Consider the following 57,671-nt stretch of genomic DNA (forward strand, 5'->3'; position numbering starts at 1 on the left):
TTACCCTGGCGATGCAGCAAATCACCTCCGGCGCCGCACACCGCAAGCTCGAACAATTAATCCAATACAGCCAACATGTCTGACATCCTCGATCGTATCCTCGCAACCAAACAACGTGAAGTCGCTGCCGCGCAAAGCCAGATATCGTTAGACGAAATCAAGGCACGTGCACTCGCGATGCCAGCCCCGCGCGATTTTGTCGGCGCCATTCGCCAGCGCGTAGAACAACAGCGCCCTGCCGTCATTGCTGAAATCAAACGCGCCAGCCCCTCCAAAGGCCTGCTCCGCGCCGATTTTCAGCCGGCTGAAATTGCCAGAACCTACGCCCAGCATGGTGCAGCGTGTCTGTCAGTGCTCACCGACCGCGACTATTTCCAAGGCAGCGCAGAGTTTCTAATTGCCGCCCGTTCCGCCTGCGAGCTGCCGGTATTGCGCAAGGATTTCATGGTCGACCCGTATCAGGTATATGAAGCCAGAGCCATGGGAGCCGACTGCATCCTGCTCATCGTCGCCGCGCTCAGCCTGACGCAAATGCAGGAACTGGAAGCCATTGCCACCGAACTGGGCATGGCCGTCCTCGTCGAATCACACAGCAGCACCGAACTCGACATCGCCCTGCACCTCAACACCCCGCTGCAAGGCATCAACAACCGCAACCTGCGCACCTTCGAAACCAGCCTCGACACCACGCTGCAACTGCTGAACAAAGTCGATGACAGCCGCATCGTCATCACCGAAAGCGGCATCCACAGCCGTGCCGACGTCGAACTGATGCAGGCGCATCATGTGCATGGGTTTCTGGTGGGCGAGGCGTTTATGCGCGCGGATGATCCGGGGATGGAGCTGGCACGGTTGTTTGGGTGAGATGGGCTGGATATTCTGATAGACTTGTTGCCGGTTGACGTGTTGGTAGCGGGTGTAGTTGTTTTTCTTGAAATCGGTGTGATTGAAGGCATCAACAACATACTTTATATTACATATCAACAATATATAGGATAAATACACTTATGTTATACATCGATTTGTTACATGAAATAGGCACCGATTTCGGTGCCTATTAAACGTTAGCCATCAACGGAGACTCTATGCCGCCGACTCCAACACCGCTGTACCTCGACTGGCAGTTCTGGGCTGCGGTGGTTGCGGGCCTCGCGCTTGTTCTATCGCAACTACCGCCCGTAGTTCTTTGGTTCCGCCCCCGTCGCCTTGAAGTCGAAGTCCATAGTCGAATTCAAGTAACCCACAAAGTCGGTAACCCAAATGTCGGCATGTTCGTGAGCGTTCGCAATACTGGTGGTAGAGAACTGCGCATTCGCTCTCTTAGAATTGTTCTCGCTCGTGACAACAGCCCATTAGCCAATCTTCCCGCACAGAACTACTTTGAGAGCCCATCCTCGCAATCCTCTGTTCTCTTTGTCCCATTCACACTGAAACCTGGCGACACTTGGGCACACGGAACGAATTTCCTCAATTTTTTCGACCGCGCGACAGAGAAGCTTTATCGAGAGTCCGAATCCAAGCTCGGTGCAGACATTCGTCGAAAGCTCGACGCGAGAGCCGAAGATGACAAAAGTGCAGTTGTTGCTGAACCTGATCTGGTTGCACCGTTTATGAAACTGTTTGACCAGCTATTCATATGGCAACCGGGAGAGTACGTCGCCGAATTGATTGTTGAAGCAGAACCCGGATCGGCATCGTTTAGCAGAAAGTACCGATTCACGCTCTACGAATCAGACTCTGCCGAACTCCGAGCACACATCGAAGACTACAAGTTCGGGGGCGGTGTTTCCTACAACGTCGATAAACATGCTGGCGTATTTGTTCCTCTCTCTCAGCATAATGGCTAACCACTCATTCCACCGGACCTGCGCGAAAAGCCGCAGAAGCATAGGGTCAGGCCTAATCAGTATTCGCCAATTACTTTGTCTACTGCAGGTTTTATTTTGGCACGATCAATTCTACTCAGGACGGCACAAGGGGCCTTGAGTCTTGCGGTATCAATCGCGAAAATTTCGTCGGTGGATAATACAAACTGCCCTTGTCCAGCAACTTCAATCAGCGGAGCCAAGATCTCGACAGGCTGAGCATTAGCGCGTAACGGAATGACGACAGTTGCACCAGTTTTACTCGTGATATGGTCGTTCTGAACAGAGACGAGATATGGTATCTCTAGCTTCATGGCGCCCGGATTGGGATAGATGTCAAATTGCGCCAAGGCTTAGATCCGGTCAAACTCGGCACCTGCCAACCCGGTACTGGATATATCCATTCCATGTGCAGCCAACGCTACCGCGTTGCGTTCTACCCAAGCGCGGTTCTCCAGTTCCTCGAGTATTCCGGCAAGCAATTGCTCAGCGTGCGCTGAAAAATTAACTTGCTGCTTGTAAGGTTCGAGGCGATCCAGCAGATCCTGATTGATCGACAATGACAGGCGGCCTTTTTTAGCGGTCGAGTCGTAATAGGTTTGCATAGTGCATCAACTCTGATAACAAGATGCGTATAATCATACGCATCTTTGCAACCATGTCAAACCAGTTCACAGAACCGGGTAGGGAACTACGTAGCCGGGCTTACATTAACCCATCTCCAACCAACCTGAGGATTGACGCAGGTTAGGTAGAGCTTGACGATGCCCCCTCAAATCCCGGTAAACAGCAAATCCAGTGCGGCAATAATTTCATCGCGTTGATTCTGCAGCGAAGTAACTTTATCCCCCAGCGAACGCTTCGCTACACCCGCCAGTTCGACTGTGGACATCACGACTAACGTGCCATTGACGGTAAATTGGGGATTAAGCACCTTTGCTGCCATGCTCATTTCTTCCGCACCCCGTGTCGCCAGCCTGTACAGCAACTCGGCCTGCACGTCGAGCTGTTAAGGAATCACCTTGCAGGTATCCTGATTCGAATTACGGTAGATATGCGCCATCAGAACCGCCGCATACTGTCGCTGAAGGTGCCATACGTTTCAATACGCCGGTTATAATCCTCCAGCGCATTCTGATTTTCTGCCAGCCACCGGCTGTGCTGCGCTTGCCGCACGATTTCGGCCAGATGCAACTCCAGGGTTTGCGAGAGGTTGATATTCAGTTGCTTGGCATGCTGCAATAAATCAGCATTGATGCTGAGATTGGCTAATTTCTTGGGCGCAGCCGGATTATAAAGTGTATTGCCCATGACTATATCCTTAGCATAGTTTATGCACATAAATTACGCGCATAAACTCTGATGTCAAGTATAAAAATCATGGAGGAAAACACCGGATACTAAATAGCATATTGTTCGTTAATTGCACCTATTCTTGATATGCTGCCGCAAATCGGGTCTCGTAAAGCGCTTGTGCTCAAATAAGTTTTTAAATTAGATATGGATTAAAAATGACTCAAGGATTTGTATTAACCCTGCTGGCGCTGTTGCTCTATGGTGCGTGGGGATTTTCCTACAAGCTACTGTCCATCAAAGGCATCCAGGGGGAATGGGTAGTCACACTGGTAATGCTGCTTGGCGCAATCATCTCTGCATCAATTGCCATGGTCCGCTCAGAACCGTTTCCTGTAGATAAAGTCAGTGCAAATATTCCCTGGCTGGTTCTCGCCGCCTTAAGTGGCGCCATAGGCAACATCTTATTGGTAAAAGCCATGACATTCCCGGGTCTTAGCTCCGGGCTGGTACTGGCCATAACCGGGGCCTATCCACTGGTAGCCGCCCTGCTTGCCTACTTGTTTCTGAATGAGCAACTTACCGGCATTCAAGCCATGGGCACCGCCACGATCGTCTTCGGTGTCGGGTTGCTCATGTTCAAGTGAACTGCGACTGCAAATAGCTACCGGAGCATATTCAACTCATTGAGCCCTCGGTCTTGCATTCATGTAGTTCAGGAACTTGAATCTAGGAGCATAACGATACTTATCAAATCCCCGCACTCCAGGAAACTGATACACCCCAAACACCATGATTCAGTGATGCTAACCTGAGCCGCTCGTCTTCCCAACCCAACCATTAACCTCTTAACAGGCCACGAACAACAACATCTTCGTACTGCCCACATTTTTTCACATGCTGCCGCAGCATCCCTTCCATTTGCATACCAAGCTTCTCCATGACACGACCTGAAGCTTGATTCCTGCTGAAGTGGGTGGCATGTATGCGGTTCATCCCAAGCTCGGTAAACGCATATTCGATTACTGCCTCTCCAGCCTCGGTGCAGTAGCCTTGTCCCCAATAGGGACAACCTATCCAGTAACCCAACTCAGCATTATCAAAATCACGCTTAATCCGCAGTCCTATACAGCCGACAAGCTCACCTGACGCTTGCAGCACAATAGCGAACGTAACCGAATTCCCTGTTGCAAATTGCAATGCATGGCCGGAAATCCAGCATTCTGCAGCGCCGTCTTCGTAGGGATGAGGCACATTTTGAGTCATATCAGCAATCCTGCAATCACCGGCTAGGCGTTGCACATCACCTGCATCACTCAACATGAATGGGCGCAACAGCAAGCGCTGCGTATTCAACTCAGGACAGGAATTCATGGCCACATTCATTCGACATAAATATCCGAATGTTAAAACTGTAACATGACAAAGCAGTGACGGAAAACCACAAAAAATATTAAAATATCAATACAAAACAATACGTTACTTTTAACAAAAATTCACGCCAAGGCAATCCGATGGCAATAATTATCTACTAATATTCTAATTTTTAACCTTACAAGTTACTTACCATGCGCCGCTGGCAAGATACCCCTCGCAACAAGGCCCGTATCGAAATCATACCGATGATAGACGTCATGATGTTCCTGCTGGTGTTCTTTGTGCTGATCAGCCTGAACGTCATTCCGGCACAAGGTTTGAAGATGCAACTACCACAGTCGGGTCATACCGAACCAATACAGTCAGTACGTAATGTGGTGATTACACTGGTGGGCGACAACACGCTGCAGCTTGAAGGCAAACCGGTCACGCTTGAAACCCTACCCGCTGCACTGAATGCGCTGGGTAACACGCACACCAAGCTCAATATCATTATTAATGGCGATAAAGCCGCCAGCCTGCAAGCGCTGGTCAACGTGATGGACGCGCTCAAAACACACGGCTTCGAATCGCTGTCCATCGCTGCGAAGCAACGCTGATGCTACTCGACCCAATTTACCAATTACGTTCCTGGCTGGCCAGCGCGCCCAGCCTAATTATCATTGCACTGGCAGTGTTCTGGAGCAGCCAGGTTGCACCATTGAAATCGCTGCCTAAACCAAAGCCTCCCATGCAACTGCGCATGATTGAACTCACACCGACCGTACCAGTGGTAGTACCGCCGCAACCACGGCCCGCAACACTGCCGCAACGCGAGCCGGCTAAACCGGCAATACACAAAGCGGTATCCGTTCCATCGCCAGCCCCAGCAGTTACAGCGCCCGTCGCGGTAGCGGTAGCAGCACCAGCAGCGACGTCAACCGCTCCCGCCGTCAGCAATGCCGCCACAGCACCACAACTCGCGCCCCCACAACCAGCCAAGCGCGTTGCAGAAACACCGCCGCCACCACCAGTTCCAATCAGCGCCGATCTGGAAGCGGGTTATATAGCCAAATTGCGCGCCTATATCGACAGCAGCAAACGCTACCCTACCGGCCGCGAGGCCAGCCTGATGCGCCCGGCCGGCATGGTGCGAATCTGGCTGGAACTGGATCGCAACGGGCATCTGCTGGACTCCGGTATAGAACAGAGCTCGCACTCCATGCTGCTTGACCACGCCGCACTCTCTACCGTACGCCGTGGCGAATACCCGAATTTTCCGGCTGATGTCTGGCCGGGTGGAAACAGCCACCGATTTACTGTTGATATTAATTACACGCCAGCAAATTAATTTACTTTCATCAATCAGGGAGAAATAAATGTTCAAGCGCAAGATCATTCCGGTTCTCATCACCGGCCTGCTCGGTTCCGGTGTCATCTGGACGAGCACTACTCATGCTGATGAAAACACCAGCAATGTTGGTCAAATCGACGTACAAGGAGATACCAGCTACGGCTCCGGATTGATCGTGCCGGAAGAATCAAGTAAAGCACGCAGCGAAGTGAGCAAAAGCTACCTGGAGAAACAACTGCCAACTGCCAGCCCTTATCAGAACATCAGCATGCTGCCCGGTGTGAACGCGTCTTCGCAAGATGCTACCGGCCTGTTTGGCGGCAACCTGACGATCCGTGGATTTAACAGCAGTCAGATCGGTTTTACCATTGATGGCGCACCGGTAAACGACTCGGGCAACTTTGCAGTCTATCCGCAGGAATATGTGGATACGGAAAACCTGGACCAAATATTCGTCACTCAGGGTTCAACTGATACCGATGCGCCACACATCGGAGCATCAGGCGGAAATATAGGTATCGTATCGACCAACCCGACTGATTTTGCTCGCGTGATGGCCGAACAAACCGCTGGCGATCTGCGCATGTACAAGAGTTTTGTCCGCCTTGACACAGGCATGTTCGCCAATGGCGCGACCAAGGCATTCCTGTCGTTCTCTCAGGCCGGCGCGGATAAATGGCGCGGTGGCGGCAATGCCGATCGCGCGCATATCGATGCTAAAGTGGTCACCAAAATCGGTGACGCGAGCCAGGTATCTTTCGGGCTGATGTACAACAATGCGGTCAATAATTTCTTCAAGAGAGAAACCCTTACCGACTATCAAACCCAGAATTATTTCTACGATTATGCCACTACCTTTCCGGGACGCCTAACCGCAGTAAACGGCACTGCGCAAAATGAATCAACCTCAGTCAATGGCGTATCGCGTGCCGACTACTACAAACTGCAAGTCAATCCATTCAAGAACACGCTGTTGACGGCCAAAGGGAATTTCCAGTTAAATGATGCATGGCGTCTGGATGTCGAACCCTACTTCTGGCACGGTTACGGCAATGGCAGCTTTGGCACCACCTTGCAAGAAGCTTCTGGTACCGGCGTGACCAAAGTGCAGGATCTTAACGGCGACGGCGATACACTGGACAAAATCCTGATGTACCGCTCATCCATCACCAAAACCAATCGCCCTGGCGCCACAGCCAAGCTCAACTGGCAGAATGACATGCACAAGTTGGCTTTCGGTATTTGGTTCGAACGTGCTGAACATATCCAGACCCAACCATTCTCCAAAGTCGATGCCAACGGTAATCCGCTGGATATCTGGGGCGAAAGCTACCTGGCGCTGGACGGCAACGGCAACATCTATCAGGGTCGTAACCAGAAGACCATCACCACAGTAACGCAACCGTTTGTCACTGACACACTCTCGCTGATGAGCGATAAACTAAAACTGACGCTGGGACTACGCATGCCGCACACTGTGCGTGACGGCACCAACTACGCCAGTGCGGGTTACGGCCTGACCACGTATTTCACAGCATCGCGAACCTATGACGCCACGCTGCCGAGCGTAGGCGCAACTTACCAGTTATCACCCAAACAATTGGTTTTTGCCAATATCACCAAAAACTTCCGGGCACCGGCCAATTACACTTTATATGAATCCGGTAATGCACAAAATCTCGAACCGGAAACTGCTGTCAACTTTGACGTAGGTTATCGCTTTCAGGGCGACATGCTGACGTCATCCGCCACCATGTTCTACACCGACTTCAAGAATCGCCAGGCCTCTTCCAAAGACGCTACCGGCTCATCCATCACCTACAACGTCGGCAATGTGCGCGATTTTGGTGTTGAACTGGAGACAGGTACGCGACCGGTCAACGGTTTCAGCGTGTATGGCTCATTGACCTACACCAGCTCAATCATGACCTCGGATTTTGCCACTTATGACGCGGCACACAATCCGGTGATATTGCCGACATCCGGCAAGACATTTGTCGACACACCCACCTGGCTGGCCGGACTGGGTCTGAGCTACACCAAAGGCAGATTTTTCTCGGATTTCAAAACCCGCTACACCGGTATGCGCTACTCCAGCCTGATTAATGATGAACAAATACCGGGCTTTATCACAGCTGACCTGTCCATGGGCTATCACTTCAAGGATGTCAGCTTCCTGAAAAATCCGCTGTTGCGTTTTAACATCGCCAACTTGTTCAATAAACACTATCTGAATTCGATCGAGAGCACCACGACCAATGCGCAAACCTACAGCACAGTGACGGGAACTGCGCCGACATATATGCCAGGCGCGCCCCGTTTTGCCAGCATAACTTTATCGGCTGACTTCAAATAACCACTTACAGGAGACCGGGGGATTTCCCCCGGCACATACTATGCATTTTGATATCCAACTGTTGCACAGCTTCATTTTCTATTTACTGTATGGCCTGGCGGCATTGGTGACATTCATCGCCATCGAACGGTTTATCTTTTACATCTATACCATGCGCCATGCGCTACGCCTGCATCATGCACCGTCCGAGAACGGCGGAAGCAATGTCGCAGCCGAAATCGTGCGCCAGGTTCGCGATGGCCAAAAAACACCGCGGGAAGAAATGGAAGACCTGACCGAGTCCATCTACATCAAGGCGCGCACCCATCTGGTACGCCATCTGTGGGCACTGGACACTATCGTCACTGCCGCGCCATTACTTGGGCTGATAGGTACTATCTTCGGCATTATCGATACCTTTGGTGCGCTGGCACATTCCGGCATTTCCGATCCATCCGCTGTCAGTGCCGGCATCGGTACTGCCTTGTATGCTACTGCGCTGGGCATAGGCATAGGCGTAGCCTTGTACGGACTGTTTTTCTACAATCTGTTTCAGGAGCGCGTTGAACGTATCGCCGATCAGTTCAAGCTGCTCATACTCCACCATAGCCGGGAAACCAATTATGCGTAATCTTACTATCGGGCTGGCATTTCTCACCCTGCCGCTAACATTGCCCAATGCTGCTGCCGCAGCACAACTACAGGCCGGCCCCATGGTAGGCAGCGTCAGCATGCGCAGCGCGATGGTCTGGGTACAAGCGGACGCGGCCACTCAGGCCTGGCTGGAATACCGCACGCCCGATGGCAAATTGCACCAGACTGCAAAAACCTCGCTCACAGCGGCGCACCATTTCACCGGGCACCTCGCCGTCACGGGTCTGGAGCCGGGGCAGCACTATGAATATCGCATGATGTTCGACAACAAGGCCGTGGCCGATAAACTCAGCTTTAATACCCAGCCACTCTGGCAATGGCGCGCAGATCCGCCCGCATTTACAGCCTTGACCGGCTCATGCCTGTACATCAACGAGGCGCAATATGATCGCCCCGGCACTCCCTACGGCGGCCACTATGAAATTCTCAAAAACATGGCGGCAGTCAAACCGGATCTGACTGTCTGGCTGGGCGACAACCTGTATTTCCGTGAAGCGGATTACGGCAGCCCGCTGGACATGCCGCTACGCTACCAGCATGATCGCGCATTGCCCGAATTGCAGAAACTCCTGCAGACCGGCCAGCACTACGCCATCTGGGATGACCACGATTACGGCCCCAATGACAGCGACAAAAGCTTCATCTTCAAGCAGGAAAGTCTGGAACTGTTCAAGGACTACTGGGCAAACCCCAGCTACGGCTTGCCTGGCACGCCCGGCGTATTCACCAAAGTCAGCTATTACGATGTCGATTTTTTCCTGCTCGACGACCGTTATTACCGCGACAACCAGAATATGCCCGATACTGCTGACAAAGCCATGTTCGGCAAAGTGCAAATGGACTGGCTGAAAAACGCGCTGCTGTCGTCCACCGCCAGCTTCAAGATCATTGCTGCGGGCGGGCAAATGATCAACGACGAAAACAAGTATGAAGGCTGGCAATCCTATACCACCGAACGCAAGGACTTCCTCGACTGGCTGACGCAAACGCACGTCAACGGTGTGATGTTCCTGTCCGGTGACCGCCATCAGTCCGAACTAATGCGCATGCCGCGTGCCGACGCCTATCCGCTGTACGAGCTGACCTGCTCGCCGTTTACCTCGGGTACGCACAACGTTGACAGCGAGCGCAGCAATCCGGAACTGGTAGACGATACCCTGGTAGGCGAACGCAACTACTGCACGCTGAGCTTCTCCGGTCCGCTCAAAGCACGCGTCATGGATGTCAAAAGCTTTGATGTCAATGGCAAGCAAATTTGGGCAAAACAGCTGACATTGCAAGAACTCACAGCAAAACCGGTGCGATAAGGAATACCACCGCAGCAACTCGCTTCGCTGCGGTGACACGCTTCGCATCCCTGAACCGTCTCTCAGCAATCCGTCAGCATTCTGCCGCACTCCCGTCATTCGCGTTAGGTAAGCTAACGCCACCATCAATTCACGTAATGACCAAGTTCATCATGAATACACCTGCTCTAAAACAAATCTGTTTAGCGCTGGCTGCCAGCCTGCTATTATCCTCATTACCCGCCCAGGCCACCCCCGCCAAAGCGCCGACCAATTCCCGTCACGTGATTATTTTCGTGTGGGATGGCCTGCGCCCGGATTCGGTGACTAAAGTTGACACGCCCAACCTGTACCGCATGCGTACAGCGGGAGTGAACTTCACTGCTAACCACGCGACTTATCCGACCTTTACCATGATGAATGCGGCCAGCTTTGCGACTGGCAGTTTCCCCGAACATACCGGGTTCTATGGCAACACCGTGTGGCACGCCAGTGCTGCAGGCAAGGATGCACACGGCAAGCCGGTGGATTTCCAGCAACCGCAATTTACTGAGGATTACGGCATCCTCGATGCGCTCAATGCTTCCTATAACGATCATCTGCTGATGGTCGGCACCCTGTTCCAGGCAGCACAGGCACGCGGCATCACTACTGCTGCCATTGGCAAATCCGGTCCGGCCTATATGCAGGATTTCAAGCGCGGCGGGTTATTGCTGGACGAGCGCACGGTGCTACCACTGAGTCTGGCGCAGGAATTACAGGCCGCTGGCATAGCGCTACCCAAAACCACACCACTGACGGACAGCAATGCCGCGCTGGTACTGAAAGACGACAACGGTGATCCGACTGCTGCCGACAAAGTCAGCAAACTGGATGACAAAGTCACCACCGACCCTACCAATGCCAGCGGTTCGCCGTACAGCAAGGCGAACGCCTACATGATGCACGCTTATCTCGGCTATATCCTGCCAGCCCACCAGCCCGGACTGAGCGTGGTGTGGATGCGCAACCCGGATTCCACCCAGCATAATTACGGCCCCGGCACCGCCAATGCGCTGGATGCATTACACGCGCAGGATCAGCTGCTGGGCGAACTGCAAGCCAGACTCAAAGCGTTGAAAATGGCAGCCAATACCGATATCGTCGTTGTCTCCGATCACGGTCACAGTAGCGTTGCCGGGGATGCGGACTGGTTCCCGCTGCGCGTTATCGCCGACGGCAAGCCTGGTCAAACCAGCGAGCTGGCCTATTCGGTATCGGGCGATGTGCGCACGGCGGATCTGCTTACCCGCGCCGGTTTTACTGCGTTTGATGGTAATGGCTGCGTGCTGGATCCGGTGATGTCCGGCATCCGTGCCGACAACACCCCGGTTTATGTCACCCAGACGGATAATGACGGCAGCATCTGCGGTAAAGCCGGACAAAAATACACCACTGCCAGCTTCAAGGTTCCCGCTACACTGCCGCTGGATAAGCACCCTATCGTGATTGCCGCGAATGGCGGCAGTGATTATCTGTACCTGCCTGACCACGATGCAGACACCGTCGCCAAAGTCGTACGCTATGTGCAATCGCGCCCGGAATACGGCGCGGTGTTTATCGACAGCCGCTACGGCAAACTGCCCGGCACACTGCCGCTGCAACTGGTGCATCTGGAAAATACCGAGGGACGCAATCCTGACATGGTGGTGAGCTTCAACTTCAACGATAAGGCTGTCGTCCAAGGCATGCCAGGCACGGAATACGAAAGCGCCGGCAATAATCGCGGTATGCACGGCAGTTTCAGCCCTATCGATGTGCATAACACACTGATCGCTTACGGCCCGGATTTCCGCCGCAGCTATCGCGACGTAGCACCTAGTGGCAACGTCGATGTGGCACCGACCATCGCGCATATCATGGGCTTGAAACTGGCCGGAGAAGGGCATGACGGACGAGTGCTGGTGGAAGCCTTGCGCAGCACCAAGGCCAGCTATAAGCCAAAAGTGACACAGCATGTGCTGACATCATCCCGTGCTGACGATCTGAAAGTCGTGTATCCGACTGATCCGGACGGCAAGGACATCAACCACACGCAGCAGCACTACCAGATCGAGTTAAATACCCACACGCTGTATCAGCGCGGCAAGCCTTATACCTACTTTGATAGTGCAAAGGCTATTCGCAACTGAACGCAACGAGTCATTCCGGTAAGGTTGATCGTGCTCGCAACACTGACAGCCACGCCGGAATGATCAATCAGCCTGGGCGTCACGCAGCAGTACAAGGGAATACAACGACATGATCAGCCTCGATGCGGATACCGATCATCTCTCCATAGGCATGATTGTGATGACTGGATACCAGAGATAATACCTTCTGCCCTCCTGCAAGCATAAGCGTGTAGAGTATGTCTGCGCCGCGAAACGCTTTGTGCACCACTTCGGCTTGCATGGCACTTGCATCATCGTGCACAACATCATCCGGACGCAACAGCACTTCCACTTTGCATGCATTACCGCATTGCGGCGGTATTTCCCCTGCCAGAGTACCCAAAACGGTTTCTACCTGATTACCATTGCGTACAGTACCGGGTATCAGCACCCCTTCACCGATAAAATCAGCGACGAAACGGCTGGCTGGCTGGTGATAAAGATTATAAGCAGTATCCCATTGTTGCAGCACTCCATGATGCATAACGCCGATCTCGTCGGCGATAGCAAACGCCTCATTCTGATCATGCGTGACTATCAGCGCCGTGGTGTTCTGCTGCTTGAGAATGTCGCGCACTTCCTGGCCAAGCCGCTCGCGCAGCGCGACATCCAGACTGGAGAAGGGCTCATCCAGCAGCAATAGCGCCGGGCACGGCGCCAAGGCTCTGGCCAGGGCAACACGCTGCTGTTGTCCACCCGATAATTCATGGGGAAATTTACGGCCGCTGTCCGGCAGGCCTACGACCTCGAGCAGCTCTGCCACACGCTGGGCACGTTCCCGCCTGCCCACACCGTGCAGACCGAAGCCGATGTTGTCAGCCACGTTGAGATGGGGGAACAAGGCATAATCCTGAAACACCATGCCTACTCGTCTTTGTTCGGGTGGCAGCACAAAACCAGACCGGCTCACGCTGGCACCGTTAATCATGATTTCCCCGCCACTAACCGGCTCGAAGCCAGCCACGCCACGCAGCACGGTGGTTTTGCCGCAACCGGAAGGACCGAGCAGGCAGCCGATAGTGCCTTGAGCAAGCTTGAAGGAAAGGCCTTTCACCACTGCCTGGTCACCATATCCCTGGTGTATAGCCTGCACCTCCAGCTGATAAACGCCTGGCACAGGGACGGGGCACTGTATAGAACTAGTCATCTGGATTTTTCCGAGTGTTTTACCAGCAAGGCAATGGGCAGCAATCCGGCAAGTACCAGTGCCACAGCGGGCAATGCCGCACGCTCCCATTCACCTTCCGAAGTCATTTCAAATATGCGCACTGCCAGCGTATCCCAGCCGAATGGACGCGTCATCAAGGTAATCGGCATTTCCTTCATTACATCGACAAATACCAGAGCGGCAGCCGACAGCAAACCACCGCGCAACATGGGCAGATGCACGCGGCGCAACATGGCCAGCCCGGAAAAACCCAAACTGCGCGACGCCTCTTCCAGGTTACGGGTAATGCGCTGCATGGCACTGTCCATCGGATTATAGCCAACCGCTAGAAATCTGGTCAGATAGGCGGGCAGCATAACCAATAGTGTGCCCTGCAAAATCAGACCAGTGTCGATACCAAACCAGCTTTTAGCAGTACCGATCAACTGTTGATCGAGCCATGCCAGAGGAATGACGATACCCACGGCCAGCACAGCACCGGGTACTGCATACCCCAGTGTTGCGATGCGTACCATGGCAACTGTCCAGCTATCGTTATGCTGGCGCTGGGCATAAGTCAGTAACAATGCGGTCACAACAACCAGCACCGCGGACAATCCACCCAGTAACAGTGAGTGCCAGAGAAATTCGACATAACGCGCATCAAAATCCTGCACAAAAACTTTTGCCGACCAGGACAACAATTGCATTACCGGGATGATAAATGCCACCAGCAAAATCAGAGCAGCAAAACCGCTGGCCAGCCATGCGTTATACCCGCGCAGAACAATTCTATCCATGCGCGTATGTCGCCCAGCCTGCGTAAAGCGCAAACCGCGGCGCGACATTTGCTCTGCCACAATTAAGGCGAACACCAGCACTATCAGCACGGATGCCAGCTGAGATGCGCCTTGCAGCGAAAACATGCCGAACCATGTTTTGTAGATAGCCGTAGTGAATGTGTCGTAATTGAATACGGCAACCGTACCGAAATCCGCCAGCGTTTCCATCAAGGCCAGCATCAGACCTGAAATAATCCAGGGGCGTGCCAGTGGTAATGCCACCTTAAAAAATCCGGATTTCCGGCTGTAGCCAAGCGACTGCGCCACTTCCAGCGCTTGTCTCCCCTGGGTAAGGAACGCATTGCGTGCCAGCAGATAAACATAAGGGTACAGAGCCAGAACCATTACCAGGATCACGCCCCCGGCTGAACGAATGGGCGGAAACACGACCGGACCACCGGCAAATTCACGCAGCCAGGTTTGCACTGGCCCGGTGAAATCAAGCAGAGCAACGTAAACAAAAGCAGTGACATAGGCTGGCACGGCCAGTGGCAGCAACAACGCCCAGGAAAAAAAGCGCCGTCCGGGAAATTCGCATACGGCAGTCAGCCAGGCCAGGCTGACACCAAGCAGCGTAACACCAATTGCCACCCCCACCACCAGCTTCACGGTATTGCCAAGCAGACCGGGCAGCACGTATTCCAGCAGGTGCTGCCAGATTTCCCGTTCCGGATTAAACAGTGAAGCCAGTACGATTACGAGCGGGATAATAACCAGAACTGCGATCAAGGTCGCAGTCAGTCGCCAGCCATTGCCTCTCATCTATAACCGGCGCGATCCATTAATTTAACCGCCTCAGCCTGCAATTCACCTGCTTTTGCAAGGTTTACCGGGTTTTGCTTGAAGCTGCCCCAGGCGGCCACCACAGGATCAGCCTTGACGGCTGGATTGACCGGATATTCCATATTGACATCGGCAAACAGATTCTGCGCCTTGGGTGATGACAACCACTCCAGCAGTGCTACCGCTTCTTTTTCATGTTTGGCATATTTCACTATACCAGCACCGGAAACATTCACATGCACGCCGCCAGCTTTCTGGTTAGGCCAGAATACAGACAGCGGCAAGCCCGCTTTTTTCTCCATCAAGCGCCCATAATAATAGGTGTTGGCTATACCTACATCACACTGACCGGCGGCAATCGCTTCCAGCATTTTGGTATCATCCGGGAACGGATCTGTAGCGAGATTTGCAACCCAGGATTTGACGATCTGTTCTGTTTTAGCTGCGCCATGTTCTGCAATCATCATGGCTACCAGCGACTGGTTGTATACTTTTTTGGAAGTGCGCAGGCACAGACGACCCTTCCACTTAGCGTTACCCAAATCTTCGTACGTTGACAGATCGCCAGGCTTTACCTTCTGGTTGTTATAAAAAATAGTGCGGGCGCGTACCGACAACCCGAACCATTGATCACCCGGGTCACGCAAATAAGCTGGCACATTTGCATTTAATGTTTTCGACTGCACTGGCTTGAGCAGCCCCTCCTTCGCAGCCTCCCAGAGATTACCGGCATCCACGGTAATCAGCATGTCGGCAGGCGTATTCTGACCTTCCGCCTTGAGACGCTGGAGCAAAGCACCTTCTTTATCAGTAATAAACTTCACCTCCACACCCGTATCCTTGGTGTAAGCATCGAACAAAGGTTTAATGAGCTGTTCATTTCTGGCAGAGTACACGACTACTTCAGCCGCACTCACTGAAGTTGCCGCCAAACTGAGCATGGTGCTGACAAGCAAGGTTTTAAGCATATTCATCACAATTTCCTTAAAATTAAAATAACGATGAATGAATTTTACATTAAATGAGAATCACTATCAATAGTATTTATTATTTTTCAAAGCAAACCACATTGGCCTACATAAATATAACGCGACTTACATCAAGCTCCTTCAACATGCCAATCCCTGATTAATATTGGCAATGCAATTCACCTCAGCATCCCAGTAACCGGGTAAGGTATCCCACGGATTAGTCCCCGTATCGTTGGTCAGATACACCAATCCGGCATTACGACTTACCGCAAGGTTAAGATAGGTACTGAGCTGACTGCTGCTAGTCATGCTGTACACCAGATTGCCAAAATATTGACGATTGTAACCAGCAACCCACGCACTGGGTACGAAGCTGTTATATGCCCTTGCCTTACCCTCAAACACCACCAGCGCATCAGCCGTAGGCAGCGTGAGATAGGACTGCTGGGTATTGGTGCCGGGATTACCGATTACCCGATAGTTATAGTTAATGGTTTTGATCTGATCATAAATCGACTGATAATACGTGTAATGGCTAGTGTTGGCATCGTTGCTCATTTCGTCGAGGAAGATGCCGTCTACCGGATACCACGCGATATACAGATTGATATCATTGATCACGTCAGCCATGGGGCGCGTGCCATAGCCGGTGGCCACATAACCCAGCACATGGCCGCCGGCCAGGCGCACATTCTGCACTGCGCTGACATAACTGGCGTCCTGCGCGGCACCCGGCCCGGAGGCGGGATTCATGATGACAGACAGCGGAATTTTCTGAGCAGCAGTCGCCAAACTGCTCCAGCCTGCCGGGTTGACCGGCGGATCAAAATAGGCAGGAACCAGCGCTTCCAGCAACGGCTGCGCACTGACGACCTGACTTGCCAGCATGCCAGCCGCGAACATAGCTGCCACCGAACCTGTTATTGCTGTTTTCATATCCCCTCCGGTTGTATCCGTTATTGTTATAAAGGGTGAAAAAAAACTACCCCGGTTTACGTGCCACCACATCAATTAGCGCTGACATGCCATGGTGATGAGCGCCTTCACTGATGTGCTCGTCATGTTCGTGCAAATGCAGAATTTCCCAACCGGCAAGAAGCTCTCTGAGCATAGGCTCGGTATACATATTTTCAGCTGCCGATGGACCGCCAGTTTTAAATTCCAGCTGGCGTGGCGTATAGCCTTGCAGCAATAATAAGCCACCGGGCTTGAGCGCAGCTTTCATGCCCTCAAACAGGATTTTGCGACCAGCAGGATCGGCGAATTGGATAAAGATAGCAACCACGGCATCAAACCGTGCTTCACCCCACTGCCACCGCAGTAAATCGGCACACTCAAAATCCAGATTCACGCCACGCTCCTGCGCCAGCTTCTGTGCTTTCGCCAACGCTACGCTGGAGCCTTCAACAGACAACACCGACAAGCCCTGTTGCGCCATCCACACACCATTGCGGCCTTCGCCATCGGCCACCGCCAGCACGCGCTGCCCGGGAGTCAGGCGGAACGCCTGTTGCGTCAGGAATACATTTGGCTCGGTACCAAAAATAAATTCCGGTACGTTATAACGTTCGTCCCACATCGTTTATTCCTTGATTATTTAGATGCATCCAGCAATTTTTCCAGCTTGTCTGCCGGCACCATGCCCGGAACACGCTGGCCGTTGGAGAATATCAGGGTCGGAGTGCCGGAGATACGCAGCTTGTTACCATAAGCGACATTGGCATCCACCGGATTTTTGCACTTGCCATCATTCTTCGGCAACACGCCTTTCAATAACGCATCCTGCCAGGCTGCATTACGATCCGGTGCACACCAGATTGCCTTGGATGCAGCCGTCGCCTGCGGATGCAAACCGGCTATCGGGTACGGGAAAATGTAAATAGTGACGTTATCGACCTTGGTCAGCTCCTGCTCGAGCTTTTTGCAGAACGGGCACTCAGGATCAGAAAAAATAGCCAGCTTGCGACTACCATCGCCTTTTACATATTTGATTGCATTCTCGAACGGCAGGTTATCAAACTTCACTTCATTGAGCTTGGCCATACGCTCATTGGTGATATTTTTCTTGGCCTTGGTGTCCACCACGCTGCCTAAAAACACATAAGCAGCAGTTTCATCCGTGTAAATAATTTGCCCGTCAATCAGCACTTCATACAAGCCGGCATAAGGTGTTTTTGTGATGCTGCTAATTTCTGCGCCGGGGAATTGCGCTGCCAGCGTTTTTTTGATTGCAGTCTGATCAGCATTGGCGCTGCACGCCAACAAACTGCTAACCAACATTAATGACAGCACACTACGTTTAAACATATCTGATCCTTAAAAAATAAAATTGAATTAACCCAGAGCCTGGCGCATCAGCCAGGTTTTGACCGGGTTAAGATGATTGGTAAAATCCATACCGGCATTACGCAGCTTCATCAGCAGCGGGTTCTGGCTGCGGAACACATGATGCAGGCTGTCTGTTACAGTTTGCATCGCTGCGATATCACCTTTACGAGCACGTTCATAACGCCGCAGCAATGCCAGTTCACCGCAAGACGCACCACCACGCTGCTGCAATACCTGCGCCAGTTCGCGTGCATCGCGCAATCCCAGATTCACACCCTGCCCTGCCAGGGGATGTACGCCGTGAGCCGCATCGCCGATCAGTGCCAGGCCGGGCTGTACCAGCGTCGATACGCGATTGATACTCAACGGGAAAGCCGCAGTACGCCCCACTTGGGATAACCTGCCCAGTTCATGCCCGCCTGCAGCCGCCACTTCCGCGGCCAGCTGTTCCGGCGTTGCCGCCAGCAATGCCTGAGTATGCGCTGCATCGGTAGACCACACCATGGAGATATGGTTCTCCGGCAACGGCAGCCAGGCCAGCACGCCATCGGCACGGAACCACTGCCGGGCGATACCGCGGTGCGGGCGTTCCACACTGAAATTTGCCACCACACCTGACTGTAAATAATCTTCGCGCTGCGAGGTAATTCCGGCCTGTTGACGCACCCAGGACTGCCCACCATCCGCGGCAACAATCAACTTGCTGTGCAACACCGTGCCATCAGCCAGTGCCAGCCGCGCACCCGCTGCCGACCAGGCCAATTCGGCACAGCCAGCACCGGCGAACAACGTAAGATTAGACTGATCCTGCAGCACCTCCCACAAACCATACTGGATGCGACCACTCTCCATGATTGCCGCCAGTTGCGGCACGCCAGCACTATAGGCATCGAATTTCAGTGCAGCGCCACTGTCGCCGCGGATATGCATGCCATACACCGGACCGATACGGCCTTGATCCAGGGTTTGCCACACGCCCAAGGTTTGCAAAAAATCGGCACTGCCCGGGCTGATTGCATAAATACGTGTATCCCAGTCAGCAGTGGGTGGCGCTGGCGGGTGCGGCTCGATCAGCGCCAGTTTCAATCCGCTGTCACGCATGGCCGCAGCAAAAGCCGCGCCGACGATGCCGGCACCGACGATAACCACATCATAAGTTTGCGCTGTCATCCGCGAGCTCCGAATATCATGCGCCGCGCCACCATATGCTTGGCGGGCGGCACTAACTGCAGCGCCATCAATCCCAGACTGCGGCTGTGCTGCAACAGCGGATTGGCATTGGAAAAAAGCCTTACCAGCAGATCGGTAAAGAAAATACTGGCCGAGGTATCGACGCGCCGGCTGGCCTGATAGCGTTTCAGCATATCCAGACTGCCCAAGGCTTCGCGGTCGCAGTCGCGCACCATTTCCGCCAGCTCCCACGCGTCGCGCAGACCCAGATTAAAACCCTGCCCGGCAACCGGATGTAGCGTCTGCGCAGCATTACCTATCATCACCTGATGCGGCGCCACAGTATCCTGAGCATAACGCAACACCAGCGGGAAACTGGCGCGGGCGTGAACACTCAGAAAGCGTCCAACGCGATCGCCAAAATGCGCATGCAGCGCCAGTAAAAATTCGTCATCTGGCATGGCCAGCAGCTCGGTCACCCGTTGCGGGGTTGCCGTCCATACCAGCGCAAAGCCATCACCTTGCGGCAATAATGCCACCGGACCATCTGCGGTAAAGCGTTCATACGCGCAGCCCTGATGCGGCAGTTCTGTCGTTACCGAAGCCAGCAACGCGTGCTGGTCATACTCTCGCGTCACACGCTCGGCGCCACCTGCACCACCATCGGCGACCACTGCCAGCCGCGTGGTAATGTAATGCGTCGCGCCACCTTGCTCAACCTGCACTCGCGCATAGCCGGTGTTGTGCGCAATCGTTGTGACCCGTGCACCCACCACCACATCCACAGCACTGGCGCGCAATGCATCATGCAGCACACTGTCCAGCTCAGCATAATCCACCACATAACCCAGTGCCGGCAGACCTTCTTCCGTCGCGCGCAACCGGCTCATGCCCAGGCTGCCGCGTTGCGACACATGAATATCCTTGATCTCGGTCACATCATCCAGTCGCGACCATACACCCAGCCGCTCCAGGATCAGACGGCTGCCGTAGGACAAGGCCAGCGTGCGTTTATGCGCCGCCCGGCTCAGATCGGCGCGTGCCTCCAGTACCTGTACGCGCCAGTCGCTATCGGCCAGAGCCAATGCCAGAGTGGCACCCACCGGCCCGCCGCCTGCAATTACAATATCGCTATGTTCACGCATACAGCCTCCTAAAGCGCTCCCGGCCATTCGGCAACCTGCCGCTGCTGCATCCAGCTTTCAATCTCCACTACCGACTTCGGCGCATCCACGGTCAATACCTCGGCACCACCGGCAGTCACCAGCACATCATCCTCGATGCGGATACCGATATTCCAATAAGCTTCCGGCACATTATCCGCCGGACGTATATAACAACCCGGCTCTACGGTAACCACCATGCCGGGCTGCAGCTTGCGCCATTCGCCATCCTGTTTGTAATCGCCGACGTCATGCACGTCCAGCCCCAGCCAGTGCCCGGTGCGATGCATATAGAAGCGGCGATAATCGCCCGACTCGATCACGCCGTCCACACTGCCGTGGCACAGCCCAAAATCGATCATGCCCTGTACCAGCACACGTACCGCTGCTTCATGTGCGCTATTAAAATGTGACTGCGGATTGACTGCAAAAATTGCGGCAGCCTGCGCCGCCAGCACCAGTTCGTACATATCACGCTGTGCACCGCTGAATTGGCCATTGACCGGGAAGGTGCGGGTAATATCCGACGCATAACCATCCAGTTCACAACCGGCATCGATCAGCAGCAAATCACCCGCATGCAGGCTGGCGTTATTGTCTACATAATGCAATACACAGGCATTGGCGCCACCCGCCACAATAGAGGTATAAGCCGGGGATTGCGCACCATAGCGGCGGAACTCATGCAGTATCTCCGCTTCGACCTGATACTCATAGCCACCCGGCTGCGTTGCCAGCATGGCACGACGATGCGCGCCACAGGCAATCGTTGCCGAACGCCGCATCAGGTCGATTTCAAAATCGTCCTTGAGCAAACGCATCGCATCAACCAAAACACGCACATCGCGCAGCTCGGCAGGCGCAGAGACACCGCTGCGAGCCTGATCACGGACGTTATTGAGCCAGCCCAACACGCGCTGATCCCAACTGCTATCGGCGCCCAGCGCATAATGCAGCGCCGGCTGATTCGCCATCAGTTTCGGCAGGCGCTCGTCCAGCTCGCGGATGGAATAGGCTTCATCAAAACCGAATGTCTCCGCCGCCGCAGTCGGCCCATAACGGAAACCGTCCCAGATTTCACGTTCCATATCCTTGTCGCGGCAAAACAGAATTGCTTTATTGCTATCTGCCTGCAATACCACAACGGCTTCCGGCTCGGTAAATCCGGTCAGATAATAAAAGTGGCTATCAAAGCGATAAGGGAAATGCGAATCACGGTTACGCACCCGCTCCGGTGCAGTAGCCAGTACGGCAATTCCGCTGCCAAGATGCTGCATCAGGCGTTCGCGCCGCTGAATAAATGGGATGCAATCAATCATCTAATTCGTCCTCATCCTCATCATATTGCGAGTCCAGTAATCCGGCCCATTGATTTTCCAGATCAGGCAAGCGATCCAGCAGACATTGGTGCAAGGCAATCACACCTGCTGCGAACGCGGCGTAATCCGTACCACCATCCACATCCTGGGCGGCGCGCTCAAACTGCAGCAAAGCATCTTTCAGGCTGTACGCCGAGCCCAGCGCATTTTTAACCTGTTCACGCGGATGTGGGATCCATGCCCGATCAGCGACCAGCGACCGTAATTTCTCACCAACTTCCAGCAGACGTTTACGCATGCGTGACGTAGCGCCCATGCGCGTCGATTTGACTTCACCCCACACCGCCAATTCCATCAATACCAGCCAGTGCTGGCGCAACGCGTTTACCAGATCAGTATCTATTGTGACGGCGAGCTTTACTGCGTTTGCATCCATTAATGTCCGTTCCGCATATCATCAAACAACATCGCATCCAGCTCTTGCAACCGCGCCGGCGTACCAATGTCGTACCACAGCCCCGCATAACACTCGCCGCTGACCCGGCCCTGCTGCATGGCACTGCGCAACAACGGTGCCAACTTGGCCGGCTGCTCGGGGTCTAACCCGGCAAACAGCGCCGGGTGGTAACAGCCGATACCGCTAAACGTCAGGCGCGGGGTACCCTCGCTCTGCACCAGCCCATCCTTCAACGCGAAGTCGCCCTTCAGGTTGTGATGCGGGTTAGCCACCAGCACCAGATGCGCCAGTCGCTCCGCCGCCAGATCACTGCTGCATATAGGCGCAAAATCATAATCCGTCCAGACATCGCCATTCACCACCAGGAACGGCTCATCGCCCAGCATGGGCAAAGCATGAGCAATACCTCCCGCTGTTTCCAGCGCAGTCTCCTCAGGCGAATACTCGATTTCTATGCCAAAATCTGCGCCGTTACCCAGATACGCTTCAATTTGCGCCCCCAGATAGGCGTGATTGATCACCACGCGGCGGAACCCGGCGGCAACCAGACGTTGCAGATGCCAGACGATCAACGGTTTGCCACCTGCCACTAGCAAAGGTTTAGGCGTACGGTCGGTGAGTGGACGCATGCGTTCACCGCGTCCGGCCGCGAGTATCATGGCTGTATGTAGATTCAAAATGTGTACCCTGTGTCAACTTGCGTTCCATGCAGCTCGTCCAGCAGCTTCAGCAATGGCCCGAATTCACGATAACGGTCAGCTGTGCGGCGCACGTAATGCATGACCAGCGGCATATCCTTGAGGTAACTGTCTTTACCATCACGGTGATACAAGCGGGCAAAAATGCCCAGCACCTTGAGATGGCGCTGCAAACCCATCAACTCGAAATCGCGGTAAAACGCGCCGAAATCGGCAGGCACCGGCAAATTCACCAACCGCGCTTTTTCCCAGTAGCGGATCAGCCAGTCTATGACCACTTCCTCATCCCAGGCGATATAAGCATCTTTAAACAATGACGCCAGATCGTAAGTAATCGGCCCGAACACCGCATCCTGAAAATCCAGCACACCGGGATTAGGCTCCGTCACCATCAGATTACGGCTATGATAATCACGGTGCACGAATACTTGCGCTTGCGCCAGATTGTTATCCAGCAGTTTGGTAAATGCCGTTTGCAGCACTCTGGACTGCTCATCACTTAGCGTAGCACCCAGATGTTTTGCCACATACCAGTCCGGAAACAGCTGCAATTCACGCGATAACAGGGCAGCGTCATATTCGGGCAGCACGCCCGGTTGGCTGGCAGATTGAATTTGGATTAACGCATCAATCGCATCCATATATAATGGGTGTGCATTTGTGGTATTTAGCGCAGCAAGGTAGGTTGTATCACCCAGATCGGTGAGCAGCAAAAAGCCTTGTCCCAGGTCTTGCTGCAGCACTCGTGGTACATTAACCCCGGCGGCGGCAAATAATTCCGCCACATGAATAAAAGGTTGGCAATCTTCATACTGCGGTGGCGCGTCCATCACTATATAATGGTCACCGTTGGACAACGTAGCGCGAAAATAGCGCCGGAAGCTGGCATCCGCCGAGGCTGATGTCAGCACGGGTGCTAAATCGGGAAATAGTGTTTCTAACCAAGATTGGATAAGCTGTTGACGCTGCATGATATTCCTAATAAACGACTAAATTTAATTAACCCATTTTAGCATCATTCGTTTACCGCCTACACAATGCCTAGACACCGATTTAGCCGCCACCTTGCCGCACCTCTGTTGCTACTCAGCGGTGTCGCCGTGGGCGATGATGCGATACTGCTGCAAAGCAGTCCCGATCTCGCGCCTTTAACCAAATCGGCGGAAGATTCGTCACTGTTCATACGCGCAGACGAAATGCACGGCGTGCAGGGCCAGCAAATTAACGCCAGCGGTGATGTAGAACTGCGGCGCAACACCGGCATCGTTACTGCGGACAAATTGCACTATACCGAAACTACCGACGTAGTCGAGGCCAGCGGCAATGTCTGCTTAAAGCAACAAGGCCTGACCCTGACCGGCCCAAAACTCGATTTCCAGATGAATTCGCAGGTCGGCGCCATGGAGCAGCCAGTGTTCAGCCTGATCAGCACCGAACCCAGCACCCCGACGAATCGCGTCATCGCCAATCGCCGCGGCGATGCATCGGTACTTAATTTCGAAGGCGAAGAGCAGTACCGCTTAAAAGATGCCAGCTACACCACCTGCCCAGTCGGTAATGACGACTGGTATTTGCGCGTCAAGGAATTGCAAATAGACAACACGCGCCATGTGGGTACCGCGCATAGCGCCTACATAGAATTCAAAGGCACACCGATTTTATATACACCGTGGATAGACTTTCCTCTGGATAACCGACGTCGCAGCGGATTACTTGCACCTACTTTCGGCACGACCGGCAATAGCGGTACCGAAATTTCCATGCCGTGGTACTGGAATATCGCCCCCAACTACGATGCCACCATTACCCCACGCTTCATGACCAAGCGTGGCTTACAAATAGGCGGCGAATTCCGCTACTTGGCCGATACCTATCGCGGCATCTTCAATGGCGAATTTTTGCCGGACAGCACGACCAAAACCAACCGCTGGAGCATCTTTGCCCAGCATGACCAGAGTTTCGCGCCTGGCTGGACTGGCCATGTCGTGTATCAAAGCGTGTCGGATAACAATTACTTCCGTGAACTGTCCAACCAGATCAGCGCTACCTCGCTGACCAACCTGAATCAGGAAGCTTCGCTGACATATCAGGCCAGCTGGTGGCGCGCAGTCGCACGAGTACAACAATTCCAGACCCTGCAGGATCCCAATGCGCCAGTTATCCCGCCGTACAGCCGCCTGCCGCAACTTAGCCTGCAAGCGGCACGCAGCAACGACTATGGCCTGGATCTCAGCTTTAATGGCGAGCTGACCCGTTTCGCGCACCCGACCCTGATTAACGGCTCTCGCCTGGTCGCTTACCCCAGCGTGAGCATGCCGCTGCTGAATGAATTCGGCTATATCACCCCCAAGATTGGGGTACATGCCACAGAATACATGCTGGATTCAACAGCGACGACGCCCGCTACCAATGCTTCACGTGCGCTGCCGATCATGAGCCTGGATAGCGGCATGTATTTTGATCGCAACATCAACGTCTTCGGCCGCAATTATCAGCAAAGCCTGGAGCCACGCCTGTATTACGTTTACATCCCTTACCAGAACCAAAGCACACTGCCGAATTTTGACAGTGCCGAGATGGATCTGAACTACGCACAACTGTTTACCGAAAACCGCTTTGTCGGCAACGACCGTATCAACGATGCCAACCAGCTCACTATGGCCATGACGTCACGGCTGCTGGACACCGAAAACGGACTGGAGCGTCTGCGCGTCGCAGTCGGGCAGCGCCTGTATTTCTCGCCGCAACAAGTCACGCTGCCTGGTGGCTCAGTGACCAATAACACCGCCAGTGACATCCTGGCCTCTATCGGCGGACAAATCAATCAGGCATGGCGTGCAGAAGCGGCGATTCAATACAACACCCAACTGAATCAAACCGTACGCAACAGCTTCACGGCCAGCTATCGTCCAGAGCCGGGCAAAGTCATGAATTTCAGTTACCGCACCATCAGCGGACAAATCAATCAGATTAACCTGTCCGCGCAATGGCCTATCGCTCCACGCTGGTATGGCATGATGCGTTATAACTACTCGATTTTTGACAAGAAAATTGTGGAAGGCTTGGCCGGACTTGAATATAACGGCGGTTGCTGGGCCGCCCGCGGCGTATTCCAGACCATCGCGACCGCCGCCAGCACCACCAGCACATCATTCTTTATCCAACTGGAATTGAACGGTCTTGGGCGTTTAGGCTCTAATCCGCTCGATGTTCTTAAACTTAGCGTACCTGGATACACCAACACCAATGAACTCAATAACCCTTAAATCTTATCTGGTTTTATTTGCGCTGTTACCCAACCTGCTGTTTGCTGCTGAAAACCAGCCGCTACAGAAGAGCACTGACCTGTCCAGCAGCACGGCAGCGAAAATCCAGCCCATCGACCATATTGTTGCCGTGGTAAATGAAGATGTCATTACCCGCCATGATCTGGATAAACGTTATGCCCGCGCTGTGCAGCAACTGGAAAGCCGCAAGACACCATTACCGCCGCATGACGTGCTGGAAAAACAGATACTTGAACGCATGATCAATGATCGCATTCAGCTGCAATTCGCCGCACAAACCGGTATCCGGGTTGATAGTGCCATGCTGGATCGCGCTATCGAGCGCATCGCTTCCCAGAACCAGATGTCGATAGAACAGTTTCGCGCGGCATTAACTAAAGAAGGCATTGCCTTTGACAAATTCCGTGACGACATCCGCGACGAAATTATCCTCAGCCGCCTGCGTGAACGCGAGGTCGACAACAAGATCAACGTCACTGAAGCCGAGGTAGATGCCTACCTCGATGCACAAGCCAAACAGGGTGTCGACGACGAATACAATACCGCGCACATCATGATCCGCATCCCGGAAAACGCAACGACTGAACAAATCCAGGCTGCGCGCGCCAAGGCCCAGAAGGCACTGGATGCAATCCGCGGCGGAGCCGATTTTGCCCAGGTTTCCGCCAGCTACTCCGATTCGCCCAATGCACTGGAAGGTGGTGCCATGGGCTGGCGTCGCGGCTCACAGATACCTACCCTGTTTAGCCAGGCTGTCACCACCATGAAACCGGGTGAAACCAGCGATATCCTGCGCAGTAATAATGGTTTCCACCTGATCAAACTGATAGATAAACGTACGCAAAACAAGGCCACGATTATCAGCCAAACCCATGCCCGCCATATCCTCATCAAAACCAATGAAATCGTATCGGAAACCGATGCAAAAAACCGACTTGCCCAGATTCGTGAGCGTATCGAAAACGGCAGCGCGAAATTCGAAGACATGGCACGCCAGTATTCCGACGACGGCAGCGCTACCAAAGGTGGCGACCTGGGCTGGCTCTCTCCCGGTGAAACCGTGCCTGAGTTTGAACATGCCATGGACACACTCAAACCGGGTGAAATCAGCCAACCGATACATTCCCCGTTCGGCTACCACCTGATTCAGGTGCTGGAGCGTCGTTCTCAGGATGTCACTAAAGAGCGTCAGCGTCTGCTCGCCCGCCAGACCCTGCGTGAACGTAAAATCGATGAAGCTCAGGAAGACTGGTTGCGCCAGCTCCGCGATAGCGCCTACGTCGAATATCACAACGCAGACTAAGGCCAGCAGCCCGGCATGACATCCACACTAGCTCTCACTGCCGGCGAACCTGCCGGCATAGGTCCCGACTTATGCGTCATGCTGGCACAGACACAACGCCAGCAGCGTATCGTAGCAATCGCTGACCGTGACCTGCTTAGCGCCCGCGCACAACAACTGGGTTTACCGTTACGCATCGCTGAGTATGACCACGACCTGCCCGCTACCGAGGCCGGCGTATTGAGTGTATTGCACGTGCCACTAGCCCAACCAGCTCAGGCAGGAGTACTCAACCCAGCCAATGGTGCCTACGTGCTGGCAACCCTCAGCCGCGCAATTAGCGGCTGTGTCGCCGGCGAATTTGCGGCGATGGTTACCGCTCCGGTGCATAAAGCAGTCATCAACCAGGCCGGCATAGCTTTCACCGGCCATACTGAATTTCTGGCCGATGCCACTCACACTGCCCGCGTGGTGATGATGCTGGTCGGTGGCGACATGCGCGTCGCGCTGGCGACGACACACCTGTCATTACGCACGGTCGCCGATGCAATTACTGCCGAATCGCTGACCACCACATTGCGCATTCTGCATCAGGATCTGGTGCAGCATTTTCACATTGCCAAACCGCATATACTGGTTGCCGGACTCAACCCGCATGCTGGCGAATCCGGCCATCTCGGTGATGAAGAAATCCGCATTATCGAACCGGTACTGGCAGCCCTGCGTGCAGAAGGCATGTATCTCACCGGCCCGCTGGCAGCCGACACCCTGTTTAACCCGGCGCGCCTGGCCGAAGCGGACTGTGTGCTCGCCATGTACCACGACCAGGGTCTGCCGGTACTCAAATACGCCAGCTTCGGTGAAGGCGTCAACGTCACCCTGGGCCTGCCCATTATCCGCACCTCCGTTGACCACGGCACCGCACTTGACCTTGCTGGTACCGGCAAGGCGCATGCCGGTAGCCTGGCTGCCGCGATTGCTCTTGCTGAACAAATGGCACTAAACCCACATGTCTAAACATATACCCCGCAAGCGTTTTGGCCAGCATTTTCTCTGTGACCATGACATTATTAACGCGATTATCAACGCCATACATCCCCAGCCTGGCGACAATTTGGTGGAAATCGGCCCCGGTCTTGGCGCACTGACGATCCCATTACTGACGCATATCCCCCACTTTCATGTGGTAGAGCTTGATCGCGATATCATTGCCCGACTGCAACGCACCTACCCTGCGGAACGGCTCACTATCCATGCCGGCGATGCATTGAAATTCGACTTTGCCAGTCTGGGTAAGGGATTACGCATTATCGGCAATCTGCCGTACAATATTTCTACCCCGCTGTTGTTCCACCTCGCCGAATTTTCACCCAACATCATCGACATGCATTTCATGCTGCAAAAGGAAGTGGTAGAGCGCATGACTGCCAGTCCCGATACCCATGATTACGGGCGTTTAACAGTGATGCTGCAATACCGGTTTGAGATGGAATCACTGTTCGACGTGCCACCCACCGCATTTGATCCACCACCCAAAGTCGACTCCGCCATCGTACGCATGATGCCGCGGGCAGCTGAAGACATGCATGCCAACAGCGTCGATACACTTGCCCACGTGGTCTCCAGCGCATTTGCGCAACGCCGCAAAACATTACGCAACACCCTCGCCGGCCTGTTAAAGGCCGAAGATTTCGTACAATTGGACATTGATCCGCAACGTCGCGCTGAAACCATCAGCGTGGCCGACTTTGTGCGCATCGCCAACTACATACAACCTAAGGAAAAAAAATGAATTTAATCGACATCGCCCAAGCCTGTCTGGATGACATGCACCTGCCTGCCACACGCGTGCCTAATTTACCGGTTATCAATCTGCCTATCGAAAACGAAGACGGCAAATTGAATATGTTCATCCACAGCCATGAAGAAGCGCACCGCGTCTTTGTCTATACCCGCCCGCAGGACTTGCTGGTGCCCATCGAACGCATAGGCGCTCTGGCAGACTTTTTGACCCGTGCCAATTACGGCCTGCCGCTGGGCAATTTCGAAATCGACATGAACGATGGCGAAATGAATTTCAAAAACAGCCTGGACATCAGTGATGGTGTACTCACCACCAAGATGGTACAGACCCTGATCGTGTTCTCGCTGGAATGCATGAATCGCTATCTGCCTGGTATCCGAGCAGTTATCGCCGGCGCTGAGCCTAAAACCGCAATCGAAACCATAGACGGCCCGACTAAAGTCGTCATCAAGTAAAGACTCACAGACCTAGCCTCAAGGTGAAGCCGATGCAAGACCACTACGACCCGCTCGCAGCTTATCAAACTACCAGCCCCGTCGAATCAGCTTATGCCTGGCTAGGCAAACCGCAAGTGCGACTCAGCATCATGCTGATACTGGCGCTGTGCGGTGCCGTTGCGCTGCTGTATAGCCGTGGCTTGCATTACCCGTTTGTGTTTGACGACCGGCCGTTCTTCACCGAGACCAACCTGCGCCATTATGGCGAATCGCTGTTCCACTTCGATCTGCGCTGGTTTGCCTATGCCAGCCTGGGCTGGACTTATCAACTGTTCGGCATGGACATCCCGGCCCTGCGCTGGGGCAATATTATTTTGCACGGCATCACTGCCAGCCTGCTATTTCTCTTCTTTACCCGCCTGCTGCAGCTGACCAATATCGCCAGCGACCACAAATCTGCCAGTTATACGGCATTTCTGCTATCGCTGGCATTTGCCGTCCACCCGGTCGCTGTGTATGGCGTCGCCTATCTGGTGGAACGCAGCATCATCATGACCACCCTGTTCAGCGTGGCATCATTGCTATGTTACCTGCACGGTATCAGCCGTGAACGTGGCAAAGCGTGGCTGGGAGCGGCTGTCGTTTTCTATTTTCTGGCAGTATTTTCCAAAGAGCACAGCGTGATGCTGCCGGCTGTCGCCGTCTTGCTGTCGCTGCTGCTGCGCACGTCATTACGCGACATTGCGCGCAAGACCTGGGGCACCTATCTGGGCTTCGCCGCGGTTGCCATCTTCATCACCCTGCGCAGCAAGGGCGTGCTGGGCGCGCCGTATGAAATCTTTGCGCAGAGCATGCTGGCGCAAATGTCGGAAAACAACAGCGGCATCATGCCCGAGCATGTGTATCTGTACAGCGTTATCTCGCAAAGCTACCTGTATTTCAAATACCTGCTGCTATGGTTACTGCCTAACCCGGGCTGGATGGCAATCGACCTGCGCCAGCATTTCCCCGACCATATCCTGAGCTGGCCTGAGTTTGCCGGATTCATCGCTTTTATCATCTATCCTGTTGCCAGCCTGTGGCTGCTGCGCCAGGGTGGACGTCGCGGCCTGATCGGCTTCGCCCTGCTCGCGCCATGGCTGCTGTTCTTTACCGAGCTGGTGACAGTACGTCTGCAGGAGCCGTTTGTGCTGTACCGCAGTTATCTGTGGATGAGCATGCTGCCGTTGCTGATTGCCGGATTATTCGGCAGCCTCGACAATTATCGCAAGCAGCTGCCGATACTAGCGCTGTGCGCAGTCCTTGCGTTTATCAGCTGGGGGCGCATCGGAACATTTGCCGATCCGGTGACACTATGGACTGACGCCGTTAACAAGAATACTGATACCAGCCTGATCTGGGCAGAGCGACCACTCACCAACCGTGGCTATGCCTTGATGCAGACCGGTAAACTGGCGGCTGCAAAACAAGACCTGCTGGCCGCCCTGGCGATCAACCCGAACCAGCATGACGCCAACTTCAACATGGCCGTACTCGACATGAACGAAGGTAATGCCGAAGCAGCCATGGCGCTGTACGCCAAGACTATCGCGCTTAAACCCGATTATGCCGATGCCTGGCTCAATCGCGGCTACCTGCTGTTCAAACTGGGCCGCGTGCAGGAAAGTATCGCCGATTACAATCACGTCATCGAACTCCAGCCGGAATATGCCGATGCCTGGCTTAACCGCGGCCTGAGCTATGCCGCACTCGGCCAATTCGATAACGCGCTGAGCGACACCAATCATGCCCTCAGCCTTACCCCCAACAACCCTCAGGCCTGGCTCAACCGCGGCATTGTCTATGCGCAGCAGCATCAGCCACAGTTAGCGCTGGCTGACATGAATATGGCCATCAGCATCGCCCCTGACTTCGCTCCGGCCTATTACAACCGCGGCTATCTGGCGCTGATCGGCGGACAACGCAGTGACGCCGCACACGACCTGCAAACAGCACTGAACTACAATCCCAACTATGTGGAAGCACTGGTGCAACTGGCCACACTCAACATCATCGAAACCCGCTACGACACCGCATTAAGCCTGCTGGATCGAGCCATTGCGCAACAACCGCAAGCCGCGCAGCTCTATGTTAGCCGTGGCGCCGTGCAAGTGGCATTGACCCACAACGAGGCTGCGCTGCAGGACTATGAGCACGCGATTCAGCTGGCGCCAGACAATATACGGGCACAACTCAGTAAAGGCATGCTGCTGCTCGGCCTCAATCGCCGCAACGAAGCCATGCCGGCATTGCAAAAGGTATGCCGTCTGGATCAGGGTGCTGCGTGCGCCAAGGCGCAACAGTTAATGGCCAATGGCAGCCGCTGACTTTAACCAGACTGCGCTTGATCCCGACCTGTCTGTTGTCGTCGAGGCCTGCGCCGGCAGTGGCAAAACCTGGCTGCTGGTAGCACGCATCGTTCGTCTGTTATTGGCGGGAGTGCAGCCGGCCGAGATACTGGCCATTACCTTTACGCGTAAAGCCGCCCGCGAAATGCGGGCACGGCTGGATGAATGGCTGCGCTTTTGCGCCAGCGCCGATGATGACGCCGTGCGCCAGTTCCTGCGCGAACGTGCCGTCGCTGAATCTGAGCTCGACGCCAAACTGCCGCTGGCACGCGGCCTGTTTGAAAGCGTACTCACTGCCCAGCCAGGTATCACCATCAGCACCTTCCACGCCTGGTTTCTGGAAGTTATCCAGCGCGCACCGCTGGAAACCGGCCTGGTCGGCCGCGGCCTGGCAGAGCAGACGCTGGCCCTGCACCAGAACGCATGGGCGCAGCTTACCCAACAACTGGCGGCACATCCTGACACTCCGCAAGCCCATGCCATGCAAAATTTGCTGGCAGAGCTGGGCTTATCCAGCACCCGCAAACTGCTGCAGAATTTCATGCACAGGCGCACCGAATGGTGGGCCTATACCGAATCGCAAGCTGACCCGCTCGGTTATGCGCTCACCACCCTCAGCCAGCAAATTGGGGTCGCGATTGATGCCGATATTGCTGGTGAGCTGATGGCAGACCGTGCATTTAGCGCCGAACTGCATGAATATGCGCGCCTGCTGGGTATGAATACGGCCACCACGCAGAAACGTGCTGACGACATCATCACCACACTCAGCGCCGAGCTGGCCAATGAACAACGTTTTGAAGCACTGTGTCAGACCATACTCTCCGGCAAAGGCGAGCTGTACAGCCTCAAAGCCAGCGCGGCGCAGGAAAAACGCCTGGGCACAGCGGCACAGGAGACCATGATCAACCTGCATCACCAGGTTGGCGAACGCCTGCTCCAGGCCCGCCGGCAACGACTGGCGCAGGCCAGCTATCATTTCAATGCGCATGCATTAACCCTGGGTACGGCATTACTCGCACACTATCAGGCCGCCAAAGCCGAGGCGCGGGTACTTGATTTCAGCGACGTGGAATGGCAGGTTGCACAGTTACTCTCCAATTCCGAACACGCGGAATACATCCAGCTTAAACTGGATGCCCGCTACAAGCATATCCTGCTCGATGAGTTCCAGGACACCAATCCGGTACAGTGGCGGGTATTGCAGGCCTGGTTTGAAGCTGCGCATCAGGCCGGGCAGATGCCAAAAATCTTTCTGGTCGGCGATCCGAAACAGTCGATTTATCGCTTTCGCGGCGCAGAGGCCGGGCTGTTTGATCTCGCCAAAACCTATCTGAGCGCACGTGGTGCCGCCTGCCTTAGCCAGAACCACACCCGGCGCAGCACCGCGCACATTATCCAGGTACTCAATGCGACCTTTGCCGGCATTGCTGACGATTACAGCCTGTTTCAGCCGCATCAGGTGTATGACACCAGCCGCCCCGGCAGGGTCGAAGTGCTGGCGCTGGCCACAGCCCCGACTACCGAGGAAGTTGCGCCTGTCAGTTACCGCAATCCACTGACCGAACCCCGGCCTGACGATGCTGAGAACAACGCTCGTGAGCTTGAAGCCGAGCAGCTCGCCACGAAAATTAATGAAATCGTCAGCCACTGGGTGATTGATGACGCCAATGGCGGCACCCGTCCGGCGCAATTCAGCGACATCATGATACTGGTGCGCAGCCGCACCCATCTGGCCAACTATGAACGCGCGCTGAAACATGCGCAAATCCCATACAGCAGCACGCGCCGTGGCGGTCTGCTGGACAGTATGGAAATCGGTGATCTGCTGGCTTTGCTGCAATTTCTGGTTACCCCCAATGCCGATCTGGCGCTGGCACGTGCGCTACGCTCGCCGATTTTCGCCTGCACTGATGCCGAATTACTGACACTGCGTGCCGCCCAACTGCAGAATGAAGCGACCCACTGGTGGCCGGTATTACAATCGCTAACACTGCCTGGCGCGGGTTTGCAGCGCGCTTCCACGCTGTTGCAGCACTGGATCACCCTGGCAGGAACATTGCCGGTACATGATCTGCTCGACCGCATCTATTTTGAAGCCAACCTCATCGCTCGTTACCGTGCAGTAGCGCCGGCCGCATTGCAAAATAGCGTAGAGGCCAACCTGACTGCATTCATCGCGTTAACACTGACCCAGTCCGGTGGGCGTTATCCGAGCTTACCGCGTTTTTTGCTCGATATCGCCGCACTGCATCAGGACAGTGACGAAAACCCGGACGAAGGCGAGACCCTGGATGCCGGCAACACCGTCACCATCCATACCGTACACGGAGCTAAAGGTCTGGAAGCGCCTATCGTCTGGCTGCTTGATGTCGGTGCGCGCAAAGCCAAAGCGGACAATTACCGGGTATTACTCAACTGGGAACCGGATGCGCCGCGTCCAGATCATTTTTCACTGGTGACCACACAGGAACGCATGGCCGCGTATCAGCAAGCGTATCTGGATAAGGAAATGCAGCATGCCCAGCGCGAAGACTACAATCTACTGTATGTCGCGATGACCCGCGCACGGCAGGCACTGCTGGTGTCGGGTGTAGTCAGCAAGAGCAACGGACAGAACTGGCATCAAACGATATTGGCTGCACTGCAGCCAGATGCAGCAACTGCCATCAGTGGCGATGACCTGACTCAACGCAGCATCAGCAAGACGCAAGCTGTGACTAGCGGACCAGCTGCCATGACGCTGCCAGCTGACATCAACCAGCCGTATCCGCTGGGTACATACACCGCACGCAGCGACACCGCAGCCACCGATTACGGCACGCTGGTGCACCTGCTGCTGGAAGCAATCACGCCGCCTGACCCAGTGCTGGACACGACTTTACTTCAGGCGCAATTCGGTGCCCACCCACAGTTTACAAATGCGCATCAGCACGCGCGCAGCATTCTGGATCAACCGCAGCTCCAGCGTTTCTTCGACCCGACACACTATCGCCGCGCCTGGAATGAGCTCAGCTATCTGCGCCAGAACGGCAGCAGCTACCGTATCGACCGTGTGGTGGAATTTGCTGATGAGATATGGATACTGGATTACAAGACTGATCAGACAGATGATACGCAGCAACTCATACAGCGCCACCGCGTACAACTAACCGAATACCGGATGGCGATGCAGGTTTGCTACCCTGCACTCACTATCCGCTGTGCGATCGTTAGCGCGGGGGGCGAGCTGGTGATGCTTTAGGCTAAAGGCTAGTCCACGAAAAACACGAAAAGCACGAAAAAATTCAAAAAATTCAAAAAATTCAAAAAATTCAAAAAATTAAAGAACCATTGATTTCAACAAACACTGATTGCGAAATGGGGAAGGAATCAATGTTCTTTTGAAGTTATGTTTTGAGTCTGTTGATCTTGCTTTCTTTCGTGCTTTTCGTGTTTTTCGTGGACAAAGTTTTTCAGCTATCAGGCAGACAACATCGAAATATCAGCCACCTGATTCATCATTTCACCCAGGGCATTCAGCAACGCCAGTCGATTCTGGCGTACTGCCATATCTTCTGCCATCACCATCACCCCGTCAAAAAACGCATCAACAGCAGTGCGTACGCCAGCCAGCGCAGTCAGTGCCGCGGTGTAATCACCTGCAGCCACAAATGCCGTGACCTGTGGCGCCAGCTGAGTAATGCGTTCGAACAATTCCTTTTCCGTATCTGCTTCGAACAGACCCGGATTCACCGCACCTAGCGGCTCGGTTACTTTTTTCAGGATATTGCGTACCCGCTTGTTGGCCGCAGCCAGAGCAGCGGCTTCCGGCAACTGACGGAATTCACGCACAGCGTGGATACGCGCCAGAATCAAATCCATGCGCTCAGGCTGATTAGCCAGTACCGCCTCGATTTCACCTGGCTCGAAACCCTGTTCTTTGAGGTAATGGCGCATGCGATCCAGCATGAAACCATACACATCAATATTGACGCTATCCGCGACCACGCCAGGTGGGAATGCTGCCTGCGCATGCGCCAGCAAAGCTGGCAAGGACAATGCCAGCGGAGTTTCAATCAAAATCCGTAGTACACCCAGCGCAGCGCGACGCAAACCAAACGGGTCTTTATCGCCCGTCGGGATCAGGCCAATACCGAAAATACCAATTAACGTATCCAGCTTATCTGCTAACGCCACACTGGCAGCAATCGCCCCTTGCGGCACGGCATCACCGGCAAAACGTGGCTGGTAATGTGCGCTGATAGCTGCTGCCACGTCAGCAGCCTCACCATCATGCAATGCATAGTGCGTACCCATCATGCCTTGCAGCTCTGGGAATTCACCAACCATATCAGTAACCAGATCAGCCTTGGCCAGATAAGCGGCACGTGAAGCTGCCACCGTATCCGCATGCAACAGGCCGGCGATGCTGCTCGCCATGTGCTGCATGCGGTTCACGCGCTGCAACTGACTGCCGAGCTTGTTGTGATACACCACCTGCGCCAGTTTTTCCACACGGCTATCCAGACGGGTTTTTCTGTCCTGATCAAAGAAGAAACGCGCATCGGACAAACGCGCCCGTAACACACGCTCATTGCCTTGAATAATATGACGCGGATCATCAGTTTGCAGATTGGAAACCACCAGGAAACGCGGCAATAAATTGCCATGCTGATCAGCCAGCGGGAAGTATTTCTGATGCTGCTTCATCGACAGAATCAGACAGGCCTGAGGTACTTCCAGGAAATCAGCGCTAAAGGTGCCGGCATATACGGTAGGGAATTCGACCAGACCCGTAACCTCATCCAGCAACGCCTCATCCCACAGCACTTGAGCGTCGCCAGCCGCAGCGGTCAGTTGCTGGCGGATACTGTCACGACGTTCAGCGAACCCAGCCATGATCTTGCCCTGTTGCAGCAAATTATGCGCATAGTCATCCGCATGCGCGATGCTGATTTTGCCTTGCGACAGGAAACGATGGCCCAGTGTCACATTACCACTGACCAGACCCAGCAATTCTCCAACCACCACCTGTGTACCATGCAGCATGATCAGGCCATGCACCGGACGTACGAATTCAACATCGCTATCGCCCCAGCGCATGAGTTTGGCCACCGGCAGCTTTTTCAACACATCGGCAACTATTCCCGCCAGATGCTGCGCCAGCGGTTCACCGGACTGAGTAGAACGGTACACATAGCACTCCTGCTTGCCATCATGCATCGTCGCCAGATCAGCCACTTCCACACCACAGGAACGGGCGAAACCTGCCAATGCTGGCGTAGGTTGACCGTCTTTCATACCGGCAGCAACGGCCGGACCCTTACGCTCAATGTTGCGCGGTGGCTGTATTGCTTCCACCTGCGGAATACTCACTGCCAGACGGCGTGGGGTAGCATAAGCACTCACGCCACTGATATCGTCGACAAAACCTTGCGCTTTCAATGCTGCCACAATGCCATTACTGAAGGCATCAGACAATTTTTGCAGCGACTTGGGTGGCAGCTCTTCAGTCTGCAATTCTATTAATAAAGTGGCGTTCATACTGACTCCCCCGATTTATTCAACATAGGGAATCCTAATGCTTCGCGCGATTCGAAATAGGCTTGCGCTACTTTGCGTGACAAGGTGCGCACCCGACCGATATACGCCGCTCGTTCAGTTACCGAAATCGCACCACGCGCATCCAGCAAGTTAAATGTGTGCGAGCACTTCATCACCATTTCGAAGCCGGGCAAAGGCAAGCCCAGATCCATCAACCGTGCTGCTTCGCGCTCAAAATCATTGAACTGCTGAAACAGCCAGTGCGTATTGGAATGTTCGAAGTTATATTTGGACTGTTCTACTTCATTCTGATGGTAGACGTCACCATAGCTGACACCTTCCGTCCATACCAGATCGTAGACATTTTCCACCCCTTGCAAGTACATTGCTAGCCGTTCCAGACCATAGGTGATCTCGCCCAGCACCGGCTTGCATTTCAAACCACCGACTTCTTGAAAGTAGGTGAACTGGGTAACTTCCATGCCGTTCAGCCAGACTTCCCAGCCCAGACCCCAGGCACCCAAGGTCGGGGATTCCCAGTCGTCCTCGACAAAGCGAATGTCGTGCACGGTTGGGTCCACGCCCAGCGCGCGCAGGCTATCCAGATACAACTCCTGAATATTATCGGGGCTAGGCTTCAGTACAACCTGAAATTGATAATAGTGCTGCAGGCGATTCGGGTTTTCCCCATAACGGCCATCTTTAGGACGACGTGATGGCTGTACAAAAGCAGCTTTCCACGGCTCAGGGCCCAATGCGCGTAAAAACGTCGCAGTGTGGAAAGTTCCAGCGCCCATTTCCATGTCATAGGGCTGCAACAACACGCAGCCCTGTTTCGCCCAGAACTGCTGGAGCGTTAATATAATTTCTTGAAAAGTCAGCATGACACACGCTTAAACGGTAAAAATGTAATTTTAACCCAGAAACGGCTGTTGAAGGAGTTGAATCAGACCTGTAACGACGCTACCAGCCCACCACCCTCTCGCGCAGAGAGATTGAGCTGCCAGCCATTGGCTTGCGCCAACTGGCGGGCAATGGCCAGCCCCAGGCCACTGCCACCGCTGGTCAGATTGCGCGACGTTTCCAATCGATAGAACGGCCTGAATACAGCCTCAAGCTGGTCCGCAGGTATGCCCGGACCTCGATCCATGATTTCGATCAAGGCACCATGCTTATTCGGTGTACAACTTATCTCTACTTGACTCTCAGGGGCGTAGCGCAAGGCGTTTTCAATCAAATTCACCACGATACGCTGCAATGCCTGCACGGCAATCGAATATTCATAAACCCCTGTTACATTACATACCACTGTGCCACCGCTGCGTCCCGCATCTGCAGCTATCTGGCACAGCAGGGCATGCAGATCCACCTGCTGCCTGGCTTCGGTCTGCAAGCCACGCGCCATATCCAGGAAGCCACCGATCAACTGATTCATCTGCTCCAGATCGCGTTCTATTTGCGCAACCAAAGCAGGCTCTGCATCGGCTGGCAACATGGCGACCGCCAGGCGCATGCGCGCAATCGGGGTACGTAAATCATGGGAAATTCCAGCCAATAACGTGGTGCGGTTGGCGAGCAAATCCTGCACTTCATTCGCCATCTGATTAAATGCACGCGCCAGCGTGACCAGCTCGGCAGCGCCTGTTTCTGGCAATGGTTGCGGCATCTGGCCCTGACCGACCTGGCCAGCTGCTGCGGCCAGTTGCGCCAGGGTCCGGGTAATTCTGCGCACCACAATAAGTGCCGTCAGCCAGATCAACAGAGCGCCCAGGCTGACTAAACCAACTGCCGCCAATGGTGAACGTATGTTGTAACGATTCTTTTCGAATCCGATATGAATGTAATGTCCGCCCATTTGCAGATCAGCCCATACCCAGCCATTCTCACCGGCTTCCAGACTAATCTGCTGACCTGTACGGTGAGACAATGCTGCCTCGATATTACGGCTATTCAGGAATCTATCAGCGGGCACGTCAGCAATATTATCTATCTTGCTGATGCGCAAATGATGATGCTCGGCCAGTTCGCGTTCAAACGCGGGGCGTGTTTCGGGCGGCAATTCCACCCAGGTCTGTGCAGACAACACGATCAATGCCGCCAGATCATCTGCTGAACGGAGCGCCATAGGAGTTAGCACTGTATATGCAACCAAAGCAAGAGCGGCAGTCTGAAATAACACGAATGCCAGACCCAGCGTGGCCGCAGTGCGACCAAACAACGAATCCGGCCAAAGCTTGACCGGACTACGCCACCATTTCACTTGGCTATTCCTTTTGGTGCAAATAAATAACCCTGGCCCCACACTGTACGTATATAAGCCGGCTCAGCCGGATTGACCTCGATTTTGCGGCGCAACCTGGTTACCCGCACATCGATGCTGCGATCAAATGGATCCCGATCGTAACCTTTAAGCATATCCATTAACTGATCGCGCGACAGCACGCGGTTAGGATGGCTGGTGAAAATTTGCAGTATAGTGAACTCTGCCGAGGTCAGACTCACCTCCACGCCGGCCTTGCTTAAACGCTGCGCATCCAGGTCCAGTTCAAAATCACCGAAGCGTACCATATTCCCGGTAGCTGGTTGTTCTGTGGCTATCGCATCCTGCTTACGCCTTAACACTGCACGTATACGCGCCAGCAATTCTCGCGGATTAAACGGCTTGGCCAGATAGTCATCTGCACCCACCTCCAGCCCCACTATGCGATCAATATCCTCACCGCGCGCAGAGAGCATAATAATTGGCATGTGAGCGTTACCACGCAACCGCCTCGCGATAGACAAACCATCCTCACCGGGCATCATTTGATCCAGGATAACCAGATCGGGCTTTACGCTTTGCAATACTTCATCCATGGCAACACCATTAGCTGCCAGGCTCACCTCGAACCCGTTGGTAGTCAGATATTGCTCAAGCAAGCTGCGTAAACCATCGTCGTCATCCACGACTAATATATGCTCTTTTACAGTCTCATCCATATATAACTCAGTCAACAATATTATTCGATAAAGTTTATCACGCCCATAAAAAAACCGAGGGGTAAACCCTCGGTTTTTAGCTACGAGCCAGCTTGTGACCGGCTATCGCTTAAATTACATTTTCCAGCCGTAAGCCACACCAATGATATCCTGGTGCATGCGAATTGTAGTTGGTGAAGTAGGAACGGCTGCATTTGGACCAGTGATAGAATTCTCAAAGCCGTGCGTATAGGCCACTGTCAACTCACCACCAGTTGAAGTCAAGTAAGTAGTACCCATGGTCAAGTGATCCTTGATTACACCTGGAGCAACGATATTACTGAAAGCATCAGTAGCGTTAATCGGGTTATCGCCATGATTCCAACCAGCACGCATAGTCCAATTTTTGTTATATTTGTACTGAGCACCCAGTTTCCACACATCTATATCGTGCCAACCAAATCCACGCTGAGCAGTTGGAGTACCAATAGAAGCAACATTACCATAATTGATGCGCATGTAATCTAACGCCACAGTCAAATCAGGCATCATTTTATATGCCACACCTACGCTATAGTTCTCAGCTAAGTCCAGCGCGCCATTACCTGGAGCAAGCAGATTATCTTTATATTTGTCAAATTTTTGCATGGTTACTTTACTAGAGTATGATGCGCCAACTGTCAAATCAGATGTAAGTTTACCCATGTAGCCAATACGCACGCCATAACCGAAAGCATCGTCATAACCTGGATTAATACTATTGCCTGTACCATTACCATTTGCATTATCACTCAACATACCATCCGCTTTAAAACGCTGATATGCAATTAACGGTGAAATACCAATCGAGTGATTCGGTGCGATTTTAAATGCTGCGGTTGGCGCAATTGCTAACTGAATTAAATCAACGCCCAGACGACCTGTATTACCATAAAAGTTAATGTTATTCGATCCTGGCTTATAGTCAGTATTCATGCCGCCGTTACCATATACTGTCACACCCAATGATAAGTCTTTATTCATCATTTTGTTATAACCAAACTCTGGAACAACGAAGTAATTTTTATCGCTTTGTATTGTTGTTGAGCTACCATTACCAGCACCAAAATCCATACTTGTCGCTTCACGACGTGGGCTGAAAATTGAAGCACCGAAATCAATACGATCTCCAACGAACACCATAGATGCAGGGTTGTTAGCACCACCAAAAGCATCTTCAGACATGGCCGTAGCCGCACCACCCATACCGGCAGCTACCATACCGTAGCCGTCAGCGAACATACCGTTAGTTGCCATAGCAGCGCCTGGTAAAGCAATACCGGCAACAGCCATCACTGTCATTAATTTCTTCAATTTCATTGTGTTATCTCCGTGTGAAATGTTTTATGAATCGAACTACTACAAAAATAACTTTGTCATTATTTTGTGAACCAATAGTACATTATTACTGTCTGCGTGAACAAGCATTAACTTAACAACGCATACTTTTGTTACATTTTTACAACACCAGCAAAGAAAATGGCTGATTTATTAACATAGAAACATGTATATAAATCAGCCAGATTGTTCAAACTCTATTGCCTTATCAGATCAAACCAGCACCTATATCTTCACCAGCCATTTGGCGTTTGACGTTTTCAACGTCCTTACGTGCCAACGCAAACGGGAAAGAGAAAATGTCGGTTGGGCTGGAATCACCATAAGGACGGTTGCATGCTGACACTTCTTCGTCATCCTTGCCTGGGCAGCCTGATGTCTGGAACGGCTTGCCGGAATTCACCAACTCAGCCAGTTCATCTTCGGCCAGTCCGAAATCAATCACCTTGCCTTCAGCATCAAACATCATGTTGCTGATATGACCGCCTGCGTAGTCGATGATGAAGCGTGCTAATTGCACGCGGCGCCATTGTCCACGGTCACAAGCGGGCCAGTCTTCCATCATGGAACCTTGCTCCGGGAAGAATGCAAACATGTGGTTATGACCGCCCATGTCTTTGATCTTCTGGCAGACTTCGAGGATTTCTTGTTCAGTTTCACCCATACCGCAGATCAGATGCGCACCGAATTTCTCTGGTCCGAATATTTCTGCCGCCCACTCCAGCGCTTGCCAGTATTTTTCAAAACGGTGCGGGCTATCAACAGTCTTGCCACGGGTACGTTCAAAGATCGCCGGTGTAACCGCATCCAGTGCGATAGTAAAGATATCTGCGCCCATCTGTTTCAATCGTGCCAGATCTTCTTTTTCCATGGTGGTTGGATTTGAAAGAATAGACACTGGTATGTGCGGCAGTTCTTTCATCCACTTATCCAGCAATACAAAGGTATCGGAATCAGAATTAGGGTGAGTGATCATGGAGATGCACATGCGCTGGAACTGACCTTTGTCATTGCCCAGCTTGACGCGCTCAATCACGTCATCATAGCGAGCGGTCGGCCATTCTACGCGAATAAAGTTACGATCAGCATAATCACGCGTTTCTTCACGGTGACGCGCCAAACCACAATAGGTGCAGTTTGCACGACAACCTTCAGGATAGGTAACCAGCAAGTTCAAGCAATTGGTGCAGGCTGTACGATGCATATTGCCTGGTACCAGCCCTAAAGTAATCGCCGCAGCAGTACTCATCTGCACATATTCTGGCGAACGCATTTCCGGGGTTTTGACGTGATAGTCGGGACGGTAAAACTGAACCACTTGGGGTTGATCTAAGACTGCGCTCATGCGTATCTCCTTAAAAAAATGGGTTATGCTAAAAAATAATCGGGGAAGGCTATCCAGCTTTTGCGGTGCAAACTGTCCGTTTGCGCAGCCTCAGTCTTCCAGTATTGATCCAGCCATTTGCGGCGAGTAACCGCACGGCTTACAGCCACTTCAAATTGGTCGCGCACGTCTTCTTCAAAATCAGCCAACGCGTCTTCGTCTTTATCCACTAACATCGCTACAGCAGCCTGTCCGGCGCGTTCACCGGATATTACTGCCGCAGCAATACCGGCACCGGTAATAGGGTGTGTCAAACCCGCCGCATCGCCGGTAAACATTATATTACCAACTACCAAATTCTCACGTAATCCACCTACCGGTATTGCACCACCTGTTCGGTAAGTTATTTCTTCGCCTACCAGGCCTTGCTCTACCAGTTGTTTATGCAGCGCATCCAGTGGTTTTTTCATGTCCGCTGCAAAACGTTTATCCAGACCTAGCCCCAGGTTAGCCCATTTACCTTTCGGGAACAGCCAGGCGTAACCACCGGGGTAATCCGCAGATAGCCAGATATCTGTATCTACATATTCACGCTTGAGCGGCACAGTATATTGCCGGGTAGTAACCACTTCCATTTCCGGTAGGCCAAGGGACTCTGCAACCAGTGAATGCGGGCCATCTGCTGCAACCAGCAATTTATACTCTACAGTGACTTCACCCTTCGATGTCGAAATTCTTGCACTGGATTTCTCCGCGTCAAGGCTTACTAAACGGCTATTCAACCAGAGCTCAGCACCATGTGCACGTGCTTTATTAGCAATCGCCTGATCAAATGCCGCACGATTGATCATCAGACCGGGAAATTCTGTCTCAGCAACGGCACCTGATGGCAAAAAGCTCTTCATGCCCTTAATATGCTGGTATAACACGCCATCCGCTTTGGCGTATTTACCCATAGGCAATGGAATAAATTCTGCGCATTGCACAGGGATACCGATTTCATGCCGGCGATCTACACCGATAACTGACAAACCCCGCTCAGCAGCGGCTGAGGCGGCAGCTGCGCCAGCCGGCCCTAATCCTATTATTAAAACATCCGCTTTATGCATCATGCTGCTGCCTCGGCGACATCGAGCGCTTCTCTGATCACGGCGATAATATCTTCAGGCGTAAGCGTCAACATATCGACCGTTCGTTGTTTAAAAAAATCAGTCACAATTATGCTTAATTTATCTTCGTGGCTATCTCGCAAAGCAGCTTCTAAATCTATTAGCGTTCGTCTCGGGCTGATAAACACATCACCACTAAACCATACCTGCTTGATGCGGTGCATAGTCCGATCATATGCAACATTTACCCTTAACATACCGGCTGCAAATTTGCGTGCAGCTGTCACCACTGGCCTATCATCTGCCGGCCGTTCTATCATATTCACCCAGTCGGGATGATTGATCTCTTGCAACGCCTCGGTATATAACTGCGTTTCTTCGGGAGTTAACTCTCCCGACGCAAACTGCACATTGAATTCCGCAGCCAGCGCTGTACTTATCGCCAGGAGAACATCTGCACGCAATGGCGTATAGCCCAGCAAATCGGCCAGATTGGTTACGCGCTCACGTGCTGAAGCAATCGCCTTATCTGATAATTTTTCTGCCGGTATATTCAGCACCCGCAGCATTTTTTCCACATCGAATTCAATCAGCAATGTCCCCTGATACATCAGGGCATCACCATCAAACGCGCCACCCGTACCAGATATCTTACGTCCTTCTACTTCGATATCATTCCTGGGTCTGAATTGTGCGGCGACACCCAACGAAGAAATCCCTCTGGCAACCGCTTCACAAATGCGCTTAGATATTGCCGTCATGTCGGCAGTACCCAGATCGCGCTTATGCAAATACAATTCCCAGCCCAGTTGTGTGGTGTCAAAGTAAATTGCACCACCACCGGTTATGCGCCGCTGAATTGTGACTGCATGGGTATTACAGTATTCAACATTAAGCTCTTGTTCAGCGCTTTGATGGAAACCAAGCAATGCACAAGGCTCAAATCCTAGAAAACGTAATGTATTCGGAGATTTATCCTGCTGCCGCAATTCCAGCAATGCACGATTAAGTGCGATATTTTCTGCCGCCGGCCGTGTACCTGTATCGAGCACACGCCACGTGTTTACTGGCAGTTCCATTTAACCGCAGCAACCACCAACCGTCTCCGGTTGCCCTGCCGTAACTACCTTAATTCCAGAGAGGCTACTGCTGCTTGCAAAACTCGGACGCTTTGTGCGCTCGTGTTCAATCACCTTCTGGATGTCAACTTGCAATCCAGACTCGTCAGTTTCAATTGCCATTACTTCATCGCCAATTGCGATGGAACAACATGCAGGCGTTACACGAACATCACGTTCCAGGCGCACAGCCAATTCGACCATACCATCCGAAGGATGAGCCAAGCCGTTCAAACCAGCCATAACAGCATAGCTGTCGATCTCAAGCTTTACCCGACCCGGTGGTCTTGCGCAACCCAGCAATAATGGCACATCCGGCAGCGCGGCGCGCGCATCCATGAAGAAACGACCGACTTCCTTACTATCAGGTGTAACGAATGGACGATTTTCAGGGGCATAGAATGGCATTACCACTACCAGCACGACCGCTTGCGGTTTATGGCGCTGAATAATTTCAAGCGCATTCCACTCACCCAGCATATGGCCATAGTGCAACCCAAGCACAATGTGCGGCACTACTTTCAATTTTGTCGATACGAGATACTCTAATGTTCTTTCAAAATCATCAACGGTTCTGCGCAAATGATAGACTTGCGTAATTGTATCTTGCGAACCGATTACGTCCATCATTGCCGCATCAATACCGCAATCTTCCATACGGCGCGCGATATCCATATCGACAAGCGCTGTATGCATTGCAATTTTAAACTCAGGAAATGTATCCTTGATTTTACGAATGGTTGCGTAGTAGTCGTCGTATTCAACTTCGTTGCGGTGATTAGAACCTCCCGTCAACAGCATGCCCTGTGCACCACCGTTAATCTGGTCATTAACCACACGCCACAAATCTTCAGGTGTACGCGCAGCAATCATGGGCTCCAGAATTTTTGCCTTACAGTGATCACACTGCAGCTTGCAGTCACCACCTGTAATCGAAACAGCAGGCCATGCACTCTTACCACAACCAGTAATTTCGGAGCTTGCAAAGGCTTTAAATGTTGGCGTATAAAAATTCACTCGACCAACACGCTCTCCTTGCAACCCAGCAAATTTACTCTGCATCTCATTAACCAAGGCAGCATCCAACTCAATGCCATCCAATGGTTCAACACGCCCAACGACTTCTAGCCAATCACTCATGCTTTTTACCCGAAACCCTATTAGAAACAAGGTTTTGTAGTTTTAGAAAGCAACAGGGGCGATAAATCGCCCCTGTTGCATCACTTCAATCTAACTACTTAGCAACCACCAAAGCCGTCAGCATTCATTTTTGTTTCGAACGCGCCAGCAACTGCACCGCCAGTAATTAAGGAACCAGACTCACCATCCCAGTTTGTTGGCTTCATTTTAACCAACCAGCCGCTACCATAGGAATCTGCGTTGATGGTGCCAGGCTTGCCAGCAACATCAGGATTGATTGCAAGAATTTCACCAGTTACAGGAGCTTTAACCGGACCAACCCACTTACCAGACTCTACTGTACATACAGATTTATTCTGCTCGATTTCTTTACCCACTTTTTTAGGGGTATAAGAAACGATTTCGCCAGCCAATGAGCAAGCATAAGCAGTCATACCAATGGTAAGAGTACCATCAGCTTCACGGCGTGCCCACACGTTGTTGTCGACGTTGTAATATAGATCGTCAGGAAGGTTGCAACCACGTACTGTTGCCATATTCATTTCTCCTCAGAATGTTTTCACTAAATAAATATGCTTGCAACAACTTAGCTGCTGCAAACGGAATCCGCACAAATGCGAAATAAATAATGCAATAAATCAGAAAAACATTGATTTATCGCATGCCAAAATCAAATCAGCCATCTTGCTAGCGTTAGCAATTTCATCAACTTCATCAATAATGTCTGATTCAGTTAACTTGTAACCAGGCATTGCAGGCTTGCACAAGTATAATTTTACACCAGCTGCTTTAGCATCACGAATAAATTCTATTATCGTTTTGCCACCTTCCATAGCTGCGAAATTATCTGCAATCCCTTTTTGCGCTAACTTAACGGCTTCCATGGTAAAAAATATACTTACATCTGCTTCCATTGAAGCCAGTATTGCACCAATATAAAACGGAGTCGCGCACCTATGTGGCGTCGACGGACCACTCGTCATGACGATGATAACCGACTTCTCTTCATTATCTAAATAATGATGGTCTGCCATTATCGCGCACCCCTTTCACAATGTATATCTTCTCTGCGCGTACGCTCACAGTAACCAGCTTGCGCAACATCGCCTGTAAGCATACTTGCTAGTGCATCATCAATACTGCCAGACGGTCGTACGCGAGCAATCCAAGCTTCATAGGGTTCGATATTGAGTAAATTCGGGTCATCTAATACATCATGATTGGCTTCTTCAATCACGCAGTCGAAAACGTTTGGAACTGGACCAGCCCATTTCCCACTTTCGATGGTAGCTACTGGCTTGCCAACAGGGCGGAGTGTACCCGGTCTACGTACCCGCACATGTAAAATTTTACCTGCTACTGTTTGGGATATATCAGTCATACCAACTGTAAGCGTACCGTCTTCCTCACGGCGCGCCCAAATCTGGTATTGATCATCATAGTAGAGTTCCGGTCGGAACTCGCAGCCGTTGCATTCCATAATTTTAATAGATTATTTAGTCGGCTTTAAAGTGGGCACTGAGTCAGTGCCCACCCCCTACAGGCTTAGATTAAACTACGCCTTTTTCATGCAAAAAGTCTAATGAGTCGCTGACGTTTTCATGAACACCCAGCTTACGAGCTGACAAGCCCATTGCTAAGCCAAGCAGTTGTGTGAAATACAGTATTTTCACATTGGTTTTAATACCAAACTCAGTCTCGGCCCGCACCTGGTGCATTTCCAAACCAGAATGGCATGTTGGACACTCAGTTGCAATCACTTCTGCACCAGCATCTTCAGCAGCCTGAATGATATTCAGAACCAATTGGGTTGATGTATCAGCATCAGACAAAGTATGTGCACCACCACAGCAAGCTGTTTTCAATGGGAAATCAACATTGACTGCGCCGGCTGCGCCAAGCAAATCATCCATAAAATGCGGCTTATAGCTAGACTCGCTACCTGGCCCTTGATCTTTTTCGGGAAAAATCTGGCGTGGACGTGTGTACATGCAACCATAGTAGTTTGCAATTTTGATACCGTTCAAGCTCTTTGATATCTTTTGCTTAATACCATCAGCACCTAAATCTTCCATCAGCCATTCGAGCAAGTGCACTGTACGTACATCACCCTTGTAAACAGGATCATCCGATTTTTTGGCCAAACCTTGCAACGTATCCAAAGAATCTTTAGAGGTTGCAAGTTCATATTCAGCTTTTTTCAGGTTGTGGTAACAGCCATTGCATGGTGCCATAACGGTGTCATAACCCATTTGCTCGCTTGCAATTGCCATGACACGTGCTGACATATAGGTCTGCAGCATAGGGTGAATGTTTTTAACTTCCATTGCACCGCAGCAGTTCCAGTCATGCACTGTTTCCATTTCCATGCCAAGACTCTTAACCAAAGCACGGGTTGAGCGATCATAAGGACCGCCTGAACCTTCCAGTGCGCATCCTGGATAATAGGCTACTTTAGCCATGTGATAACTCCTTCTGCTCTTTCACGTATTGACTCAGAACTTCACCTGTACGACCCCATGACTTAGTCTTAGGCTTGAATACCATAGACCAGCCCATATGCAACGAATGCATAATAGGAGTGCGTGTCAGGAACTTGAACACATTACCCTTACGCAATTCGGTCCACTTGTTCATACGCGCAACAAAAATACCCAACCAGCCATTTAATGCCATTTCCTTAATATCTTGGTTGGTATTTTTGTAGAAGTTGGTCATCACTTCAGAATCTTCGATGCGACCACGCTCCAAACATTGACGAGCAAATTCTTCATCAAATATTGTTGATTTGGACTTCTCACCATAGCCTTCAGCTTCGATCCAGTGTGCAAGCGCCTTCATAACTCCCTCAGGGCGCACATCTTTTGGACATATATTTGTACACTTATTGCACGAAACACACTGCCAGATAATATCCTTATCTTTCAGAATTTCATCTTTCAAACCCAGACGGGTCAGATAGATCCAGTAGCGTGGATTAAAATCCGTATTTTGTGCGTACATGGTGCACGAGTTGGTGCACGAACCACATTGCCAGCAACGATGAACGTTTTCAGCACCTTCGAAAGTTTTGATGTGGGTTTCAAATCCATCATCATATTCTTTCAATGTGCGCGGCAGTATCATGGTATTCCAGTGACCCGACACGTCAACGCCATCAACAACCAAGGTATCGCTAGTAATGAGCCGATCCGGGTCAATCAGTGTTTTTTCATGAATTGCCATTGAAGCTTCTCCTAAAATCCTTCAAAACCAAGCAAGTAATTTACTTGCCGTCACAATAAGCCAGAACGCCGTCAAACCTCAACTTCGCGTCTTACTCTAGACAAACCTTCTTTAGCTGGGGCATCTATCCCAAGAAATTTCTTGATATGATCAGCTGGTCCACTTGCACGGCCAAAATCTGCGCTTAACATGCCTTCCGCCATTGAGCGAAAGTACTCTGCATATGCCTGAGCCTCTACCAGATCTACCCAAAAATGGACGTCTTTATAGAGCCCTTGCTCAGCCAGTTGTGCAGCAAGCCAAGTACGTGCACCTTCAAACATTTCCGGGCTATTACCCAATGGAACATCAGGTAAATGATCGTTCCCTCGAATGAACTCCCTAAGTGCACCGCTTACTGTATTTTGATCCCAGACCCAGCGTGTCATCAAAGGATATTTAATTGGGTCATTAAAGTGCAATATTTCCGCACCGAAATCAAATGCAGCTCTGCGATTTTTGGCAGCTAATTTTCTCGCCGCTTTATCAGCCTCTTCGTCTATTCCGATTACTTCGGAGAAACTATTTAACCGATCAAGTAAGTTCGCCTTACCATAGAGCAATTCTCGTATCGCTGCCGTTGTTGCCTCTATTCCCATTTTGCTAAATGCAGGGTATACCCTACGCCTTGCTGAGAATACAGTTTCAAGCAGAACTTCAACGTTCTCCATAGTTAGCTGATCAATTACTTCTTGATTTAGCAAACTTGAAAATAGCTTATGCTTAGCTTCTAAACTAGCCAAGAAAGCTTCAATTCCAGCATCCTCTTCAGCAATATGCTTTAAAGCCGAAAATCTTTGCTGAAATTGTCGCTCATCTAGCGGTAGAGAAAGCTCAGCCGGAATAATTAAATCCGCCTCACTTTCTGCTACTGCGCTATTAGGCTGCTTTTTGAACCAAAGCATTCATATCACCCACAGCACGCATAGCCATGGCCAAGCCATGTGAAATGCTGGTATCAATATCTTCAGGGCCCAGTGCTGCACCACCTACATAGATACCACGTCTTGTGCTGCTGAAGGTGCTAGTGTACTGCTCACCCTTATCGACGAAACCATGCTTTTCCAAGCCAATTCCAAAGATTTTGGAAAGTTCTGGATTTTCTTCACTAGGATCCATACCAATGGCATGAACTACGATATCCATAGGGATAACGATAGGACGCTTAACTAATGTATCTTCGCCCTTTACCAGCAAACGGCCATCTGCAGATTTTGTAACTTCTGCAATACGCGCTTTAACGAACTTGGTCTTGAACTCTTCTTGTGACTTCCAATAGAATTTATCTTCGTACAATCCGAAAGTGCGAATGTCCATGTAATAAATGAACACTTCAGTTGTAGGCGAGATTTCCTTGATTTCCATCGCGAGATTAGTTGAAACGGTACAGCAAATCTTTGAGCACCATTCACGACCGATTTGACGATCACGTGAACCCACACACAACAGAATAGCAACACGCTCAGGCACGCGACCATTTGAAGGGCATGCAATCTTGCCACTCGAAACCATCTGTTCCATTTGAGTCGTTGTTAAAACGTCTTCATGAGTACCAAAACCCCATTCAGGCTTATTGATAGAGTCAAAGTGGGTAAAACCAGTTCCCAGAATAATGCTTGCAACATTAGCTGTTTGTCCGTTTGACAAAGTCACTGTGAAATTACCTGCCTCACCTTCAACCTTAACTACTTTAGTTGATTTGTGAATAGTCACGTTGGCATTATCTTCCACCCGCTTAACCATACGGCCAATGGCATCTTTAGCCCATTCACCGGACGGAACTAATTTGGCATAGCCAGATAAGATTGGCGCTCCACCAAGAACAGCTTCTTTTTCGACTAAAATTACTTTTTTGCCGATGGATGCCACACCTGCCGCAGCAGACAAACCAGTCGGGCCTGCGCCCACTACTAAAACGGTATCAGACATTTTATTGACGGCCTCCTAATGCCAGCTCAGGGTTATATAAATACTCGATGTTTCCTGCTTCTACTTCTTTCAAATAGGCTTCAAATGTCTTCTTGGCTTCAGTCCAGGAAATACCCATTTTTTCAACCAATTCTTCGCATGGTGATGCATGCCATTGCAACTGAACAATCTTGAATGGATCTGCTCCACATGCCAATGCAGCAAACTGCACATCAGCCATGATAGGCACAGAAAAATCGTTGTCGTGCGCTTTACCAATCCACTGGTTTTTATCCATGGTGGTAATACAACCAGTATCAATACCCAGCATCACATCAGCATTTGCCTCTTCACGCACTACACGGATTTTGCGATCCATAGTGAATGAGCGGGTGAACTCACGCTCAGAGATAATATGACGGAAGCCGAATCCACAGCAGTCATACCATGTTGAATAGTCAATTACCTGAGCACCCAGCGCCAAGGCCATTGAACTACCTACGGCAGTGCGATTACCACCCAGAATTTCCGGGTCGTAGATTGCATCTTCATGAACCATCTTGTAGTAGTGACAAGCAGCGTGCATAGTGACACGTATATTGGACACATCTACAGTTTGCAATTCAGACGCAATGCGATTACGCACAACGTGAACCCATTCGGAGTAATGAATAATCTCTTCAGGAATAACTAATTTACCATCAACCAGACGACCCAGCTTGCCCAGAATCTTGGTTACACGCTCACGCAACTCTGCAGATTCAACGAGGTATTTACGAATTTCTTTATAGTTACCGAAAGACGTTCCACAATGAACCAACGGGAAGAAGTGACCCGCTTCAAATCCATGCTGCTTACCGGAGATATACGCTTGATGGAAATTGCGCATAAATACAGCAGCCAGCGATTCAACGTTACCAATACCGGAGCCGTGGTAATTCCATGCGGTGCATGATGTTTGATCTGTTTCATCAAGGTAATCCTTGCCTGGAACATAACCAAAGTTATTCATGAACCACAAAATCGAGGTTGGATAACCTGGAATATTACCGCACTGACCGCAAGATTTGTGATGCCACAACTGTGTGGTAGGAATTTTCTTATTCCAGCCAAATAAAGTTTGTACATCCACAGGTTTATGATCATCGGTAATACGATGAACAATAATCTGCCCATCTTTTTCCAATTCCCACATGTGATCACGGATGTCATCCATCCGCTCACCCAAATCTACTGTGCGTTTGTCGACGTGCTTGCGCACCCATTCAGTTGCCTTAGCAGCTTCTGCACCAGACAAGTTGGTTTGCTGAAAGAACGAACCGTGTCCAGCAATCCCTTCATTTTCACTTCCATTCGCAATATTGCTCATGATGGATCTCCTGATAAATTAATTACAGAATCGATGTAAACGATCAGTCGTCTTCTTGCTCTTCCAACCACTCTTCATACTCTTCGCGCTTTTCGTCGATAAAATCTTCGATAACGTCAAACAGGTTTTCATCCATGGCTTCTAATGAAGACAATACACCGGTCATTTCCCAGATAGTGTACATCTCAACTGAAGTTTTTAATGATACTTCCCACGCAGTATCAGTAGTTTGCAAGGTGCGAACAGGAATTGCCTTACGCAATGTCTTAAGATCGCCTTCAACCTTCTGAATATTAGGACCCCAGTCCGGAAAGTGATCCGGCTGAATCATATCTGGTGACAACTGGTTACCAGTTGTAATCAACTTCAACATAACGCGACCAAACGGGCGCAACACATCCTTAGCTGATTGCATACCATGCTTGATTGATACCTCACGCATGATCATCACCAATCCACCAGGTGAGTTTTTAAACGGACAGCGCGCTGCGCAAGTCATACATTGGGCACAAGCCCAAATTTTTTCTTGCATTGCGTCGTAAATTTGCTCTACGTTCTCTGTCCATAACAACTGAACAATTTCACGTGGGCTGTAGTCATAAAACTGTGCCGATGGGCACGTCGCAGTACAAATACCACAATTTAAACACCCGTTTAATTCATGATCGTAGCGAAAGTCACTACGAATATCATCATAAATCTCGCGCATTTCAGCGTAAGTTGCCATTATGCACCTCTCGATTAATCATGCCGTAACATTAAAGACTGGAATCTACGTCAGCGCAGTCCAGACGTTCAAAATAACAAGACGAAAATAATACCACTTCTTAATAGAAATGGCTAAATATTAGATACTAGGCTGCTACAGCAGCTAGTTATTTGACAGCTCAGTTGATTTACCAAACCGCTTTGGCAACAAGTCGGGAATTTTGTCCCCGACCTCACTACCTTTAATTCTACTTACTTAATTACAGATATAAGCAAATATCTGAATCACCTGCAAACGAGAAGAACGAAGCTGCACCTACATAATCAATGCCATCTATAAAGTCACTATGCTCAAATCCGAACAACTCTACCGTCATTTGGCAGGCCAGGAATTTAACATCCGCTTCTTGACACATCATACGCAAATCTGCAATTGTAGCCACACCGTTGTTAGCAATGGTTTGCTTCATCAGCACCGTTGCCAATGATTCATAACCCGGCACTATAGCCTGAATTGCATTTGGGACATTCCAGTTAATTCCACGAAACCATTTTGGGCCAAACGGCATTTTCATTGGCATCCCTGGGTTGCCCAGCGGGCTAACCTTTAACACGGACAAATCTTTGCGAACCAACTGCAAACCGTAGAACGTAAAAAATATCTCCACCGAATAGTCTAAAGCAGCTGCTGTAGACGCAAGAATAAATGGAGGATACGCCCAGTCTAGCGTTCCCTTAGTTGCGATGATTGCAAGTTTCTTTTGATCCATGCCTTACCCCTCTTTTTATGCTGATCGTTAAATATCAAACTTCATCTAACGATCAAATAAATTTATTATTTCTTCTTCATGAAGAAAGTAAATTCACCACCCGCTTGAGCGGAGGACAACAATTCATTACCGGTTTGCTTAGCAAATGCTTCGAAATCCTTGATTGCACCTGGGTCAGTTGCAACGATCTTCAGCACTTGACCAGTCGTCATATCAGCCAGGCTTTTTTTGCAGCGCAAAATTGGCAACGGGCAGTTTAAACCTTTAGCATCTAATTCTTTATCGAAATTCATTCCCATCTCCTTCAGTTTAAAAAATATAAATCTTACTTAATACTCGACTACCAATGAATCAAATAGAGGAAAGCGGCTTTCCGGAACGAATCCATCCCATAATGCCGCCTTGCAAATTATAAACTTCACTTATTCCTTTTGATGCAACAAATGCACAAGCCTGCGCTGAGCGACCTCCAGATTGACAGTAAAATACAACCGGCTGGTCTTGAGGCAAGTCTTGCGCCTTCAACGGCAACAGGTGCAAGGGGATATGCACCGCACCCTCAATACCGCCTCGAGAAACTTCAGCATCAGTACGCACATCAATTAACATGCAACCTGAGTTTGCTTTTATATCTTCCAAACCCTGCACATCAACTTCTTTAAAACCGTACATAAGTGCCTCAAATTTATTAAAGTTTACTAATATACCAAAATGATCAAACGATGCAAATAGTTTTCTTTAATATTTATGTGTGCTGAGCGCCATGATACAAATTTACTACGTGGCGAGCCTCGGCGAAAAACAACCATCGCTCTGCCACCACACCCAGTATTGCCACGACCGTTACCAAATAAAGACCGTCCTGCGATGCCTGTGCAGTCAACAGTAGAACCGCTGGAATGACAAAGGCAGCGATAAAAACAAACATCTTCAATATCAGTGAGAATTTACGCGCAATTGAGAATCCGAATTCTTGCGTCAGGAACGTGCCATGCGTATGACCGGTATCTAGCAAGCGCACTGTCCCTCTCGTAAATCCGGTTGCAGTTTTGATTGTTGAAGTTGCGCCAGGATTCGCTATCCAGAAATAATATATCGCCTTTAAAGCTGCCGCCGCTACCAGCCACACTATTGCTAGCGTTACATACCCATCAAGCGCAACACCACCACTGCTTGCAACAGCCAAGAGCAGCAACGCCCCTAGAAAATGACCCAACGCCAGATAATTCGCAGGGACTAACGGCGAATTCCACTGACGTATAGTCTTCAGACAGGCGTAAATCATTCCCGTACTGAATATAGTTATCCATGCAATCACTGCAGCAACAATACCCATTAACACTTTTAACCAATTATAATCATCCCAGCTTAGCCAGGTTAACCCTAAATAGGCTATTGCAAATGGGAAAAACGCTATTGCAAACACCCCTTCCCTAGACAACCAGGACGTGCGATAACGCGTCACGGCGCGCCAAGCATTTTTTGGATTTGCCAAATGGAATACAGATGATGACAAGCCAGCTGAAATCAAAAACAATGCGACTACGCCTGCCGTCATTTTTTGATCCGTTGACAGACCACCACCCATACCCAGCAAGTCAGCTAGCACCAATAGCGCGAACAGACCAAAGCCCGCCCCTGAACTTACCGTGAAGAATATGACCGAAAATGCGGGATGCATTCTTTTACTCCCTAATAATTAAATTCACTTCAAAAGTGCTGACAGACTAGCGCTTGACGATTTTATTTGCGATACCCTTAAGCCTGTCCTTAAATCCAATCTTACCCATATTATCAGTGGATATAGGCGTCGCCTTACGGACTGGAAGGTAATGGTTAGTTGGGTTATACCCCAACTCCGGCATCAATTGATAACCGCCGCGCTCACGGATAACCACACTCACTGCTGAATTGGCATCATCCATATCGCCAAACATGCGGGCATGCGCAGGGCAGGTTAAGACACAGGCAGGCTGACGCTCCTCTACCGGCATCACCGTGTCATAGATACGATCGATACACAGCGTACATTTCTTCATGGTGCCGGATTCACGATCTAATTCTCGCGCACCGTACGGACAAGCCCAGGAGCAGTAATTACAACCCATGCACTTAGTCTGATCAACCAGAACAATTCCGTCTTCTGCACGCTTGTATGATGCGCCAGTAGGACAGACAGTGACGCAATCTGCATCTTCACAATGCATACAGGACATTGGAAAATTAATCGTTTTATTATTCGGATAATCACCTACTTCATAGCTGCGTATCCGGTTAAACCAGACACCGGATGGTTCAGCACCATACGGCTGATAATCAGTCAACGGTGCAGTTGTACCCGATGCATTCCACTCTTTACAGGCAATGGCGCAAGCATGGCAACCCACACACACATCCAAATCGATCACTAAACCTAATCTCATTTATTTCTTCCTAAAGTCAATGTGATAACAGCATTAGTCGTCAGTGCGTGTGCTATAGCGCAACACATCCGGACGCTCACCATCATCCCACGGCAATGGTTTCAATACAGGGAACTCAGGCCAGCTACCTTCTTCCCCCTCAGCTGCTTTGTATACTTTAACCCGCAAGTCAAACCACGCAGCCTGACCAGTTACTGGGTCCGAGTTAGTAATCCGTCGCTCACCTTGCTTAGCTGGCAACAACTCGGAAATCAAATGGTTAAGCAG

General features: G+C 51.5%; 58 protein-coding genes (2 of these 58 running past the window's edge). 17 read left to right on the forward strand and 41 right to left on the reverse strand.

The features are described from left to right. The 3 genes from trpD to EJE49_RS05970 form a co-directional block, all read left to right on the forward strand. A protein-coding gene (gene trpD, locus EJE49_RS05960; RefSeq protein ID WP_124949489.1) for an anthranilate phosphoribosyltransferase crosses the window boundary here: on the forward strand, positions 1-83 show its 3' portion. 940 nt of this gene lie to the left of the window's left edge; 83 of the gene's 1,023 nt are visible here — the last part of the coding sequence; its start codon lies off the left edge, out of view; it ends in the stop codon at positions 81-83. Further along, the gene (trpC, locus tag EJE49_RS05965; RefSeq protein ID WP_124949490.1) at positions 76-864 is read left to right on the forward strand and encodes an indole-3-glycerol phosphate synthase TrpC; all 789 of its coding nucleotides are present in this window, start codon (positions 76-78) and stop codon (positions 862-864) included. The genes trpD and trpC overlap by 8 nt, the downstream gene beginning before the upstream one ends. A 221-nt stretch (positions 865-1,085) precedes the next feature. Then, positions 1,086-1,847: a hypothetical protein gene (locus EJE49_RS05970; RefSeq protein WP_124949491.1), complete on the forward strand. Its 762-nt coding sequence runs from the start codon at positions 1,086-1,088 to the stop codon at positions 1,845-1,847. Between the two features lie 56 nt (positions 1,848-1,903). On the opposite strand, the gene EJE49_RS05975 is transcribed toward EJE49_RS05970, so the two are convergent. The 4 genes from EJE49_RS05975 to EJE49_RS05990 form a co-directional block, all read right to left on the reverse strand. After that, positions 1,904-2,215, reverse strand: a complete 312-nt coding sequence (locus EJE49_RS05975) for a CcdB family protein (RefSeq protein WP_124949492.1) — start codon at positions 2,213-2,215, stop codon at positions 1,904-1,906. Positions 2,216-2,218: 3 nt separating this feature from the next. After that, the gene (locus EJE49_RS05980; protein ID WP_124949493.1) at positions 2,219-2,470 is read right to left on the reverse strand and encodes a type II toxin-antitoxin system CcdA family antitoxin; all 252 of its coding nucleotides are present in this window, start codon (positions 2,468-2,470) and stop codon (positions 2,219-2,221) included. A gap of 167 nt (positions 2,471-2,637) precedes the next feature. Then, positions 2,638-2,865 carry a CcdB family protein gene (locus EJE49_RS05985; protein WP_124949494.1) on the reverse strand — a complete coding sequence of 76 codons (228 nt, stop codon included), beginning with the start codon at positions 2,863-2,865 and terminating at the stop codon, positions 2,638-2,640. A gap of 62 nt (positions 2,866-2,927) precedes the next feature. Beyond that, complete coding sequence (locus EJE49_RS05990; protein ID WP_223246768.1) at positions 2,928-3,176, reverse strand: type II toxin-antitoxin system CcdA family antitoxin; 249 nt, start codon at positions 3,174-3,176, stop codon at positions 2,928-2,930. A 200-nt stretch (positions 3,177-3,376) separates the two neighbouring features. On the opposite strand from EJE49_RS05990, the gene EJE49_RS05995 reads away from it, so the two are divergent. Further along, a complete protein-coding gene (locus EJE49_RS05995; RefSeq protein WP_124949496.1) occupies positions 3,377-3,805 on the forward strand; it encodes an EamA family transporter in 429 nt (142 codons plus the stop codon). 193 nt (positions 3,806-3,998) lie between these two features. Here EJE49_RS05995 and EJE49_RS06000 read toward each other — a convergent pair whose 3' ends face one another. After that, positions 3,999-4,532 (reverse strand): GNAT family N-acetyltransferase, encoded by a 534-nt coding sequence (locus EJE49_RS06000; RefSeq protein ID WP_189941725.1) that lies wholly within the window; start codon positions 4,530-4,532, stop codon positions 3,999-4,001. A 194-nt stretch (positions 4,533-4,726) separates the two neighbouring features. Here EJE49_RS06000 and EJE49_RS06005 point away from each other — a divergent pair, with 194 nt between their 5' ends. The 6 genes from EJE49_RS06005 (at position 4,727) to EJE49_RS06030 (ending at position 12,314) form a co-directional block, all read left to right on the forward strand. After that, on the forward strand, positions 4,727-5,134 hold the full coding sequence (locus EJE49_RS06005; protein ID WP_124949498.1) for an ExbD/TolR family protein: 408 nt from the start codon (positions 4,727-4,729) through the stop codon (positions 5,132-5,134). Continuing rightward, the gene (locus EJE49_RS06010) at positions 5,134-5,865 is read left to right on the forward strand and encodes an energy transducer TonB family protein (protein WP_124949499.1); all 732 of its coding nucleotides are present in this window, start codon (positions 5,134-5,136) and stop codon (positions 5,863-5,865) included. Before EJE49_RS06005 ends, EJE49_RS06010 begins: the two co-directional genes overlap by 1 nt. A gap of 28 nt (positions 5,866-5,893) precedes the next feature. Further along, positions 5,894-8,224 carry a TonB-dependent receptor gene (locus tag EJE49_RS06015; protein ID WP_124949500.1) on the forward strand — a complete coding sequence of 777 codons (2,331 nt, stop codon included), beginning with the start codon at positions 5,894-5,896 and terminating at the stop codon, positions 8,222-8,224. Between the two features lie 40 nt (positions 8,225-8,264). Beyond that, complete coding sequence (locus EJE49_RS06020) at positions 8,265-8,834, forward strand: MotA/TolQ/ExbB proton channel family protein (RefSeq protein WP_124949501.1); 570 nt, start codon at positions 8,265-8,267, stop codon at positions 8,832-8,834. Then, complete coding sequence (locus EJE49_RS06025) at positions 8,827-10,164, forward strand: alkaline phosphatase D family protein (protein WP_124949502.1); 1,338 nt, start codon at positions 8,827-8,829, stop codon at positions 10,162-10,164. The genes EJE49_RS06020 and EJE49_RS06025 overlap by 8 nt, the downstream gene beginning before the upstream one ends. Positions 10,165-10,316: 152 nt before the next feature. Next, positions 10,317-12,314: an alkaline phosphatase family protein gene (locus EJE49_RS06030; protein ID WP_124949503.1), complete on the forward strand. Its 1,998-nt coding sequence runs from the start codon at positions 10,317-10,319 to the stop codon at positions 12,312-12,314. Between the two features lie 79 nt (positions 12,315-12,393). On the opposite strand, the gene EJE49_RS06035 is transcribed toward EJE49_RS06030, so the two are convergent. From EJE49_RS06035 to EJE49_RS06090, 12 genes are all read right to left on the reverse strand, one after another. Then, a complete protein-coding gene (locus EJE49_RS06035; protein ID WP_124949504.1) occupies positions 12,394-13,482 on the reverse strand; it encodes an ABC transporter ATP-binding protein in 1,089 nt (362 codons plus the stop codon). After that, the gene (locus tag EJE49_RS06040; protein ID WP_124949505.1) at positions 13,479-15,086 is read right to left on the reverse strand and encodes an ABC transporter permease; all 1,608 of its coding nucleotides are present in this window, start codon (positions 15,084-15,086) and stop codon (positions 13,479-13,481) included. The genes EJE49_RS06035 and EJE49_RS06040 overlap by 4 nt, the downstream gene beginning before the upstream one ends. Then, positions 15,083-16,075: a Fe(3+) ABC transporter substrate-binding protein gene (locus EJE49_RS06045; RefSeq protein ID WP_124949785.1), complete on the reverse strand. Its 993-nt coding sequence runs from the start codon at positions 16,073-16,075 to the stop codon at positions 15,083-15,085. The genes EJE49_RS06040 and EJE49_RS06045 overlap by 4 nt, the downstream gene beginning before the upstream one ends. A gap of 141 nt (positions 16,076-16,216) precedes the next feature. Further along, positions 16,217-17,014 (reverse strand): spherulation-specific family 4 protein, encoded by a 798-nt coding sequence (locus tag EJE49_RS06050; protein WP_189941727.1) that lies wholly within the window; start codon positions 17,012-17,014, stop codon positions 16,217-16,219. A 46-nt stretch (positions 17,015-17,060) separates the two neighbouring features. Further along, the gene (locus tag EJE49_RS06055) at positions 17,061-17,657 is read right to left on the reverse strand and encodes an SAM-dependent methyltransferase (RefSeq protein ID WP_124949507.1); all 597 of its coding nucleotides are present in this window, start codon (positions 17,655-17,657) and stop codon (positions 17,061-17,063) included. 14 nt (positions 17,658-17,671) lie between these two features. Beyond that, on the reverse strand, positions 17,672-18,385 hold the full coding sequence (locus EJE49_RS06060) for a DsbC family protein (protein ID WP_124949508.1): 714 nt from the start codon (positions 18,383-18,385) through the stop codon (positions 17,672-17,674). 27 nt (positions 18,386-18,412) lie between these two features. Further along, positions 18,413-19,576, reverse strand: a complete 1,164-nt coding sequence (locus EJE49_RS06065; protein WP_124949509.1) for a UbiH/UbiF family hydroxylase — start codon at positions 19,574-19,576, stop codon at positions 18,413-18,415. Further along, positions 19,573-20,721 carry an FAD-dependent monooxygenase gene (locus EJE49_RS06070; RefSeq protein ID WP_124949510.1) on the reverse strand — a complete coding sequence of 383 codons (1,149 nt, stop codon included), beginning with the start codon at positions 20,719-20,721 and terminating at the stop codon, positions 19,573-19,575. Before EJE49_RS06070 ends, EJE49_RS06065 begins: the two co-directional genes overlap by 4 nt. An 8-nt stretch (positions 20,722-20,729) precedes the next feature. Continuing rightward, positions 20,730-22,058, reverse strand: coding sequence for an aminopeptidase P N-terminal domain-containing protein (locus EJE49_RS06075; protein WP_124949511.1), 1,329 nt, complete (start codon positions 22,056-22,058; stop codon positions 20,730-20,732). Beyond that, positions 22,051-22,494 carry a hypothetical protein gene (locus EJE49_RS06080; RefSeq protein WP_124949512.1) on the reverse strand — a complete coding sequence of 148 codons (444 nt, stop codon included), beginning with the start codon at positions 22,492-22,494 and terminating at the stop codon, positions 22,051-22,053. Before EJE49_RS06080 ends, EJE49_RS06075 begins: the two co-directional genes overlap by 8 nt. Continuing rightward, positions 22,494-23,174, reverse strand: coding sequence for an N-acetylmuramate alpha-1-phosphate uridylyltransferase MurU (gene murU, locus EJE49_RS06085; RefSeq protein WP_124949513.1), 681 nt, complete (start codon positions 23,172-23,174; stop codon positions 22,494-22,496). The genes EJE49_RS06080 and murU overlap by 1 nt, the downstream gene beginning before the upstream one ends. 14 nt (positions 23,175-23,188) lie before the next feature. Beyond that, a complete protein-coding gene (locus EJE49_RS06090; RefSeq protein WP_124949514.1) occupies positions 23,189-24,184 on the reverse strand; it encodes an aminoglycoside phosphotransferase family protein in 996 nt (331 codons plus the stop codon). 66 nt (positions 24,185-24,250) lie between these two features. Here EJE49_RS06090 and EJE49_RS06095 point away from each other — a divergent pair, with 66 nt between their 5' ends. Genes EJE49_RS06095 through EJE49_RS06125 form a run of 7 tightly spaced genes read left to right on the forward strand, consistent with a single transcriptional unit; the run spans position 24,251 to position 35,654 of the window. Then, a complete protein-coding gene (locus EJE49_RS06095; RefSeq protein ID WP_124949515.1) occupies positions 24,251-26,479 on the forward strand; it encodes an LPS-assembly protein LptD in 2,229 nt (742 codons plus the stop codon). Continuing rightward, complete coding sequence (locus EJE49_RS06100; RefSeq protein WP_124949516.1) at positions 26,460-27,803, forward strand: peptidylprolyl isomerase; 1,344 nt, start codon at positions 26,460-26,462, stop codon at positions 27,801-27,803. The genes EJE49_RS06095 and EJE49_RS06100 overlap by 20 nt, the downstream gene beginning before the upstream one ends. Before the next feature lie 15 nt (positions 27,804-27,818). Continuing rightward, a complete protein-coding gene (pdxA, locus tag EJE49_RS06105) occupies positions 27,819-28,799 on the forward strand; it encodes a 4-hydroxythreonine-4-phosphate dehydrogenase PdxA (RefSeq protein ID WP_124949517.1) in 981 nt (326 codons plus the stop codon). Further along, on the forward strand, positions 28,792-29,574 hold the full coding sequence (rsmA, locus tag EJE49_RS06110; RefSeq protein ID WP_124949518.1) for a 16S rRNA (adenine(1518)-N(6)/adenine(1519)-N(6))-dimethyltransferase RsmA: 783 nt from the start codon (positions 28,792-28,794) through the stop codon (positions 29,572-29,574). The genes pdxA and rsmA overlap by 8 nt, the downstream gene beginning before the upstream one ends. Next, positions 29,571-30,041, forward strand: a complete 471-nt coding sequence (locus EJE49_RS06115; RefSeq protein WP_124949519.1) for a YbjN domain-containing protein — start codon at positions 29,571-29,573, stop codon at positions 30,039-30,041. Before rsmA ends, EJE49_RS06115 begins: the two co-directional genes overlap by 4 nt. A gap of 32 nt (positions 30,042-30,073) precedes the next feature. After that, positions 30,074-32,389, forward strand: coding sequence for a tetratricopeptide repeat protein (locus EJE49_RS06120; RefSeq protein WP_124949520.1), 2,316 nt, complete (start codon positions 30,074-30,076; stop codon positions 32,387-32,389). Further along, positions 32,376-35,654 carry a UvrD-helicase domain-containing protein gene (locus tag EJE49_RS06125; protein ID WP_124949521.1) on the forward strand — a complete coding sequence of 1,093 codons (3,279 nt, stop codon included), beginning with the start codon at positions 32,376-32,378 and terminating at the stop codon, positions 35,652-35,654. The genes EJE49_RS06120 and EJE49_RS06125 overlap by 14 nt, the downstream gene beginning before the upstream one ends. Before the next feature lie 218 nt (positions 35,655-35,872). Here the strand turns inward: EJE49_RS06125 and glyS are convergent, their stop codons facing one another. From glyS to EJE49_RS06245, 24 genes are all read right to left on the reverse strand, one after another. Further along, positions 35,873-37,936, reverse strand: a complete 2,064-nt coding sequence (glyS, locus tag EJE49_RS06130; RefSeq protein WP_124949522.1) for a glycine--tRNA ligase subunit beta — start codon at positions 37,934-37,936, stop codon at positions 35,873-35,875. Beyond that, positions 37,933-38,820, reverse strand: a complete 888-nt coding sequence (gene glyQ / locus EJE49_RS06135; protein WP_124949523.1) for a glycine--tRNA ligase subunit alpha — start codon at positions 38,818-38,820, stop codon at positions 37,933-37,935. The genes glyS and glyQ overlap by 4 nt, the downstream gene beginning before the upstream one ends. A 62-nt stretch (positions 38,821-38,882) precedes the next feature. After that, the gene (locus tag EJE49_RS06140) at positions 38,883-40,196 is read right to left on the reverse strand and encodes an ATP-binding protein (protein ID WP_124949524.1); all 1,314 of its coding nucleotides are present in this window, start codon (positions 40,194-40,196) and stop codon (positions 38,883-38,885) included. Then, positions 40,193-40,915 (reverse strand): response regulator, encoded by a 723-nt coding sequence (locus tag EJE49_RS06145; RefSeq protein WP_124949525.1) that lies wholly within the window; start codon positions 40,913-40,915, stop codon positions 40,193-40,195. Before EJE49_RS06145 ends, EJE49_RS06140 begins: the two co-directional genes overlap by 4 nt. 114 nt (positions 40,916-41,029) lie before the next feature. Further along, positions 41,030-42,253: an OmpP1/FadL family transporter gene (locus tag EJE49_RS06150; protein WP_124949526.1), complete on the reverse strand. Its 1,224-nt coding sequence runs from the start codon at positions 42,251-42,253 to the stop codon at positions 41,030-41,032. Between the two features lie 226 nt (positions 42,254-42,479). Beyond that, positions 42,480-43,616 (reverse strand): radical SAM protein, encoded by a 1,137-nt coding sequence (locus EJE49_RS06155; RefSeq protein ID WP_124949527.1) that lies wholly within the window; start codon positions 43,614-43,616, stop codon positions 42,480-42,482. A gap of 23 nt (positions 43,617-43,639) precedes the next feature. Then, positions 43,640-44,707 (reverse strand): geranylgeranyl reductase family protein, encoded by a 1,068-nt coding sequence (locus EJE49_RS06160; RefSeq protein ID WP_124949528.1) that lies wholly within the window; start codon positions 44,705-44,707, stop codon positions 43,640-43,642. Then, a complete protein-coding gene (locus EJE49_RS06165) occupies positions 44,704-45,783 on the reverse strand; it encodes a lipoate--protein ligase family protein (RefSeq protein ID WP_124949529.1) in 1,080 nt (359 codons plus the stop codon). The genes EJE49_RS06160 and EJE49_RS06165 overlap by 4 nt, the downstream gene beginning before the upstream one ends. Then, entirely contained in the window at positions 45,784-46,923 is a 1,140-nt protein-coding gene (locus EJE49_RS06170; RefSeq protein WP_223246770.1) for a radical SAM protein, read from the reverse strand. Positions 46,924-47,060: 137 nt separating this feature from the next. Continuing rightward, positions 47,061-47,498 (reverse strand): glycine cleavage system protein H, encoded by a 438-nt coding sequence (locus tag EJE49_RS06175; RefSeq protein ID WP_124949530.1) that lies wholly within the window; start codon positions 47,496-47,498, stop codon positions 47,061-47,063. Positions 47,499-47,600: 102 nt separating this feature from the next. Next, entirely contained in the window at positions 47,601-47,996 is a 396-nt protein-coding gene (locus tag EJE49_RS06180) for a DsrE family protein (RefSeq protein ID WP_124949531.1), read from the reverse strand. Continuing rightward, positions 47,996-48,442, reverse strand: a complete 447-nt coding sequence (locus EJE49_RS06185; RefSeq protein WP_124949532.1) for a biotin/lipoyl attachment domain-containing protein — start codon at positions 48,440-48,442, stop codon at positions 47,996-47,998. The genes EJE49_RS06180 and EJE49_RS06185 overlap by 1 nt, the downstream gene beginning before the upstream one ends. A gap of 70 nt (positions 48,443-48,512) precedes the next feature. Then, positions 48,513-49,424, reverse strand: a complete 912-nt coding sequence (locus EJE49_RS06190; RefSeq protein ID WP_124949533.1) for a CoB--CoM heterodisulfide reductase iron-sulfur subunit B family protein — start codon at positions 49,422-49,424, stop codon at positions 48,513-48,515. Next, positions 49,417-50,187 carry a 4Fe-4S dicluster domain-containing protein gene (locus EJE49_RS14490; RefSeq protein WP_124949534.1) on the reverse strand — a complete coding sequence of 257 codons (771 nt, stop codon included), beginning with the start codon at positions 50,185-50,187 and terminating at the stop codon, positions 49,417-49,419. Before EJE49_RS14490 ends, EJE49_RS06190 begins: the two co-directional genes overlap by 8 nt. 71 nt (positions 50,188-50,258) lie before the next feature. Beyond that, a complete protein-coding gene (locus EJE49_RS06200) occupies positions 50,259-51,131 on the reverse strand; it encodes a hypothetical protein (RefSeq protein ID WP_124949535.1) in 873 nt (290 codons plus the stop codon). Then, positions 51,106-52,155 (reverse strand): CoB--CoM heterodisulfide reductase iron-sulfur subunit A family protein, encoded by a 1,050-nt coding sequence (locus EJE49_RS06205; RefSeq protein ID WP_124949536.1) that lies wholly within the window; start codon positions 52,153-52,155, stop codon positions 51,106-51,108. The genes EJE49_RS06200 and EJE49_RS06205 overlap by 26 nt, the downstream gene beginning before the upstream one ends. Position 52,156: 1 nt before the next feature. Continuing rightward, the gene (locus EJE49_RS06210; protein WP_124949537.1) at positions 52,157-53,503 is read right to left on the reverse strand and encodes a heterodisulfide reductase-related iron-sulfur binding cluster; all 1,347 of its coding nucleotides are present in this window, start codon (positions 53,501-53,503) and stop codon (positions 52,157-52,159) included. Between the two features lie 43 nt (positions 53,504-53,546). After that, positions 53,547-54,230 carry a 4Fe-4S dicluster domain-containing protein gene (locus EJE49_RS06215; protein ID WP_223246771.1) on the reverse strand — a complete coding sequence of 228 codons (684 nt, stop codon included), beginning with the start codon at positions 54,228-54,230 and terminating at the stop codon, positions 53,547-53,549. 241 nt (positions 54,231-54,471) lie between these two features. After that, positions 54,472-54,981 (reverse strand): sulfur carrier protein DsrE2, encoded by a 510-nt coding sequence (dsrE2, locus tag EJE49_RS06220; RefSeq protein ID WP_124949538.1) that lies wholly within the window; start codon positions 54,979-54,981, stop codon positions 54,472-54,474. 65 nt (positions 54,982-55,046) lie between these two features. Continuing rightward, positions 55,047-55,274 carry a sulfurtransferase TusA family protein gene (locus EJE49_RS06225; protein WP_124949539.1) on the reverse strand — a complete coding sequence of 76 codons (228 nt, stop codon included), beginning with the start codon at positions 55,272-55,274 and terminating at the stop codon, positions 55,047-55,049. Positions 55,275-55,332: 58 nt separating this feature from the next. Beyond that, positions 55,333-55,653 (reverse strand): rhodanese-like domain-containing protein, encoded by a 321-nt coding sequence (locus tag EJE49_RS06230; protein ID WP_124949540.1) that lies wholly within the window; start codon positions 55,651-55,653, stop codon positions 55,333-55,335. A 73-nt stretch (positions 55,654-55,726) separates the two neighbouring features. Then, on the reverse strand, positions 55,727-56,662 hold the full coding sequence (locus EJE49_RS06235; protein ID WP_124949541.1) for a dimethyl sulfoxide reductase anchor subunit family protein: 936 nt from the start codon (positions 56,660-56,662) through the stop codon (positions 55,727-55,729). Between the two features lie 46 nt (positions 56,663-56,708). Beyond that, positions 56,709-57,404: a 4Fe-4S dicluster domain-containing protein gene (locus tag EJE49_RS06240; protein ID WP_124949542.1), complete on the reverse strand. Its 696-nt coding sequence runs from the start codon at positions 57,402-57,404 to the stop codon at positions 56,709-56,711. A gap of 33 nt (positions 57,405-57,437) precedes the next feature. Then, positions 57,438-57,671: the final stretch of a molybdopterin oxidoreductase family protein gene (locus tag EJE49_RS06245; protein WP_124949543.1), read on the reverse strand. Its footprint extends 2,634 nt past the window's final position; only the last 234 of its 2,868 coding nucleotides appear in the window; its start codon lies beyond the right edge, outside the window — the gene reads right to left on this strand; the stop codon is at positions 57,438-57,440.

This window comes from Sulfuriferula thiophila (genome assembly GCF_003864975.1).
Lineage (GTDB): Bacteria > Pseudomonadota > Gammaproteobacteria > Burkholderiales > Sulfuriferulaceae > Sulfuriferula > Sulfuriferula thiophila.

Bases quoted from the DNA above. Each gene is read 5' to 3' on its own strand.
- trpC (WP_124949490.1), top strand. From the start codon at position 76: ATGTCTGACATCCTCGATCGTATCCTCGCAACCAAACAACGTGAAGTC.
- EJE49_RS05970 (WP_124949491.1), top strand. From the start codon at position 1,086: ATGCCGCCGACTCCAACACCGCTGTACCTCGACTGGCAGTTCTGGGCT.
- EJE49_RS05980 (WP_124949493.1), bottom strand. From the start codon at position 2,470: ATGCAAACCTATTACGACTCGACCGCTAAAAAAGGCCGCCTGTCATTG.
- EJE49_RS05990 (WP_223246768.1), bottom strand. From the start codon at position 3,176: ATGGGCAATACACTTTATAATCCGGCTGCGCCCAAGAAATTAGCCAAT.
- EJE49_RS05995 (WP_124949496.1), top strand. From the start codon at position 3,377: ATGACTCAAGGATTTGTATTAACCCTGCTGGCGCTGTTGCTCTATGGT.
- EJE49_RS06000 (WP_189941725.1), bottom strand. From the start codon at position 4,532: ATGAATTCCTGTCCTGAGTTGAATACGCAGCGCTTGCTGTTGCGCCCA.
- EJE49_RS06005 (WP_124949498.1), top strand. From the start codon at position 4,727: ATGCGCCGCTGGCAAGATACCCCTCGCAACAAGGCCCGTATCGAAATC.
- EJE49_RS06010 (WP_124949499.1), top strand. From the start codon at position 5,134: ATGCTACTCGACCCAATTTACCAATTACGTTCCTGGCTGGCCAGCGCG.
- EJE49_RS06015 (WP_124949500.1), top strand. From the start codon at position 5,894: ATGTTCAAGCGCAAGATCATTCCGGTTCTCATCACCGGCCTGCTCGGT.
- EJE49_RS06020 (WP_124949501.1), top strand. From the start codon at position 8,265: ATGCATTTTGATATCCAACTGTTGCACAGCTTCATTTTCTATTTACTG.
- EJE49_RS06025 (WP_124949502.1), top strand. From the start codon at position 8,827: ATGCGTAATCTTACTATCGGGCTGGCATTTCTCACCCTGCCGCTAACA.
- EJE49_RS06030 (WP_124949503.1), top strand. From the start codon at position 10,317: ATGAATACACCTGCTCTAAAACAAATCTGTTTAGCGCTGGCTGCCAGC.
- EJE49_RS06035 (WP_124949504.1), bottom strand. From the start codon at position 13,482: ATGACTAGTTCTATACAGTGCCCCGTCCCTGTGCCAGGCGTTTATCAG.
- EJE49_RS06040 (WP_124949505.1), bottom strand. From the start codon at position 15,086: ATGAGAGGCAATGGCTGGCGACTGACTGCGACCTTGATCGCAGTTCTG.
- EJE49_RS06045 (WP_124949785.1), bottom strand. From the start codon at position 16,075: ATGCTTAAAACCTTGCTTGTCAGCACCATGCTCAGTTTGGCGGCAACT.
- EJE49_RS06050 (WP_189941727.1), bottom strand. From the start codon at position 17,014: ATGAAAACAGCAATAACAGGTTCGGTGGCAGCTATGTTCGCGGCTGGC.
- EJE49_RS06055 (WP_124949507.1), bottom strand. From the start codon at position 17,657: ATGTGGGACGAACGTTATAACGTACCGGAATTTATTTTTGGTACCGAG.
- EJE49_RS06060 (WP_124949508.1), bottom strand. From the start codon at position 18,385: ATGTTTAAACGTAGTGTGCTGTCATTAATGTTGGTTAGCAGTTTGTTG.
- EJE49_RS06065 (WP_124949509.1), bottom strand. From the start codon at position 19,576: ATGACAGCGCAAACTTATGATGTGGTTATCGTCGGTGCCGGCATCGTC.
- EJE49_RS06070 (WP_124949510.1), bottom strand. From the start codon at position 20,721: ATGCGTGAACATAGCGATATTGTAATTGCAGGCGGCGGGCCGGTGGGT.
- EJE49_RS06075 (WP_124949511.1), bottom strand. From the start codon at position 22,058: ATGATTGATTGCATCCCATTTATTCAGCGGCGCGAACGCCTGATGCAG.
- EJE49_RS06080 (WP_124949512.1), bottom strand. From the start codon at position 22,494: ATGGATGCAAACGCAGTAAAGCTCGCCGTCACAATAGATACTGATCTG.
- murU (WP_124949513.1), bottom strand. From the start codon at position 23,174: ATGATACTCGCGGCCGGACGCGGTGAACGCATGCGTCCACTCACCGAC.
- EJE49_RS06090 (WP_124949514.1), bottom strand. From the start codon at position 24,184: ATGCAGCGTCAACAGCTTATCCAATCTTGGTTAGAAACACTATTTCCC.
- EJE49_RS06095 (WP_124949515.1), top strand. From the start codon at position 24,251: ATGCCTAGACACCGATTTAGCCGCCACCTTGCCGCACCTCTGTTGCTA.
- EJE49_RS06100 (WP_124949516.1), top strand. From the start codon at position 26,460: ATGAACTCAATAACCCTTAAATCTTATCTGGTTTTATTTGCGCTGTTA.
- pdxA (WP_124949517.1), top strand. From the start codon at position 27,819: ATGACATCCACACTAGCTCTCACTGCCGGCGAACCTGCCGGCATAGGT.
- rsmA (WP_124949518.1), top strand. From the start codon at position 28,792: ATGTCTAAACATATACCCCGCAAGCGTTTTGGCCAGCATTTTCTCTGT.
- EJE49_RS06115 (WP_124949519.1), top strand. From the start codon at position 29,571: ATGAATTTAATCGACATCGCCCAAGCCTGTCTGGATGACATGCACCTG.
- EJE49_RS06120 (WP_124949520.1), top strand. From the start codon at position 30,074: ATGCAAGACCACTACGACCCGCTCGCAGCTTATCAAACTACCAGCCCC.
- EJE49_RS06125 (WP_124949521.1), top strand. From the start codon at position 32,376: ATGGCAGCCGCTGACTTTAACCAGACTGCGCTTGATCCCGACCTGTCT.
- glyS (WP_124949522.1), bottom strand. From the start codon at position 37,936: ATGAACGCCACTTTATTAATAGAATTGCAGACTGAAGAGCTGCCACCC.
- glyQ (WP_124949523.1), bottom strand. From the start codon at position 38,820: ATGCTGACTTTTCAAGAAATTATATTAACGCTCCAGCAGTTCTGGGCG.
- EJE49_RS06145 (WP_124949525.1), bottom strand. From the start codon at position 40,915: ATGGATGAGACTGTAAAAGAGCATATATTAGTCGTGGATGACGACGAT.
- EJE49_RS06150 (WP_124949526.1), bottom strand. From the start codon at position 42,253: ATGAAATTGAAGAAATTAATGACAGTGATGGCTGTTGCCGGTATTGCT.
- EJE49_RS06155 (WP_124949527.1), bottom strand. From the start codon at position 43,616: ATGAGCGCAGTCTTAGATCAACCCCAAGTGGTTCAGTTTTACCGTCCC.
- EJE49_RS06160 (WP_124949528.1), bottom strand. From the start codon at position 44,707: ATGATGCATAAAGCGGATGTTTTAATAATAGGATTAGGGCCGGCTGGC.
- EJE49_RS06165 (WP_124949529.1), bottom strand. From the start codon at position 45,783: ATGGAACTGCCAGTAAACACGTGGCGTGTGCTCGATACAGGTACACGG.
- EJE49_RS06175 (WP_124949530.1), bottom strand. From the start codon at position 47,498: ATGGCAACAGTACGTGGTTGCAACCTTCCTGACGATCTATATTACAAC.
- EJE49_RS06180 (WP_124949531.1), bottom strand. From the start codon at position 47,996: ATGGCAGACCATCATTATTTAGATAATGAAGAGAAGTCGGTTATCATC.
- EJE49_RS06185 (WP_124949532.1), bottom strand. From the start codon at position 48,442: ATGGAATGCAACGGCTGCGAGTTCCGACCGGAACTCTACTATGATGAT.
- EJE49_RS06190 (WP_124949533.1), bottom strand. From the start codon at position 49,424: ATGGCTAAAGTAGCCTATTATCCAGGATGCGCACTGGAAGGTTCAGGC.
- EJE49_RS14490 (WP_124949534.1), bottom strand. From the start codon at position 50,187: ATGGCAATTCATGAAAAAACACTGATTGACCCGGATCGGCTCATTACT.
- EJE49_RS06200 (WP_124949535.1), bottom strand. From the start codon at position 51,131: ATGCTTTGGTTCAAAAAGCAGCCTAATAGCGCAGTAGCAGAAAGTGAG.
- EJE49_RS06205 (WP_124949536.1), bottom strand. From the start codon at position 52,155: ATGTCTGATACCGTTTTAGTAGTGGGCGCAGGCCCGACTGGTTTGTCT.
- EJE49_RS06210 (WP_124949537.1), bottom strand. From the start codon at position 53,503: ATGAGCAATATTGCGAATGGAAGTGAAAATGAAGGGATTGCTGGACAC.
- EJE49_RS06215 (WP_223246771.1), bottom strand. From the start codon at position 54,230: ATGGCAACTTACGCTGAAATGCGCGAGATTTATGATGATATTCGTAGT.
- dsrE2 (WP_124949538.1), bottom strand. From the start codon at position 54,981: ATGGATCAAAAGAAACTTGCAATCATCGCAACTAAGGGAACGCTAGAC.
- EJE49_RS06225 (WP_124949539.1), bottom strand. From the start codon at position 55,274: ATGAATTTCGATAAAGAATTAGATGCTAAAGGTTTAAACTGCCCGTTG.
- EJE49_RS06230 (WP_124949540.1), bottom strand. From the start codon at position 55,653: ATGTACGGTTTTAAAGAAGTTGATGTGCAGGGTTTGGAAGATATAAAA.
- EJE49_RS06235 (WP_124949541.1), bottom strand. From the start codon at position 56,662: ATGCATCCCGCATTTTCGGTCATATTCTTCACGGTAAGTTCAGGGGCG.
- EJE49_RS06240 (WP_124949542.1), bottom strand. From the start codon at position 57,404: ATGAGATTAGGTTTAGTGATCGATTTGGATGTGTGTGTGGGTTGCCAT.